The 56,724-nt window shown below is 29.9% G+C and carries 69 protein-coding genes, 1 tRNA gene and 1 pseudogene (1 of these 71 running past the window's edge); 51 read left to right on the forward strand and 20 right to left on the reverse strand.

The genetic code is table 11. The features are described 5' to 3' along the window. Window positions 1-47 precede the first annotated feature (47 nt). On the forward strand, window positions 48-800 hold the full coding sequence (locus DZ67_RS0105405; RefSeq protein WP_024790881.1) for a transposase: 753 nt from the start codon (window positions 48-50) through the stop codon (window positions 798-800). A 5-nt stretch (window positions 801-805) separates the two neighbouring features. Here the strand turns inward: DZ67_RS0105405 and gap are convergent, their stop codons facing one another. The 4 genes from gap to rpsT all read right to left on the reverse strand — a co-directional run bounded on the left by gap (window position 806) and on the right by rpsT (window position 3,931). Continuing rightward, complete coding sequence (gap, locus tag DZ67_RS0105410) at window positions 806-1,822, reverse strand: type I glyceraldehyde-3-phosphate dehydrogenase (RefSeq protein WP_024791856.1); 1,017 nt, start codon at window positions 1,820-1,822, stop codon at window positions 806-808. A 22-nt stretch (window positions 1,823-1,844) separates the two neighbouring features. Next, window positions 1,845-2,261, reverse strand: a complete 417-nt coding sequence (locus DZ67_RS09920) for an NUDIX domain-containing protein (RefSeq protein ID WP_035907413.1) — start codon at window positions 2,259-2,261, stop codon at window positions 1,845-1,847. 225 nt (window positions 2,262-2,486) lie between these two features. Continuing rightward, window positions 2,487-3,554, reverse strand: a complete 1,068-nt coding sequence (gene prfA, locus DZ67_RS0105420; protein WP_024787653.1) for a peptide chain release factor 1 — start codon at window positions 3,552-3,554, stop codon at window positions 2,487-2,489. 104 nt (window positions 3,555-3,658) lie between these two features. Next, window positions 3,659-3,931 carry a 30S ribosomal protein S20 gene (rpsT, locus tag DZ67_RS0105425; RefSeq protein WP_024787654.1) on the reverse strand — a complete coding sequence of 91 codons (273 nt, stop codon included), beginning with the start codon at window positions 3,929-3,931 and terminating at the stop codon, window positions 3,659-3,661. A gap of 79 nt (window positions 3,932-4,010) precedes the next feature. Here rpsT and glmM point away from each other — a divergent pair, with 79 nt between their 5' ends. The 4 genes from glmM (at window position 4,011) to DZ67_RS0105445 (ending at window position 6,486) form a co-directional block, all read left to right on the forward strand. Continuing rightward, window positions 4,011-5,333, forward strand: a complete 1,323-nt coding sequence (gene glmM / locus DZ67_RS0105430; protein WP_024787655.1) for a phosphoglucosamine mutase — start codon at window positions 4,011-4,013, stop codon at window positions 5,331-5,333. 21 nt (window positions 5,334-5,354) lie between these two features. Next, complete coding sequence (gene lspA / locus DZ67_RS10255) at window positions 5,355-5,867, forward strand: signal peptidase II (protein ID WP_024790882.1); 513 nt, start codon at window positions 5,355-5,357, stop codon at window positions 5,865-5,867. Further along, window positions 5,858-5,933 (forward strand) — tRNA-Val (locus DZ67_RS0105440). Before lspA ends, DZ67_RS0105440 begins: the two co-directional genes overlap by 10 nt. A gap of 91 nt (window positions 5,934-6,024) precedes the next feature. Beyond that, window positions 6,025-6,486, forward strand: coding sequence for an HAD family hydrolase (locus DZ67_RS0105445; protein ID WP_024787657.1), 462 nt, complete (start codon window positions 6,025-6,027; stop codon window positions 6,484-6,486). Here the strand turns inward: DZ67_RS0105445 and tilS are convergent. Next, entirely contained in the window at window positions 6,470-7,399 is a 930-nt protein-coding gene (gene tilS / locus DZ67_RS0105450; protein ID WP_024791858.1) for a tRNA lysidine(34) synthetase TilS, read from the reverse strand. The genes DZ67_RS0105445 and tilS overlap by 17 nt on opposite strands. Beyond that, a complete protein-coding gene (gene rimO, locus DZ67_RS0105455) occupies window positions 7,380-8,675 on the reverse strand; it encodes a 30S ribosomal protein S12 methylthiotransferase RimO (protein ID WP_024787659.1) in 1,296 nt (431 codons plus the stop codon). The genes tilS and rimO overlap by 20 nt, the downstream gene beginning before the upstream one ends. Window positions 8,676-8,746: 71 nt before the next feature. On the opposite strand from rimO, the gene DZ67_RS0105460 reads away from it, so the two are divergent. Together DZ67_RS0105460 and DZ67_RS0105465 are read left to right on the forward strand one after the other, a co-directional pair. Next, window positions 8,747-9,001, forward strand: coding sequence for a hypothetical protein (locus DZ67_RS0105460; protein ID WP_024787660.1), 255 nt, complete (start codon window positions 8,747-8,749; stop codon window positions 8,999-9,001). After that, on the forward strand, window positions 8,994-11,612 hold the full coding sequence (locus DZ67_RS0105465) for a hypothetical protein (RefSeq protein WP_024790883.1): 2,619 nt from the start codon (window positions 8,994-8,996) through the stop codon (window positions 11,610-11,612). The genes DZ67_RS0105460 and DZ67_RS0105465 overlap by 8 nt, the downstream gene beginning before the upstream one ends. Here DZ67_RS0105465 and panC read toward each other — a convergent pair. Beyond that, window positions 11,605-12,423, reverse strand: a complete 819-nt coding sequence (gene panC / locus DZ67_RS0105470) for a pantoate--beta-alanine ligase (protein ID WP_024787662.1) — start codon at window positions 12,421-12,423, stop codon at window positions 11,605-11,607. The two genes, DZ67_RS0105465 and panC, sit on opposite strands and share 8 nt — an antisense overlap. A gap of 46 nt (window positions 12,424-12,469) precedes the next feature. On the opposite strand from panC, the gene prfB reads away from it, so the two are divergent. The 17 genes from prfB (at window position 12,470) to DZ67_RS10890 (ending at window position 25,503) form a co-directional block, all read left to right on the forward strand. Then, window positions 12,470-13,570, forward strand: coding sequence for a peptide chain release factor 2 (gene prfB / locus DZ67_RS0105475; RefSeq protein ID WP_024790884.1), 1,101 nt, complete (start codon window positions 12,470-12,472; stop codon window positions 13,568-13,570). A 35-nt stretch (window positions 13,571-13,605) separates the two neighbouring features. Further along, window positions 13,606-14,187 carry a hypothetical protein gene (locus DZ67_RS0105480; RefSeq protein ID WP_024787664.1) on the forward strand — a complete coding sequence of 194 codons (582 nt, stop codon included), beginning with the start codon at window positions 13,606-13,608 and terminating at the stop codon, window positions 14,185-14,187. After that, complete coding sequence (locus tag DZ67_RS0105485) at window positions 14,181-15,128, forward strand: type II secretion system protein (RefSeq protein WP_024787665.1); 948 nt, start codon at window positions 14,181-14,183, stop codon at window positions 15,126-15,128. The genes DZ67_RS0105480 and DZ67_RS0105485 overlap by 7 nt, the downstream gene beginning before the upstream one ends. Beyond that, window positions 15,125-15,562, forward strand: a complete 438-nt coding sequence (locus DZ67_RS0105490; protein WP_024791859.1) for a hypothetical protein — start codon at window positions 15,125-15,127, stop codon at window positions 15,560-15,562. The genes DZ67_RS0105485 and DZ67_RS0105490 overlap by 4 nt, the downstream gene beginning before the upstream one ends. Then, on the forward strand, window positions 15,563-16,003 hold the full coding sequence (locus DZ67_RS0105495) for a type II secretion system protein (RefSeq protein WP_024791860.1): 441 nt from the start codon (window positions 15,563-15,565) through the stop codon (window positions 16,001-16,003). Between the two features lie 3 nt (window positions 16,004-16,006). Next, window positions 16,007-17,140 (forward strand): hypothetical protein, encoded by a 1,134-nt coding sequence (locus tag DZ67_RS0105500; RefSeq protein WP_024791861.1) that lies wholly within the window; start codon window positions 16,007-16,009, stop codon window positions 17,138-17,140. Then, window positions 17,106-17,444 (forward strand): hypothetical protein, encoded by a 339-nt coding sequence (locus tag DZ67_RS0105505; RefSeq protein WP_024791862.1) that lies wholly within the window; start codon window positions 17,106-17,108, stop codon window positions 17,442-17,444. Before DZ67_RS0105500 ends, DZ67_RS0105505 begins: the two co-directional genes overlap by 35 nt. Further along, window positions 17,437-18,021, forward strand: coding sequence for a hypothetical protein (locus DZ67_RS0105510; protein ID WP_024791863.1), 585 nt, complete (start codon window positions 17,437-17,439; stop codon window positions 18,019-18,021). Before DZ67_RS0105505 ends, DZ67_RS0105510 begins: the two co-directional genes overlap by 8 nt. Further along, entirely contained in the window at window positions 18,018-18,374 is a 357-nt protein-coding gene (locus tag DZ67_RS0105515) for a hypothetical protein (protein WP_024791864.1), read from the forward strand. Before DZ67_RS0105510 ends, DZ67_RS0105515 begins: the two co-directional genes overlap by 4 nt. Next, window positions 18,371-19,720, forward strand: coding sequence for a type II secretion system protein GspD (locus DZ67_RS0105520; RefSeq protein ID WP_024791865.1), 1,350 nt, complete (start codon window positions 18,371-18,373; stop codon window positions 19,718-19,720). The genes DZ67_RS0105515 and DZ67_RS0105520 overlap by 4 nt, the downstream gene beginning before the upstream one ends. After that, on the forward strand, window positions 19,710-20,387 hold the full coding sequence (locus DZ67_RS0105525; protein ID WP_024787672.1) for an ATP-binding protein: 678 nt from the start codon (window positions 19,710-19,712) through the stop codon (window positions 20,385-20,387). Before DZ67_RS0105520 ends, DZ67_RS0105525 begins: the two co-directional genes overlap by 11 nt. Next, window positions 20,384-20,974, forward strand: coding sequence for a CDC27 family protein (locus DZ67_RS0105530; RefSeq protein ID WP_024790886.1), 591 nt, complete (start codon window positions 20,384-20,386; stop codon window positions 20,972-20,974). Before DZ67_RS0105525 ends, DZ67_RS0105530 begins: the two co-directional genes overlap by 4 nt. Beyond that, window positions 20,958-21,467, forward strand: coding sequence for a hypothetical protein (locus DZ67_RS0105535; protein ID WP_024787673.1), 510 nt, complete (start codon window positions 20,958-20,960; stop codon window positions 21,465-21,467). The genes DZ67_RS0105530 and DZ67_RS0105535 overlap by 17 nt, the downstream gene beginning before the upstream one ends. Continuing rightward, window positions 21,464-23,137, forward strand: a complete 1,674-nt coding sequence (locus DZ67_RS0105540) for a GspE/PulE family protein (RefSeq protein ID WP_024791866.1) — start codon at window positions 21,464-21,466, stop codon at window positions 23,135-23,137. Before DZ67_RS0105535 ends, DZ67_RS0105540 begins: the two co-directional genes overlap by 4 nt. Beyond that, window positions 23,127-24,347, forward strand: coding sequence for a type II secretion system F family protein (locus DZ67_RS0105545; RefSeq protein WP_035907168.1), 1,221 nt, complete (start codon window positions 23,127-23,129; stop codon window positions 24,345-24,347). The genes DZ67_RS0105540 and DZ67_RS0105545 overlap by 11 nt, the downstream gene beginning before the upstream one ends. A 187-nt stretch (window positions 24,348-24,534) precedes the next feature. Next, window positions 24,535-25,002: a type II secretion system protein gene (locus DZ67_RS11060; protein ID WP_024787675.1), complete on the forward strand. Its 468-nt coding sequence runs from the start codon at window positions 24,535-24,537 to the stop codon at window positions 25,000-25,002. Window positions 25,003-25,005: 3 nt separating this feature from the next. Further along, window positions 25,006-25,503: a type II secretion system protein gene (locus DZ67_RS10890; RefSeq protein WP_024787676.1), complete on the forward strand. Its 498-nt coding sequence runs from the start codon at window positions 25,006-25,008 to the stop codon at window positions 25,501-25,503. Here the strand turns inward: DZ67_RS10890 and DZ67_RS0105565 are convergent. From DZ67_RS0105565 to rpmI, 6 genes are all read right to left on the reverse strand, one after another. Then, the gene (locus DZ67_RS0105565; protein WP_024791867.1) at window positions 25,496-26,443 is read right to left on the reverse strand and encodes a sensor histidine kinase; all 948 of its coding nucleotides are present in this window, start codon (window positions 26,441-26,443) and stop codon (window positions 25,496-25,498) included. The two genes, DZ67_RS10890 and DZ67_RS0105565, sit on opposite strands and share 8 nt — an antisense overlap. Further along, window positions 26,440-27,984, reverse strand: coding sequence for a long-chain-fatty-acid--CoA ligase (locus DZ67_RS0105570; RefSeq protein WP_024787678.1), 1,545 nt, complete (start codon window positions 27,982-27,984; stop codon window positions 26,440-26,442). The genes DZ67_RS0105565 and DZ67_RS0105570 overlap by 4 nt, the downstream gene beginning before the upstream one ends. Before the next feature lie 59 nt (window positions 27,985-28,043). Then, complete coding sequence (gene rsmI, locus DZ67_RS0105575; RefSeq protein ID WP_024790888.1) at window positions 28,044-28,835, reverse strand: 16S rRNA (cytidine(1402)-2'-O)-methyltransferase; 792 nt, start codon at window positions 28,833-28,835, stop codon at window positions 28,044-28,046. Further along, window positions 28,836-29,036: a 50S ribosomal protein L31 gene (gene rpmE / locus DZ67_RS0105580; RefSeq protein WP_024787680.1), complete on the reverse strand. Its 201-nt coding sequence runs from the start codon at window positions 29,034-29,036 to the stop codon at window positions 28,836-28,838. A 10-nt stretch (window positions 29,037-29,046) separates the two neighbouring features. Then, window positions 29,047-29,400, reverse strand: coding sequence for a 50S ribosomal protein L20 (gene rplT / locus DZ67_RS0105585; protein ID WP_024789829.1), 354 nt, complete (start codon window positions 29,398-29,400; stop codon window positions 29,047-29,049). An 80-nt stretch (window positions 29,401-29,480) separates the two neighbouring features. Further along, window positions 29,481-29,675, reverse strand: a complete 195-nt coding sequence (rpmI, locus tag DZ67_RS0105590; RefSeq protein WP_024787682.1) for a 50S ribosomal protein L35 — start codon at window positions 29,673-29,675, stop codon at window positions 29,481-29,483. 90 nt (window positions 29,676-29,765) lie between these two features. On the opposite strand from rpmI, the gene DZ67_RS0105595 reads away from it, so the two are divergent. Further along, window positions 29,766-30,569 carry a diguanylate cyclase gene (locus tag DZ67_RS0105595; RefSeq protein ID WP_024791868.1) on the forward strand — a complete coding sequence of 268 codons (804 nt, stop codon included), beginning with the start codon at window positions 29,766-29,768 and terminating at the stop codon, window positions 30,567-30,569. Here the strand turns inward: DZ67_RS0105595 and DZ67_RS0105600 are convergent. The 6 genes from DZ67_RS0105600 to DZ67_RS0105625 all read right to left on the reverse strand — a co-directional run bounded on the left by DZ67_RS0105600 (window position 30,559) and on the right by DZ67_RS0105625 (window position 33,747). Then, window positions 30,559-31,527, reverse strand: a complete 969-nt coding sequence (locus DZ67_RS0105600; RefSeq protein ID WP_024791869.1) for a beta-ketoacyl-ACP synthase III — start codon at window positions 31,525-31,527, stop codon at window positions 30,559-30,561. The two genes, DZ67_RS0105595 and DZ67_RS0105600, sit on opposite strands and share 11 nt — an antisense overlap. Next, window positions 31,511-32,512 (reverse strand): phosphate acyltransferase PlsX, encoded by a 1,002-nt coding sequence (gene plsX, locus DZ67_RS0105605; RefSeq protein ID WP_084043344.1) that lies wholly within the window; start codon window positions 32,510-32,512, stop codon window positions 31,511-31,513. Before plsX ends, DZ67_RS0105600 begins: the two co-directional genes overlap by 17 nt. After that, on the reverse strand, window positions 32,512-32,661 hold the full coding sequence (gene rpmF, locus DZ67_RS0105610; protein ID WP_024787686.1) for a 50S ribosomal protein L32: 150 nt from the start codon (window positions 32,659-32,661) through the stop codon (window positions 32,512-32,514). The genes plsX and rpmF overlap by 1 nt, the downstream gene beginning before the upstream one ends. A 9-nt stretch (window positions 32,662-32,670) precedes the next feature. Further along, window positions 32,671-32,997 carry a YceD family protein gene (locus tag DZ67_RS0105615; RefSeq protein ID WP_024787687.1) on the reverse strand — a complete coding sequence of 109 codons (327 nt, stop codon included), beginning with the start codon at window positions 32,995-32,997 and terminating at the stop codon, window positions 32,671-32,673. Next, on the reverse strand, window positions 32,998-33,411 hold the full coding sequence (gene ndk / locus DZ67_RS0105620) for a nucleoside-diphosphate kinase (RefSeq protein ID WP_024787688.1): 414 nt from the start codon (window positions 33,409-33,411) through the stop codon (window positions 32,998-33,000). It lies immediately after the preceding gene. 63 nt (window positions 33,412-33,474) lie between these two features. Next, entirely contained in the window at window positions 33,475-33,747 is a 273-nt protein-coding gene (locus DZ67_RS0105625; RefSeq protein WP_024787689.1) for a 4Fe-4S dicluster domain-containing protein, read from the reverse strand. A gap of 226 nt (window positions 33,748-33,973) precedes the next feature. On the opposite strand from DZ67_RS0105625, the gene DZ67_RS0105630 reads away from it, so the two are divergent. From DZ67_RS0105630 to DZ67_RS0105755, 26 genes and pseudogenes are all read left to right on the forward strand, one after another. Next, complete coding sequence (locus tag DZ67_RS0105630) at window positions 33,974-34,918, forward strand: DHH family phosphoesterase (RefSeq protein WP_024787690.1); 945 nt, start codon at window positions 33,974-33,976, stop codon at window positions 34,916-34,918. Then, window positions 34,915-36,240, forward strand: a complete 1,326-nt coding sequence (locus DZ67_RS0105635; RefSeq protein WP_024791871.1) for a M23 family metallopeptidase — start codon at window positions 34,915-34,917, stop codon at window positions 36,238-36,240. The genes DZ67_RS0105630 and DZ67_RS0105635 overlap by 4 nt, the downstream gene beginning before the upstream one ends. Continuing rightward, the gene (locus tag DZ67_RS0105640) at window positions 36,237-36,761 is read left to right on the forward strand and encodes a septum site-determining protein MinC (protein WP_024791872.1); all 525 of its coding nucleotides are present in this window, start codon (window positions 36,237-36,239) and stop codon (window positions 36,759-36,761) included. Before DZ67_RS0105635 ends, DZ67_RS0105640 begins: the two co-directional genes overlap by 4 nt. Then, a complete protein-coding gene (gene lpxC, locus DZ67_RS0105645) occupies window positions 36,758-37,633 on the forward strand; it encodes a UDP-3-O-acyl-N-acetylglucosamine deacetylase (protein WP_024787693.1) in 876 nt (291 codons plus the stop codon). Before DZ67_RS0105640 ends, lpxC begins: the two co-directional genes overlap by 4 nt. Beyond that, the gene (locus DZ67_RS0105650; RefSeq protein WP_024787694.1) at window positions 37,614-38,069 is read left to right on the forward strand and encodes a hypothetical protein; all 456 of its coding nucleotides are present in this window, start codon (window positions 37,614-37,616) and stop codon (window positions 38,067-38,069) included. Before lpxC ends, DZ67_RS0105650 begins: the two co-directional genes overlap by 20 nt. Window positions 38,070-38,078: 9 nt before the next feature. Beyond that, entirely contained in the window at window positions 38,079-38,960 is an 882-nt protein-coding gene (thrB, locus tag DZ67_RS0105655) for a homoserine kinase (protein WP_024787695.1), read from the forward strand. A gap of 25 nt (window positions 38,961-38,985) precedes the next feature. Then, the gene (locus tag DZ67_RS0105660) at window positions 38,986-39,258 is read left to right on the forward strand and encodes a DUF448 domain-containing protein (RefSeq protein ID WP_236617366.1); all 273 of its coding nucleotides are present in this window, start codon (window positions 38,986-38,988) and stop codon (window positions 39,256-39,258) included. A 15-nt stretch (window positions 39,259-39,273) separates the two neighbouring features. Continuing rightward, window positions 39,274-41,718: a translation initiation factor IF-2 gene (gene infB, locus DZ67_RS0105665; protein ID WP_024791874.1), complete on the forward strand. Its 2,445-nt coding sequence runs from the start codon at window positions 39,274-39,276 to the stop codon at window positions 41,716-41,718. 2 nt (window positions 41,719-41,720) lie between these two features. Continuing rightward, window positions 41,721-42,074, forward strand: coding sequence for a 30S ribosome-binding factor RbfA (gene rbfA, locus DZ67_RS0105670; RefSeq protein WP_024787697.1), 354 nt, complete (start codon window positions 41,721-41,723; stop codon window positions 42,072-42,074). Continuing rightward, on the forward strand, window positions 42,067-42,507 hold the full coding sequence (rimP, locus tag DZ67_RS0105675; RefSeq protein WP_024787698.1) for a ribosome maturation factor RimP: 441 nt from the start codon (window positions 42,067-42,069) through the stop codon (window positions 42,505-42,507). Before rbfA ends, rimP begins: the two co-directional genes overlap by 8 nt. Then, on the forward strand, window positions 42,504-43,466 hold the full coding sequence (ribD, locus tag DZ67_RS09935) for a bifunctional diaminohydroxyphosphoribosylaminopyrimidine deaminase/5-amino-6-(5-phosphoribosylamino)uracil reductase RibD (protein ID WP_035907174.1): 963 nt from the start codon (window positions 42,504-42,506) through the stop codon (window positions 43,464-43,466). Before rimP ends, ribD begins: the two co-directional genes overlap by 4 nt. Next, a complete protein-coding gene (locus DZ67_RS0105685; protein ID WP_024791876.1) occupies window positions 43,466-44,485 on the forward strand; it encodes a DNA adenine methylase in 1,020 nt (339 codons plus the stop codon). The genes ribD and DZ67_RS0105685 overlap by 1 nt, the downstream gene beginning before the upstream one ends. Further along, complete coding sequence (locus DZ67_RS0105690; RefSeq protein WP_024791877.1) at window positions 44,482-46,353, forward strand: AlwI family type II restriction endonuclease; 1,872 nt, start codon at window positions 44,482-44,484, stop codon at window positions 46,351-46,353. The genes DZ67_RS0105685 and DZ67_RS0105690 overlap by 4 nt, the downstream gene beginning before the upstream one ends. Continuing rightward, entirely contained in the window at window positions 46,340-47,176 is an 837-nt protein-coding gene (locus tag DZ67_RS0105695) for a DNA-methyltransferase (protein WP_024787703.1), read from the forward strand. Before DZ67_RS0105690 ends, DZ67_RS0105695 begins: the two co-directional genes overlap by 14 nt. A gap of 17 nt (window positions 47,177-47,193) precedes the next feature. Then, window positions 47,194-47,313 (forward strand): annotated as a pseudogene (locus tag DZ67_RS11290) (DNA adenine methylase); the annotation flags it as partial. Next, window positions 47,314-48,045 (forward strand): class I SAM-dependent methyltransferase, encoded by a 732-nt coding sequence (locus DZ67_RS0105705; RefSeq protein WP_024791878.1) that lies wholly within the window; start codon window positions 47,314-47,316, stop codon window positions 48,043-48,045. It abuts the pseudogene before it with no gap. Further along, window positions 48,026-48,844, forward strand: a complete 819-nt coding sequence (locus DZ67_RS0105710) for a DnaJ domain-containing protein (RefSeq protein ID WP_024791879.1) — start codon at window positions 48,026-48,028, stop codon at window positions 48,842-48,844. The genes DZ67_RS0105705 and DZ67_RS0105710 overlap by 20 nt, the downstream gene beginning before the upstream one ends. A gap of 31 nt (window positions 48,845-48,875) precedes the next feature. Continuing rightward, window positions 48,876-49,181 carry a hypothetical protein gene (locus DZ67_RS0105715; protein WP_024791880.1) on the forward strand — a complete coding sequence of 102 codons (306 nt, stop codon included), beginning with the start codon at window positions 48,876-48,878 and terminating at the stop codon, window positions 49,179-49,181. Next, window positions 49,169-49,903, forward strand: coding sequence for a V0D/AC39 family V-type ATPase subunit (locus DZ67_RS0105720; RefSeq protein ID WP_024791881.1), 735 nt, complete (start codon window positions 49,169-49,171; stop codon window positions 49,901-49,903). The genes DZ67_RS0105715 and DZ67_RS0105720 overlap by 13 nt, the downstream gene beginning before the upstream one ends. Then, the gene (locus DZ67_RS0105725; protein WP_024791882.1) at window positions 49,903-51,618 is read left to right on the forward strand and encodes a V-type ATP synthase subunit I; all 1,716 of its coding nucleotides are present in this window, start codon (window positions 49,903-49,905) and stop codon (window positions 51,616-51,618) included. The genes DZ67_RS0105720 and DZ67_RS0105725 overlap by 1 nt, the downstream gene beginning before the upstream one ends. Continuing rightward, window positions 51,593-51,871, forward strand: a complete 279-nt coding sequence (locus DZ67_RS0105730) for an ATP synthase subunit C (protein ID WP_024787709.1) — start codon at window positions 51,593-51,595, stop codon at window positions 51,869-51,871. The genes DZ67_RS0105725 and DZ67_RS0105730 overlap by 26 nt, the downstream gene beginning before the upstream one ends. Further along, complete coding sequence (locus DZ67_RS0105735) at window positions 51,868-52,161, forward strand: V-type ATP synthase subunit F (RefSeq protein ID WP_024787710.1); 294 nt, start codon at window positions 51,868-51,870, stop codon at window positions 52,159-52,161. The genes DZ67_RS0105730 and DZ67_RS0105735 overlap by 4 nt, the downstream gene beginning before the upstream one ends. Further along, complete coding sequence (locus tag DZ67_RS0105740; RefSeq protein WP_024787711.1) at window positions 52,139-52,642, forward strand: hypothetical protein; 504 nt, start codon at window positions 52,139-52,141, stop codon at window positions 52,640-52,642. The genes DZ67_RS0105735 and DZ67_RS0105740 overlap by 23 nt, the downstream gene beginning before the upstream one ends. After that, entirely contained in the window at window positions 52,636-54,351 is a 1,716-nt protein-coding gene (locus tag DZ67_RS0105745) for a V-type ATP synthase subunit A (protein ID WP_024787712.1), read from the forward strand. Before DZ67_RS0105740 ends, DZ67_RS0105745 begins: the two co-directional genes overlap by 7 nt. A 1-nt stretch (window position 54,352) precedes the next feature. Further along, on the forward strand, window positions 54,353-55,678 hold the full coding sequence (locus tag DZ67_RS0105750) for a V-type ATP synthase subunit B (RefSeq protein WP_024791883.1): 1,326 nt from the start codon (window positions 54,353-54,355) through the stop codon (window positions 55,676-55,678). Next, entirely contained in the window at window positions 55,671-56,249 is a 579-nt protein-coding gene (locus DZ67_RS0105755; protein ID WP_024791884.1) for a V-type ATP synthase subunit D, read from the forward strand. The genes DZ67_RS0105750 and DZ67_RS0105755 overlap by 8 nt, the downstream gene beginning before the upstream one ends. Before the next feature lie 18 nt (window positions 56,250-56,267). Here DZ67_RS0105755 and radA read toward each other — a convergent pair whose 3' ends face one another. Next, on the reverse strand, window positions 56,268-56,724 hold the end of the coding sequence (gene radA / locus DZ67_RS0105760) for a DNA repair protein RadA (protein ID WP_024791885.1). It continues 842 nt past the right edge of the window; 457 of the gene's 1,299 nt are visible here — the last part of the coding sequence; its start codon lies beyond the right edge, outside the window; it ends in the stop codon at window positions 56,268-56,270.

Below are 56,724 nucleotides of genomic sequence, written 5' to 3' on the forward strand. Positions count from 1 at the left end.
TTTACTACTCACCATTTTTCATGTTTTTACCATCTTAAAGGAGTAAAATGGCAAGAAAACCGAGAGTAAATGACCCTGGATTTTATCATATCGTCAACAGAGGTGTAAACGGGGCGGAAATTTTTAATGAAAAAGAAGATTTTTATAAATTTTTATCACTGATGTTAAAAACAAAATATGATTATGACATTACATTTCATGCTTTTACAATTTTGCCAAATCATTATCATTTGTTAGTGCAAACGCACAAAGCAAATTTAAGCGAAGCCATGAGGCTTTTAAACAGTGCATATGCCGCATGGTATAACTATAAAAGCAACAGAATCGGGCATTTGTGGAAAGGAAGGTTTGACAGTTTTATGCTTTTTAATAAAGAGCATTTTTGGAAGATTGTAAAATATATAGAAAGAAATGCTTTTGTATTGGGACTTGTGGATGACATAACAAAATGGGAGTATCAGTCTTTGTATTTAAGAGAGCATAAAACAAAATTCAATGAAATTATTGAGGGAAGTAAAATATTAACAAAACCTGTTGACGAATATATAAAATGGCTAAATAAACCTCTCGAAAAATTTGAACTTGAGGAAATTTATAATGAGCCTAAAATTGTTAAAACAGAAGACGGCAGCCTCAAAGTAATCAGAAAAAAAATAGGTGATTTTTTTAATGAATATAAAGATAAAGCAAAAGCCGTAAGAGAAGCCAAAAAAGCAGGATACAAATATACAGAAATTGCAAGATATTTAGGTGTTAATAATGCATATATTCAAAAAATTTTAAAAAATAAAGAGGGTTAATCCTCTTAAAGTTTTGAAGCTACGAAATCAGCTAATTCTAAAAGTCTTCCAGAATATCCAAATTCATTATCATACCAAGCAAATACTTTTACTTTATTACCGTCAACTACCATTGTTGAAAGTCCGTCAATAATGCTTGAATGAGGATTATTGATAATATCAGTTGAAACCACTTCATCATAAGTGATTTCTAAAATTCCTTTTAAGTATGAATTCATAGCTTCTTCAAAAGCTTTATTTACTCCTTCTTTTGTTACGTTTTTTTTAAGTGTTGCAGAAATATCTGTAATTGCAACATCAGGAGTTGGAACTCTAAGAGCTAATGCATTCATTTTGCCTTGTAGTTCTGGAATAACTTTTGTTGTAGCAATAGCCGCTCCTGTTGTTGTAGGGATTATATTTGCAGCAGCAGCACGTCCACGTCTATGTTTTCCTGGATTTTTTCTGTCAACTATAGCCTGAGATGAAGTATATGAATGAACAGTTGTAACAAGTGCACTTTCAATTCCGAAACTGTCATTAAGTACTTTGATTGCCGGTGCGAGTGAGTTTGTTGTGCAGCTTGCATTTGAAATTACGTCATGTTTGGCCGGGTCGAACCAGTCCTGATTTACACCAAGAACTACTGTAAGTTCAGCATCTTTACTCGGGGCTGATATAAGCACCTTTTTTGCTCCGGCCTTTAAATGTCTTGCAGCATCGTCCCTTTTTGTAAAATGGCCTGTACATTCTAAAACAATATCAATTCCAAGCTCTTTCCATGGAAGTTTTTCGGGGTCTCTTCCTGTAACTAATTTAATTTCTGCATCCCCAACTTTTAATGTATCTTCAGTATAGCTGATATTAGCCGGAAATTTACCATGTACTGAATCATACTTTAGCATATATGCCAAATCTTCCGCTGTTCCGCTTCCCCCGTTTGCCGCAACTATTTCAATATTTTCAGGTTTATTGATGACATAATGCCACAATACCATTTTTCCGATTCTTCCAAGTCCATTTATTGCTACTTTTAATGCCATAATTCATCCTTTTTTTTATTAATTATATCATATTTAAAAAATCTTTTAAGATTTTTGAATGGTCAAATACTAATTTTTCAAAAGGAATTTCTTCAAGTTTAAAAATTTTACATTCTTTTGCGTCATCCCCGGCTTTGGGCATATCAAATGCCCTGCATATAAAAACCGTACTAGCGGTATGAAGTCTTGGATCTCTATTTGGATTAGAGTAAATTCCAAGAAGTTTTTTTATTTTTATATCTAAAGAAGTTTCTTCTTTCATTTCACGCTTTAGAGCATCTTCTACACTTTCCCCATAGTCTACAAAACCACCGGGGAGAGCATATCCAAAAGGAGGATTTTTTCTTTTAATTAACACAATCCCGCTAAATTCCGGATTAAAAATTTTAATAATCCCGTCAACCGTTAAAAAAGGGGTTGGCCTAACCCAATGTGGAATGTTTAATTTTTTTGCTTCTTCACAAATTCTTAATTTTCCACCGTGTCCGTTTTTCAAACGGCCAGGTGAGCTTAATTCGCTTTGCTCATTTTCGCTCATTTTCCATTCTCCTAAACTTATTTTTTTGGCACTTGGCAATTCACAACTCACAACTCACCACCCCGCCGCTTTTCAAGCGGCCGGCCATGCTCACAACTCACCACTCACCACTCACAACTCACTATATTATAGCCCCGCTTCTTTTAATGCTTCTGCCTGATAATGGGTTATAAGCGGGTCGATTATCTCATCAAAAAGCCCCTCGTTCATAATTTGTTCTAGTTTGTATAATGTAAGTCCTATTCTGTGGTCGGTTATTCTGTTTTGAGGATAGTTGTATGTTCTTATTCTTTCACTCCGATCTCCGCTTCCAACCTGACTTTTCCTGTTTTCTTTAGTTTCGGCCAGTCTTTTTTCTTCATAATATTCGTAAACCCTTGCTTTAAGTATCTGCATGGCTTTATCTTTGTTTCTCTGCTGGCTTCTTTCATCCTGCATAGATACTGTTATTCCTGTGGGGATGTGGGTGATTCTGACGGCACTTTCCGTTTTGTTTACGTGCTGTCCCCCGGCCCCTCCGGCTCTCATGACATCAATTCTCAAATCTTTTTGATCAATTTCCAAATCCACATCGTCAATTTCCGGCATAATGGCAACTGTTACAGCGGAAGTGTGTATTCTCCCCTGAGATTCGGTTTCGGGAATTCTTTGAACCCTGTGGGTTCCGCCTTCATATTTAAGGCGCGAGTAAGCGCCTTCACCTTTTATTAATACAATAACCTCTTTGAAGCCTCCCATGTCGTTTTTGCTTTCACTTACAATTTCTGCCTTCCAGCCTTTATTCTCAGCATACCTGAGGTATGCTTTTAATAAATCTCCCACAAACAGGGCCGCTTCATCCCCTCCGGTTCCTGCTCTTATTTCAAGGAAAATATTTTTATCGTCATTTGGGTCTTTTGGAAGTAAAAGAATTTTTATCTCTTCTTCAAGTTTTGGTAATTTTTCTTCAGCTTCTTTTAACTCTTCTTTTGCAAGTTCCGCCATTTCAGGGTCATCAAGCATTGATTTTGCCTCTTCAATAGTATTTATGGTTTTTTCATATTCTTTTGCTTTTTGGGTAATTTTTTCAAGATGTTTTGCTTCGCGAGAAAGTTTTGTCATTTTTTTGATATCTTTTGTTATTTCGGGCGAGCTTAATTTTTTATTTATTTCATTGTATTTATCAACAAACGGTTTAAGTTTATCAAGTAGCATTTTTATTCCTTAAGAGTTAAAAGTTAAAAGTGAAAAGCGAAAAATAGAATTTCACCTTTCATTTTTAACCTGAAATAAATTAAAATAAAAAAAGAGGGGGAAATTTATGCGCTTGGTTCTATTGATTTTACTAAATGATGGAGTCTGCTTATTTTTCTTTTTGCTGTATTTTTCTTTAAAATACCTTTATTGATATAACCCTGGAATTTTTTGTTTGCAACTTTGAACGCATTAAAAGCTTCCTCATAATTTCCCTCAGCCACTGCGTTTTCTATTTTTTTAGTAATTGTTTTTACTCTTGTTTTAAAATATCTGTTTCTTTCAGTTCTTTTTTTTGTTTGTCTAATTCTTTTTAGAGCTGATTTGTTATTTGCCATTTATATCCTTTTTTGAAGCGTATTTTATAAAAATTTGGTAAAATTTGCAAATTAATTTTTCACTCCACAAAGGAAAAGAATGAAATTATTCGGCACAGACGGGATAAGAGGTAAAGCGGGAGAAAAAATCACACCCTTTTTGGCTACAAAAATAGCAATGGCTTTCGGGGAGACAATAGAGAAAAAAACCGGAAAAATACTGGTCGGCAAAGATACGAGAAGAAGCGGTTATATGATAGAAAACGGAATTGTTTCCGGGCTTACGGCCATAGGATACAACGTTATCCAGATAGGCCCTATGCCGACACCCGCGATTGCTTTTTTAACGGAAGATATGAGATGCGACGGCGGTATAATGATAAGCGCGAGTCATAATCCTTTTTATGATAACGGAATAAAATTTTTTGATGCAACGGGAAATAAACTTGATGAAAAGATAGAAGCAAAAATAGAAGAGCGATATTTTAAAAATGATTTTTCCTTAAAAACAGGAAAAGAAATAGGGAAAAGCAAAAGAATAGACGACGTTATAGGCAGATATATAGTTCATATTAAATCTTCTTTTCCTAAAAATCTTAATTTAAACGGGTTTAGAATAGTAATCGATACGGCAAACGGGGCGGCTTACAAAGTGGCCCCCACTATTTTTGAAGAATTGGGAGCCGATGTAATTACAATAAACAATAATCCCAACGGATTTAACATAAATTCAAATTCGGGAGCCATGCATCCTGAAATTTTGGCGGAAAAAGTAAAAGAATACAGGGCTGATGTGGGTTTTGCACTTGACGGAGACGCCGACAGGCTTGTGGTGGTTGATGAAAAAGGCGAAGTTATCGACGGCGATAAATTACTCGGTGCTTTGGCATACTATTTACATAAAAAAAATAAACTTTCCACCAATAAAACAGTGGTTACCGTTATGAGCAATTCCGCACTTGATAAATTTTTAAATAAATTCGGCATTGAAGTATTAAGAAGCAATGTGGGCGATAAAAACGTATTGGAACTTATGAAAAAAGAAAATATAAATTTTGGAGGAGAACAGTCGGGCCATATAATTTTCAGCGATTATGCCAAAACAGGCGACGGGCTTGTAAGTGCGCTTCAGGTATGTGCATATTTGTTGGAATCGTCTAAAAAAGCGAGTGAGGCGTTTAATCTGTTTGAACTGTTTCCCCAGATTCAGGCAAATATAAATGTGGTGGAAAAAATTCCCCTTCAAAAAATAGACGGGGCAAAAGCACTTTTCGAAGAAATTGAAAAAAACGGATTCAGACATTTAATAAGATATTCCGGAACGGAAAATAAATTAAGACTTTTAATAGAAGGGGAAAACGAAAAAAGAGCAAAAGAGCTTTTAAATAAACTGACGGAATTTTTTAAAAGTAAACTTTCATAAATGGAAAATGGATAATGGAAAATGAGTGTAAATGAGTTAAGCGAATTAAACTCATCTGGCCGTTTGAAAAACGGCCATGATGGAAAATTAAAATTTATTTTTTCTTTTTTAATTATTTTTGTAATAGACCAAGCTATAAAAGTTTTATTTTTAAACGGATTTGAATGGAATAACAGATGTATATCTTTAACACTTGCAATAAATAAAGGCGTTGCTTTTTCTATGTTCAGTTTTTTGGGAAATTATTTAAAATATATTCAGTTAATTTTGATTGTTTTACTGGGATTTTATTTTATAAAAGAAAAAATTATAAATAAACATCCGATACTTAGCGGTATTTTGTTTGGGGCGGCTTTGTCAAATTTGTCTGACAGGTTTATAAGAGGCGGGGTTGTGGATTATGTTTACTGGCACTGCGGATTTAATTTTGCCATTTTTAATTTTGCGGATACAATGATAGATTTAAGTATAATACTGTTTGCTTACTTTTATTTTTTTAAAAAAAATGATAAAATTTCATCCGAGGTCGCATAGCTCAGTTGGTAGAGCACTATCTTGACGTGGTAGGGGTCACAGGTTCGAGCCCTGTTGCGACCACCATTAATTAGTGAGTGGTGAATTGTGAATAGTGAGTTGTAAAAATCTCTATACTACTTACCAATCACAACTCACTACTCACTAAGGATGTAAAATGAAACTTGAAATTCAAAATGTAGGAAATATTGAGATAAAAAATATAGTTTTTGATTTTAACGGAACAATTGCAAAAGACGGAAAAATATATAAAGAAGTGAAAGACAAAATCATAAATCTTGCTGAAAATTTTAATATATATGTTTTAACTTCCGATACCCACGGAAATGCCGCTAAAGAGCTCCAAAATCTGCCGGTTAAACTTACAATATTAAAAACAAACAATCACACAAAAGAAAAAGAGGAATTTGTAAAAAATTTAAAAAACACATTTGCCGTAGGAAACGGAAGTAATGATTCCTTGATGCTTAAAGCTGCAGATATTGGGGTATGTGTAATAAATGAAGAAGGGGCAAGTTCTAAATCGATTATAAATTCTGATGTTATCTGCAAATCCATAATTGATGCTGTAAATTTATTGGAAAAACCAAAAAGAATTATAGCTACTTTAAGAATGTAAAAACATAACCTCTAACTTTTGGAGGAATTTTTTCTTTTCTCATTTTTTCTTTAAATTCTTTTGGCATTGGAGTTTTAATATAAGGTGATATATAGATATATTTTTCATTGTTGTCAACAGCAATTTTTCCCTGAATTACGCAGTTAAAGTTTGTTTTTAATATTTCTTCCCTTTGTTTTGAAGTAAGTAAGACTCCTAATTTTTTAATAATTTTATCTGCTATTCTTATATCAATTTCAGGGTTTGATTTTTCAAAATAGAACAGGTCCTTTTCTCTGTTAATAGGTTTATCAAATAAAAGTTTTTTATCCTTCTCTAAATATTCAAAACTTTTTTTAACCCCTTCTCTAAATTGTGTAATAAATTCATTAGAAAATCTGTGTCTGATTAAATTTCTTACAAATTTTATGTCGTCATTGCTTTTATCGTAAAAATATTTAACACCTGATTCATTCAAGTATGCTAATATTTCATCACGAGATATATTATAAAAAGGTCTATATATTTTATAAAAATCTCTCTCCTCCGTTTTGTCCATTGCTATTAATTCATTAAGTCCCGCACCTTTGCCAAACTGCATTAAAAACCATTCAAACCTGTCATTTAACTGGTGTGCTAAAATAAGTGTATTATAATTAAATTTTTTCATAATTTCTTCAAAAAATTTATATCTGCACTTTCTTGCCTCTTTTTCGCTGAATTTTTCTAATAAACAGTCTTTAATATAAATTTTTTTATTGTATTTTTGGGCCAGTTCTTTGGCATAATCAACTTCTTCATCACTCTCTTTTCTTGTGTGATAATTTACAATGGCTATATCAAATGGTATATTTCTTTCAAGAAGATAAAAAAACAGAGCCGTAGAATCAACTCCCCCTGAAAATGCCAAAAGATTATTTTGTAATTTTTCCAATTAATTCATCTCCTATAAGTTCTTTAATTTTTACATTGTATAAATTACCAATTTCCAGATTTTCTGTTTCACTTTCATTTATTAAAACATCCCCGTCAACCTCAGGTGCCCACAGCTTTGGTCTTACTGTATAAAAAAGACTATCCTCAGTCAATCCGTCAAAATAGCATTTACAGGTTTTTCCAATATATTTTTTAAGCGAATTTATTGTGGCTTCTTTTACAACTTCTTCTATTTCAAAGAGTCTTTTTTCAATAATTTGTTGAGGTATTTTATCTTTTCTTTTATAAGCGCCCGTATCTTCTTCGTCTGAATATGCAAACACATTTACCCTGTCAAACTCATATTCTTCTAAAAACTGTTTAAGTTCTTCAAAATCTTCCTCGGTTTCCCCCGGATGTCCCACAATAACAGAAGTTCTTACAAATGAAAATTCTTTTCTCATATCTTCAAGAAGTGATTTTAATTTTTTAACGCTTGATGGTCTTTTCATAATTTTTAGCATTCTCTCACTTATATGCTGGATTGGTAAATCAAAATAATTTTCCACTACGCTTGAATCAAATATCCTTCTAATCAGTTTTTTAGTTGTGGTGGCAGGGTAAAGGTATAAAATTCTAACTGTTATTCCTTCTATTTTATCTATTTCATCAATAAGCCTAATTAGACCATCTTTTATACCAAAATCCCTTAAATATGAACTGCTATCCTGAGATGCAAGTGAAAAATCTTTAAAGCCCTGTGATTTTAGTCTTTTTATTTCATCAACTATTTCCTCAATTGTACGGGATTTTAATTTTCCTTTAAAATTTGGAATTGCGCAGAATGCACATTTTTGATTGCAGCCTTCGCTGAGCTTTATATATGCGTGGTAACTGCTTCCTGTAATAATTCTTTCTTCATTGTGGATTAAATATATATTTGGGCTAAACTGAGACTTTTTATTTTCAATCAATTCATCAATTCTGTTGAAATCCCCGACGCCACTCCAAATATCAACTTCAGGTATCTCTTTTGGCAGGATCTCTTTGTATCTTTCGCTTAAACATCCTGTAACTGCTAAAATGGCATTTTCTTTTTTAACTTGCGCTAAACTTAAAATTGTTTCAATACTTTCCTCTTTTGCAGCTTCTATAAAGCCGCAGGTATTTACGATAATAACATCCGCTTCATTTGGGTTGTCTGTTAGTTTATAATCTTTAAGACGAGCTAGCATTACTTCTGAATCTATTAAATTTTTTACACACCCTAGAGATGCTAAATACAGTTTTTTCAAAATTCTCCTTTTTTGATTTATTTTATCAAAGTGATATAATTAAATCAATAAAAATTAATAAAAGGTGAAAAGTGGATAAGTTGGGACTATTTGTCGGTTTGATTTTGTCTATTATCGGAATGTATTATATTGATAAAAATATTTTATTATCTTTTGAGCTAAATCAGAGCAAATGGTTTGGAAAATATGTTTTTTTTGCTGCTTTTAATATTTTGGTTTTATGGGTTTTGTGGGTATTTTATAAAAAATTCAGAGGTATTTTAAAAATTTTAATGCCTCTTTTATTTGGAATAATAATTTTGTTTATAGGGGTTAAGCTTGCGTAAATTGATTGTTTTATTCGGTTTGTTTTTTAGTTTTTTATATGCAATATCTCAACCAGTAATAGATTTAAGAATGGATGAATGTAAATGGGATAATAATCCAAATACATATGAAATAAACAATAGTGGTAATTCAGGGAATACATATAATGCCACAGCTTTAAATGGCGCAAATACAACTGAAGGAAAAATTTGCAGAGGCGGTGATATAAATTCAACTTCAACAGAAGATAAAGCAGTTTTATTAAAAAATAATTATAAACTGCCTAAAAAATACACACTTAATGTATGGATTAAATTTCCTTTGAATACGCAGGGGCATAAAGATTTTGAAGTATGTACAAATTATTTTTTTGGGATTTGTTTAGAATATAATATAGTAAATTATTTCAATATTGCAGACAGGGTTGGAAGTAAATATGATTTTATCTATTTTACTGAAGAAAAAAGCTGGTTTTCAGATTCGTGGACTTTAAATGTAGATGATGATAATGGCGGGGACAGTATAAATTTCAATCCTCAAAATCTTAATGGATGGCATATGCTGACTTTTAAAATAACTAACAAAAATACGAAGTTTTATTTGGATGGGAAATATTATGATAAATTTAATACTCATCCTAATACAGGATATTTAGGGCTTATATTTAACAGTGATTATGGAAGCAATACAGACAATGAGCCAAACGGTCAGTCAATCGGAACTGATGTGGATGAATTTGAAATATACAATACCACATTAAGAAAAAGAAATATTAGAATTATTTATAATAATGAAAAGAGTGGAAAAAATTATGATGGAAGTGAAAGAATATGCCCTTCCTGCGGAGGCACTCAGGAAATAAACGGAACTTTTAATGCAGTTGATTATGTTTCAGGGCAGTGTAATGCTTTGAATGACTGGGATGACAATATAACCACAAAAATTGTAAATAAAGATTTTAATTTAACAGTTTTGGCAAAAGATAAAGATTTAAATGTTCCACTTGAGGCAAATATTACAAAAGTTGATTTTTATGAATATAATTCAAACGACTGTAGTGGAAATTATAATATAGAAAATATTTGTACTAACTGTGGCCAAACTTCTCCTACCGGCTGTCTGGGTATTTCTGATGTTAAAGTAAATAAAGCTGTAAAATGTATAAAGGTCCATATAGAAGGAAATGTTACCAATCCGCTAAATCCGATACAGGAAAGTAATGCAACCGATAATTTTGCCGTGAGACCTGAAAGTTTTGAAATAACAAATATTCCTTCAAATATTAAAGCCGGGGATGAGTTTAATTTAACCCTAAAAGCTTTAGATGTTAACGGTAATCCTTCAAAAGATTATAATGAAAGCGTAAATATTAATGGAGCTAGTCCCGATTTGGAATACAATATTTCAAAAAATAATTGTGATAACGGAAATTTAGAATTAGTTAGTGGTGGTAGTTTTAAGGATGGAATTGCAACAGTTATATTAAAATATAGCGAAGTTGGGGATGTTAATTTGACGCTTAAAGAAGTAAATGGCAGTGAATTTTCAATTGCTGATAATGATGACACTTCTGATAATGATAGGCTAATAGTGCCTGCAGAAGCTAAAATTTCAGTTTCTCCTGATCATTTTGACATTAATGCAAGTATTCAAAATTATGATAAAAATTTTACCTATTTGGATAATGATTTAAATTTATATTCAATTTTGGATATTAATATTACTGCAAAAAATAAAGACAATAAAACCACAACGAATTATAATAAAGACTGTTATGCTAAAGATATTGATATAAATATTTCAAAAAACTTAGCTCCTATACCTAATTTGGATAAAATAAAATATTATTATATTGATGCAAAAGATAATAAATCAAATATTTTTTCTCAGGATATTAATAAAACTGTCCAAATACATTATAAAGATACTAATTTTACAACCGATAATAACGGTTCTACTAAAATAAGTTTGTTTATTAATTTTGACAGAAACAGTTCAAATGCTGTAAATCCATTTGATATGAACATTAGTGAAATTAATTTAACTGACAAACAGGCAAACGGAAATACTCAAAATATAGGAAAAGTACTTTATTATTACGGAAATTTAGTACTTTTTGACGAAAAAGTCACAAGCGATGAATTTGATACAAGAAAAGATTATTTTATAGTTTATGACAATAATGAAAGTGATGATAAACTACCTTCAAATAATGAAATACTGCCTGATTGGTATGTAAACAGTTATCATAATACCATTGATGGAAATATAAGCAACAGTGATATTGTTGTATCAAGCGATTATAACGCTTCTAATCAAATAAACGGTGTTGAGGTAAGTGTGAATTCTATTCAAAATGGAAAAATCACTTTTCATATTAAAAGAACGAATTCATCAGTTAACTTTGCGGTTGTGCATTTGCTTGAACCTAATTTAAAATGGCTCTGGTATTCAAGATATGGAAATGATTACAACATTTCACCTAACTCTACCTGTTTAAATCATTTTTGTTTTAGTATAACTTGGGAAAACGGAGAAAAAGGGGTTATTAAAAGCGGAGAAACAAAAGGAACAGAATCAAATACTACAAAAGTAAATGAAACAAAAAGAGGTGTTAAAATTTTTAGATAAAAATATTATCAATAAGCCTTGTTTCTCCAACTTTTGCAGCAATTAAAATTATTGTGTTTCCAGGAATAATTTCTTTTATATAGTTAAAATCCCTGTCTACAAAAGCAATATACTGAAGCTCGTCTATATCCAAAATTTTCAGCATTTCTTCTTTTATTTTGTCTGTGTCTTTAATAGTAGCTGATAATTTTGCGGCTCTTTTTAGCGATTTTGAAATACTAAGAGCCCTTTTTCTCTCATCTTCGCTTAAATAGATATTTCTGCTTGAAAGTGCCAGTCCGTCTTTTTCCCTGGCTGTGTCACATTCCACTATTTCAATATCAAAAAAGAAGTTTTTTACCATCTGTTTTATTAAATATAGCTGTTGGGCGTCTTTTTTGCCAAAATATGCTTTTGTTGGGCGGATAATATTAAAGAGTTTATTTACCACCTGCAAAACACCGTCAAAATGTCCTGGTCTATTGAAACCTTCGAGTATATATCCTTTTACTTTCGGGGCTTTTATTAAAACCTCATCTTCACTGTACATATTCTCAGGTGTCGGGGTAAAGACAGCGTCAACCACCGCGCGTCTACATATTTCAAAATCAGCTTCAAGCCTTCTTGGATATTTGTTAAAATCTTCCCCCGGTAAAAACTGGGTTGGATTTACAAAAATTGAAACTATTACAAAATCATTTTCTTGTTTTGCTTTTTTTATAAGGCTTAAATGCCCTTCATGCAAAGCGCCCATTGTTGGTACAAAACCGATATTGCCTTTTAAGCTTTTTGTGTATTCAATGGCCTCTTCGGGTGAGCTTAAAATTTTCATAACCAGCCTTTTTTGGTAGAATTATATAAAAAAAACAAGGAATTAGATGGACGCATTCGAATATTCTGAATTAAGTAAAGAACTCGAAAATAAACTTAATAACATAAAAGCTATTTTAAAACCGGATGAAATAAAAAAAAGACTCTCTGAAATTGAACAAATGGAAAACGAGCCTGAATTTTGGAATGATCCTAAAAAAAGCGCAAAAATTCAAAAAGAAAAAAATATTTTATTAAAAAAACTGAATAAATATCTTGAAGTTGAAAAAGAACTTATGGATAACAACGATATGTATGAGCTGGCCAGTGCCGAAGAAGATGAAGAGACACTGGGAGAAGTTTTTAATGAAGCGCAAAAATTAAAAGATAAAATAAGAGAACTTGAAATTGAAGTAATGCTAAGTGATGAAAATGATTCAAAAAATGCAATTATCACAATTCATCCGGGTGCCGGGGGGACTGAAAGCCATGACTGGGCGAGTATGCTTTATCGTATGTATTTAAGGTTTGCCGAAAGAAAAGGCTGGAAGGTAAAAGTGCTTGATTATCAGGCCGGAGATGAGGCCGGGATAAAAGATGCTACAATTTTGATAGAGGGTGACAATGCCTACGGATATTTAAAAACAGAAAACGGAATTCACAGACTCGTAAGGGTTTCCCCGTTTGACAGCGGCGGCAGGCGACATACTTCATTTGCTTCCGTTCAGGTTTCCCCTGAAATAGACGATGATATTGATATAGAAATTGATCCGAAAGATATCAGACTTGATGTGTTCAGGGCAAGCGGAGCCGGGGGACAGCATGTAAATAAAACGGAAAGCGCAGTCAGAATTACACATATCCCCACAGGTATAGTAGTGTCCTGCCAGCAGGACAGAAGTCAGCATAAAAATAAAGAAATGGCGTTTAAAATGTTAAAGTCAAAACTTTATGAATTTGAAGCTGAAAAAAGAAGAGCCGAAGAAGAAGGAAAACCGAAAGATGAAATGGGGTGGGGCCATCAGATAAGAAGTTATGTGCTGTTTCCTTATCAGCAGGTAAAAGATGTTAGAAGTAATAAGGCATATTCAAAAGTTGACGATATACTTGACGGGGATTTGCAGGAAATTATAGAAGATGTATTAATTAGTGAAAAGGAAAAAAGCTGAAAAAAGCGTTAACTTTAATAGAACTTATTTTTACCATGGTAATAATTGCTTTTACATTTACTGTAATTCCAAAAATAATTCAAATTTCAAACAAATCTCTTATGTTTTCAAAAAAAGAGGATGCGATATTTAATATGATGAGTAAAGCTATGGATATTTCATTAAAAGAATATGATGAAAAAAATACAAAATATGATGATATATTATTAACAGGAAATCAAAATATTTTAGAATGTAATACAACTACTAATTACAGAATAGGCGGATTTGTCGGAAGCAGAAACTGTATAAACCACATTGAAGAGAGTGCTATAGGAGCTGATTCAAATGAGCCCCCTTATGATGATGTGGATGATTATAACGGTTTTCATGAAACATTAAGTTATGGTCATACAACTTATGATATAAATGTAACTGTTGGTTATACAGATGAATGGAATAAAAACAATTATAACGGAACTTCACTGGATTTTCATTTTACAAATACAAGTAATAATAAGAAAACTAATATAAAAAGAATAGAAATTAAAGTTTCTCAAAATGGTAAAGAAATTTCTTCTGTTAAATATTATTCTGCAAATATCGGGCATATAAAAATCGGAAGTGTGCAATGGTAAAAAGAGCTTTTACTTTAATTGAAATGATTTTTGTAATTGTTATTTTGGCTTTTATTGCTATCGGCAGTTTTAATTTAATTTCAAAACTTTATAAAAGAAACTACATAGCAAAAACTGAAAGCGATTTTGAATATTTTTCCCAGCAGCTCGCTGATCAGCTGTCAATTTTTTTATATAACAGAATTCCTTTGAGTGTAATTGGTTATAACGGAAATGATTTTAAATATATTGGTGAGATTGGTGAAAATGAAAATTATCCTGTAATGGAATGGATTGGAGAGCTTAACGATGCAAAAACCGGTAGAAATTTAAGCGGTTTTGCGGATTTATATGCCAGCAGCAAGCCAAATCTTAAAGCACTTGATTTTAATTCTTCTTTTGTTAATGATGTTTTGCATAACAAATACAATACTTCAAATAATTTAGATAGTTTAACAGCGGTGATTTTTGCAGGGACATTTGATGAGGGGGGCCAGGAAGTTTTAACTGATTATAAAAATGCATTTGGATGGCATAATCATAATCATAACTATGTTTTTACAATATCAAATTATACCCAAAATGGAAATAACTGTTTTTTAAGTTTAAATGATACAGACGGCAAAAGAATATATGCCAAATTTTATCTGGCCGACAGTGCCTATGCACTGGCGCTTGGAAAAGATATAAACAAAAATGCCACGTGTATAGCCAATCTTCATATTCCGGATAATGAATTGGATAATACTCTTTTTTTATTTTACAATTACAGACCATGGAAGGGTGATACTTTTTGTGCGGATAATAATGGAAATCCGGAAGGAAACGTTACAGTATTGGCTCAAAATGTAAAAGGATTTAAATTTAAAAAAGTAAATTCACATCTTGAAATGTTTTTTACATTTTTTAAAAGCAGGGGTGATATTAATATCTCCGTTTCCAAACAAAAGGTAGTATTTTGAGAAAAGGTATAGGACTTATTTGGGCGATTATAATATTGCTTTTAATAGCTACATTAATGACTGCTGTTACAAAAATAGCATTTTTCAGTGTTAAACATACAAGCGATACTTATATGATTCAAAGGGCCCAGCTTTTTATGCAAAGTGCAATTGAAAATGCGATTTTAGCAATTGAGGGATATGATAGAAGCGGTGGAAATTGCCTTAAAACAATTCATTTTACAGATGAAGATGGCAGATTTAAAGCCAATATTACGATTTTGAGATATTATATTTATAAAAAATGCCCAAATAACTGTAATATATGTGTTCCTATAAAAACAGGTTTTTCAAACGGATATGTATTAATGGACGTAAAAGTTGCAAGTTTAAACAGTGCAAAAAATGACAATAAAAAAATAGTGCTTGAAAAAGTTACCCTCCAAAGGCCGTGAATGAGAGCATTTAGTTTGATAGAACTTATTTTTGTTTTAGTAATTATGGGAATACTTTCATTTGTGGGAATGCAGTTTATTCCAAATGAAACGCCTTTAAGTGATTCTGAAATTTTGAAAAAACTTATTTTAACTAAAAAAACGAATGCTCTCGGGTATAAAATTTTCGGTGAAAACAATGAAACGTGTATAAAATTAACAAAAAACGATATTAACAGTGAAGAAAATGCTTCAAGAGCCAAATACCGCTTTAAATCTGACATTCAAGTCAGCGGGTTAAGCGGCGATTTACTCTGTTTTGATTATATGGGAAGGCCTTATGACGGAGGAGTGGACGAAAAGCTTACACATTTGCTTAAAAATTTTGTTACAATAACATTAATTTATAAAAATAAAGAAAAAAATTTAACGCTCTATCCTGTAAGCGGATATGTAAGGTAATTAATGGAAAATGTCTATTTTTTAACTAAAGATTATATGTATGAATACATTGACGGAAGAGTTGTAAAAAAAGAACTTAAAAAAGAAAAAGGTATTTATACTTCAATAATTTATTTTAAAGATATTTTTAATAATACATTTAAACTCCCTGCGGATTTAAATAAAGACGAATTGGTTATAGAAGCTGAAAAAACGGTTTTTAACGAAGCCACGCTTGATTTGAGTAAAGAATATAAAATTAATTATAAATTTCAAAAATTTGATGATTATTATTTGGTGGATGCTTTTATAGCTGAGGCTGACAGGTTAAAAGAAGAATTTTCCGATATTATTAAAAAATTTAAATATATCGATTTTGTCGGGGCCGCCCCTTTTGTTTTCGAAGAATATTATAATATTGCAAATATAATTCCCAAAAACGATATATTTATATTTTTTACTCCAAAAGACGCATTTTTGGTGGGATTTAAAGATAAAAAATTTGTTTTTGTCAAAAGTCTGGATAAATTTTCCAAATTGGCTGCAATTACAAATCTTAAAGAAGACGCCCTTATCACTCTTTTAAAAGAAAAAGGCTTAAATAAAACATCTTATGAAAATGATGAATTTTTTAATAAAATAGAAAGTTTTTTTTCACAGTTTTTTATGAAAGTGAATAATTTGATTAATTATTCCAAAAATTTTTACCATATGGATGAAATTAACAGGATATTTTTTTATTCAGATATAAAAATAAACGCTTTAATTGAAACGTATGAAAATTTTTGGCATTTAAGCGGTATTGAATTTAAAAAATTTGAAATTGAGAGCGAATATGACCCGTTTGAATATTGTGCAACTGTATATAATGCTAAAAATTATAATAATGAAGAAGTCAATTTCAGTATTTTTTTAAGACCTCCGAAATTTTATAAAACAAAAAGCGGTAAATTTGTGGTATTTTCTTTTATTATTTTAATGTTTTTATTAATTGACGGAATATACAAATATTATTTGATAAACAATCAACAAAAACAGATTTCAAGATTGCAAAATTTTTTTCAAAAAAAAGAAAAAGAAATAAAACTGGTTAAACTTTACATAAAAAAACATAAAGACAAATTTGACAAAAGAAAAAGAAAATACTGCAAATATTGACACCCAAACAGAAGACATTTCATCAAAAATAGATTATTTATATGGTTTAAAAGTTAAAAAATCCCTTTTCAATGAAATAGCCGATGCAGTTGATTTTGCGGTTAAACATAATTTACAAATTATAAAATTTGAAAAAAACAAAAATAAAATAAACTTAATGATAAAAAGCAATATTGACAATTCAGATTTAATTGCAAAATTTGTAAAAAAACTTATAGATTTGGGATATAAAAATGTTTTCTCCAATAAAATTACCAATAAAAAAAACAGATATATCACTGTAATAAAGTATAATGATGAATAGATTGGAAGAATTTTTACAAAATCTTGATAAAAAAAATTTATTATTACTTTATTTATCTGTATTTATAATCGGAATTATTATTTATTACAATTTTAATTATAATCTTTTAAGTTCAAAAATTGATGAAAACAGCCGATTGATTGGTGATTTGGAAAATAAAGCAAATGTTTCATTAAAAAAATACAATACAAAACTGGCAAAACTGAAAAAAGAATATAGAAATTTAAAAATAAAAGAATATTCAAAGCTTCAGGATCTGGATTATTTAAATAAAAAAATTGATTTAAGTATTTTGAATATAAATGATAAAAATTTCTACTCCCTGCTTGAAAATATTTTGTATAAAAGTTCGGTTTTAAATTTAAACCCTAATTTCTATATTAGTAAAAACAATAATAATTTTAAAATTTACAATATAGAAATAAACGGGACTTTAGGGTATTGCAATGAAAGAAATTTATTCAATCTTATTAAATTTTTGGAATCCCAAAAATATGTAAACAGTGTAGAGAGTTGTTATATTGATGAAAACAGATCAAATTTTTACATAAAATATAATGTTTGGGGACTTAAATGAAAAAATTTTTATTTTTATTAGCAGGGATTTTTTTATATGCGGGTATTAGCAATGCTTTAATGGAAATAGTAAAAATAGAAAATTTTAAACCTCGTTTTAAAAAAATATTTTTACCAGCATGTACTTTAAAAGGAAAAAAAACTGTATTAAACAATACTGTTAGTAATTTGAATTTAAAACTGGAAGCGATTTTTAATAAAAAAGCCCTTATTAACCATAAATGGGTGAGGGTTGGAAACAGTGTAAAAGGTTATAAAATAATAAAAGTGTTTCCAAAAAAAGTGATTTTGAAAAAAAACAACAAATATGTTGTTTTAAAATTTGAAAGTAATATTTTAAAGGTTAAAAAATGAAAAAAATATTTCTGTTTTTAATTATTGCAATAACTCTTTTTGCCACAGATTGTAATAAAAAACTCTTTACCCTGCATCTAAAAAGCCCTGTAAAATTCAGTAACATTATTTCAGACATATCAAGCGAATGTAATTTAAATGTGGTAATTATTGATAAAAAAGCAAAGGATATTTTAAATACCGATATAAATTATATAAATATTGACAATGTCTCTTTAAAGGATTTTTTAAACACCCTTTTTGATGTTAAAAATCTTTTTTATAAAATAGAAAACAATAATATATATATATCTTATTATAAAACAAAGACATTTAAGCTCGATTTTGTACCAAATTCCATAACCGGTGTTTCAAATGTAAATACAACCGACAATACGGTAAAAACCGATTACAGTTTTGATTTTTGGCAGAACCTCAGAAATAATTTGATAAATATTCTTTCAAATATTAACGGAGATTATAAAAAGCCCGTAATTGATAAAAATTCCGGGCTGATAACAGTAACGGCGAATAAACCGCAAATGGATCAAATAAAAAAATATCTCAATGATTTAAGCGACAGGCTTCATAAAGAAGTGTTAATTGATGTTAAAATTTACAGTGTGGAACTCTCAAAATCACATCAGACTGGTATAGACTGGTCAAAACTCAATATTGCAATGGATGCTTCGAATATTCCTCTCAGGGCGGCATATATTGGAGGCAGTGAATCTGTTTTCAATTCGGCAACGTTTAATATAAGCGGATTTTTAAATTTTTTAGCTCAAAATGGAAATGTAAATTCAATATCCAATCCTAAAATAGTAACACTTAATAATCAAAAAGCGTTAATCAGAGTAGGGGATACGATTTATTATAAATATGCAAATGAAATTACCACAAATTCAAACGGAAATCCCACAGCATCATATGAAATTAATTCAACGTTTGTTGGGGTGGTTCTTGATATAACCCCCCAAATTAGCGATAACGGGAATATAATTTTAAGTATAAGTCCCAGAATAAGCGCTTTTAAAAATCCAGGTCAGCTCAAAGATACAAAAAGAGATATGCCGCCTGATACAAAAGATAATTCGTTAATTAGCGTTGTCAGGATGAAAAATAACCAAACACTTGTTTTAGGAGGTCTTATTACGGACGATTCCAATGTAAATGTAAACGGAGTTCCTGTTTTAAAAGAAATCCCTTTGGTTAAATATCTTTTTTCTTCAAAAGACGAAATAACTTCAAGAAAAGAGCTTGTATTTGTTATAACCCCGCATATTATCGATTTAAATACCAAAAAAACGCTTAAAGATTACGGTTTTAAGAAACTTCCGGGTTTAGAGGATTTGGATGTTAAGTGATTTAATAAATGAATTTGAGGATAAAATAAATTTGAAAGATTATTTTTCTTATGTAAATTTTGAAATAATTAAAGAATCACTGCTTTCTTCAAAATCAAATATTATTTTTCTTTTGGGAGAACCGGGAAGCGGAAAAAGTTTTTTACTGAATTATCTTTTTAATAATTTTAACAGTTATATTTTAATAAAAGAACCCTTCGAAAGTAAAGAAGAATTTTTTAGGATTGCGGGAGAAATAAATAATAAAAAAATATTAATAGACGAAGCCCAGCTTTTGGACATTAAAATACTTGAATTTTTAAGAATATTAAGCGACAGGGGAAATCAGGTTGTTTTTGCGATGCACAAAATTGAAGGGGAAAAAATTGCAAAACTTCCACAGTTTTTTTCAAGATACAATGAGAAAATTTATTTAAAACCGTTGAATTTTGAAGACTTTCAAAAATATGTGACAGCAAAATTTCTAAAATATAACAAACCGGAATTAATAAATAAAAAAATACTTAAAAAAATTTATAACCTTTCCGGAGGTAATTTCAGGCTCTGCAAAAAAATAGTGTTTACCTCTTTGTTTCTTTTAAATTATTCTTTGAAAAATTCGTTGAAATACAGGAAAATAGATAACTGTATTTTAACAATGAGTGCTATAAAACTGGGATTAAAATGACTTTTTACGAATTGGAAAAAGAGTGTAAAAAAAGAAAAAGAAACTCGTTTTTGTTATTGATGTTCTTAATTTTTTTAATGTTAAGTATCGGTTTGAGCGCTTATTATTTTTCATTTAAAAAAGATAAAAAGATAAAAAAAACAGAAAATAAAAAAATTAAAAAAGTTCAAAAGACAAAAAAAATTAAAAAAATAAAAAAAACAGAAATTTTAAAACCGATAATAGATTTAAATATATCTGTTGATGAAGCTAAAAAAAAGATTAAAAAGGAAGTTAATAATACAAAAATTATTAAATCCAAAAAAGAATTATTAAATATTTCAACCCTGCCTTCTTTTGAAACATGTATAACACTGGCTAAAAATTATTATAAAAACGGTGATTATGAAAATGCTTTAAAATGGGCAAAAAATGCCAATTTGCAAAATAAAAATAAACCTGAAAGCTGGATTATCGTGGCCAAAAGTCTTTATAAATTAAATCAAAAACAAAAAGCGATTAAAATTTTAAAAATTTATTATGATTATACTAAAAATAAAGATATTTTAAATCTTATAGAAAGGATGAAAAATGGGGAAACTTTTTAGTGTTTTTATTTTATTGACAGTTTTTTTAAATGCTTCAATAATTGATGAATATAAAAATAAAAATTATAATAAAGTATGCAGTTATAAAAATATAACGAAATATAAAAAAAATGAAAAAATTCTTTCTATTATCGGTGATTCCTGTGTTAAAACAAATAATTTATATATGCTTCCGTATACAATAAATTATTTAATACACACGTCAGTCGGAAGAAAAAACGCAATCTATTTTTTGGTTATATTTAACGAAAAAAAACTTCTTTATTCATTTTTGTTTGATAATTTTAATATAAACAGTTTTGATTTTCCAAAAACCGATCATGTTTTATCTGTAGTGTTTAATGCTGTTAAAAATAAACAATATAAAAAAATAGGAGATATTTATTTAATTAAAAATAAAAATCTAACGATAAAAATGTATAAAGAAAATGATAAAATGATAATAGAAGAATATAATCAAAAAGAATTATTAAAAAGGTATTGGTTCAGATGATTAGAAAAAATGTAAGACTTGGGGATTTATTAATACAAAATAAAATAATTAACGAAGAAGAATTAAACAAAGCTCTCGAAAAACAAAAAGAATTAAAAAAAGAAGGGGTTTATAAAAAACTCGGCGAAATATTAATTGAACTCGGTTTTGCAACGGAAAAAGAGATACTTGAAACACTTTCTCGTCAGCTCGGATATCCTTTTGTAGATTTGTTTGGTGAAAAAGTAGATTATGATTTGATGAGCTCATTTCCAATTGCTTTGCTCGAAAGACATAAAATTCTGCCTTTTAAAAAAGATGACGAATATATTTATGTTGCCACTTCAGACCCGCTTGATTATGAAGCGGTAGAAACGGTTGAAAAATTTTCTCCAAAACCTCTTCAAATATATATATCTTTAAGCAAAGATATAAATGCCATATTTGAGAGATTAAAAGTTACCCTTTCAACCAATGAATCGATTAAAAAGGTAAAAATTGAACTTCAAAAAGGAGGCGGGAAAAATATAGCCGCAATAGATGAGCTTTTGGATGTAATAATTCAAAATGCGATAAAACAGCGTTCAACCGATATTCATATAGAACCGGGAAGATACAATTTTTCGGTAAGAAGCAGAATAGACGGGGTTTTAAGAGAGCTTTTTTCTTTCGATAAAGATATATATTTTCCTTTGATTTCCAAAATTAAACTACTCTCAAATATGGATATCAGTGAAAAAAGAAGGCCGCAGGACGGAAGATTTACAAAAAATTATAATAACCATATTTATGATTTCAGGGTTTCCACCACACCGACATTGCACGGTGAAAGCGTTGTTTTAAGAGTTCTTGACCAGCAAAAAATTCTTCTTAGACTTACCGAACTTGGAATGAGCGAATACAACTTAAAAAGATTTGAAAAACTTATCCACACCCCTTATGGAATAGTGTTTGTAACAGGTCCTACAGGAAGCGGTAAAACAACCACTTTATATGCTGCGTTAAATGAATTAAAAGGTGTTGATAAAAAAATTATTACAGTGGAAGACCCTGTGGAATATGAAATTCCTCTGATTCAACAAATTCCCGTAAATTATAAAATAGGTGTAACATTTGCCGTGGCTTTAAGAAGTATTTTAAGGCAGGACCCTGATATTATAATGATAGGTGAAGTCAGGGATACTGAAACACTCACAGCTTCCATTCAGGCGGCACTTACGGGACATTTGGTACTCGCCACACTTCATACAAACGATGCACCAAGTGCAATTACAAGAATGGTTCAGATGGGGGCGGAGAATTATCTGGTGGCCGACGCTTTAATCGGAGTGGTTGCCCAAAGACTTGTAAGAAAAATTTGTCCTTATTGCAAAGAAGTTTTTCATCCAAGCAAGCAGGAACTGGAATTAATAAAACCGTATTTAAAAGAAAATATTACCTTTTACAAAGGCAAAGGATGTAAGGAATGTAATTTTACAGGATATTTGGGACGTGAAATGATAAGCGAAGTATTAATTATTAATGACAAACTGGCCCATTTGATAGCGAACAGCAAAGACAAGGTTGAAATTCTCGAAATCGCAAAAGAACTTGGGTTTGTAAGTATGATAGATGACGGTATAAATAAAGTAAAAGCCGGTATTACTACATTAGAAGAAATCTTGAGGGTTGTAAAAGTAGATGTTGTTTAAAATTAATTATATTAGTAAAGGAAAATTAAATTCAAAAATCATTAAGGCAAAAAATGTAAAAGAAGCTATTTTTTTATTAAAAAAAAGAGATAACAGAGCTATTGTAAAAAATATTGAAGAAATAGAAAAAGCTTCGGTTATAGATGAACTTTTAACAAAACTTGATTTAGCAAAAATAGATTTGGAAGAATATATAAGCGTTATTGATCAATTATATGTAATGCTTGATGCCGGACTTGGTATAGATACAGTAATAGATAATATAAAAGAAAATATAAAAAATAAAAAATTAAAAAAAATTTTTTATGCTATTTCTAACGATATTAGAGCAGGGCTTTCACTTAGCGAAAGTGTTAAAAAATTTGAAAAAGATTTGGGTACATTAAGTACAGCAATGGTTTCTTTGGGTGAAGAAACAGGAGATTTGGCAAGGGCGATGCATGATCTCTCTCAAATTTTAAGTGAAATTTTGGAAAATAGAAAAAGGCTTAAAAAAGCAACCCGTTATCCTGTTTTTATTATATTTGCAATGATGATTGCATTTGTAGTGGTGATTTTATTTGTAATTCCTCCATTTAAATCCCTTTTTGCCTCTCTTCATACCGAATTGCCGCTTCCTACAAGGTTTTTATTGTGGATAGAATATGCTTTTGAACAATATGGACTTTATGTATTAGCAGGTGCTATAATAATTTTTGGAATATTAACATATATTTATAATACCAGTGAAAAAGCAAGACTTAAAATGGATAAGTTTATGCTGAAAATCTATATAGTTGGGCCTGTTATTAAGCTTGCCATGATTGGAAGGTTTATTTTTGTAATGCAAAGACTTATTGATGCGGGGATTCCTATAATTAATGCGGTGGAAATTGCTTTAAATATTGTTGATAACAGATTTATCTACAAAAGACTGATACTGATTAAAAATTCCATTCAGATGGGTGGGACTGTAAAACAGGGATTTGTTGAGAGCGGACTGTTTGAAAATATGATAATTCAAATGATAGCGGCGGGGGAAGAATCGGGCTCGCTTGTACTTATGCTTCAAAAAGCAAGCAATTATTATCTGAATAAATACAGGTATATTGTTGATAATATAGCAGCACTGATTGAGCCTGTTTTAATAGCTGCAATAGCGGGATTTGTATTTACACTGGCACTTGGAATATTTTTGCCGATGTGGAACCTTACAGAGGCAATGCAATAGGAGAAGATATGGGGATAGAGACGGGAAGTATAATAACGGCAATTATCAGTACAATAATTTTAGCTTTTGCTTTATGGATAATTTATAAAGTTTCCAATATTTAAAAAATTATGAAATATTTATTAAAACGCTCGACTTTTAAAACACATTGTAGTATAATTAAAAAAAATAAAGAAAAGGAGTAAAAATGAGAAAAGGTTTTACGTTAATTGAACTTATTTTTGTTATTGTAATTATCGGTCTTTTAGCAGCAGTTGCGGTTCCTAAATTTTTGAATCTTAAACAAAATGCTGAGGCATCACCATTGGTAGGGGCAATTAATGATTTAAATGGAAGTGGTGGAGCAAGTGCTTATCTTAATGCAACAGAATTGAATGGTGTTAAAGATACAGATTTAAATTTAACAAATTTATATAAATTTGAAGGCGGTTATTGGAAAGTATCAAATGACAATAAAAGTGCCATATATAGAGACGGGTATAACGATTTAAATGCCACTTTTACTTATAACAATGATGGTACAGTAACTATAACAAATTATTGTGATACCTCAACAGATCAGGGAAAAGCAGTTGAAAATTATTTAAAAGCTCATGGTTTAGATTGCTCACCAGGTGGAACTTCCTATACTATAGATTTAGCAACACAAAAATAATTAATGAAAAAAGCGTTTACATTAATAGAACTTATTTTTGTAATAGTTATCATAGGTCTTCTGGCCTCTGTGGCCGTTCCTAAATTTACACATCTTACAACAAATGCTAAAAATTCCGCGCTTAAATCAACAATTACCTCTGTTCAATCCGCAATTGACAATATCCATTCTCAGTGGATTGTAAATGATGATTTTAAATGGATCGGGGCTGACGGAATTGACCATTCAGCAGATTTTGATGATAATACAGGATATCCTAAAAAACTTGATGACGGAAAAAATACTGATAAGCTTTTTTCTTATATATTAAAAGTGCCCGTACTTTCTTGCGGAAATAAAAATTCCGGATGTTTTGAAGAGTATGATGACAATAAATACGAATATAAATACAATTCTTCAAAAGATTTAAAATTTGAATATAATTCAACAAACGGTCTTATTGTCTGTGATAATGGAGATGGCGTAACTAAAGAGGAATGTGAAAATCTGTTTTTTAAATAGGATGATAAATTCTAAATCCTTTTTTTTCTTTTGCCAATTCTATTTTTCCGTTATGGGCTTCTATTATTTCCTTGCTTAAAGCAAGTCCAAGACCGTTACCTTTTGTTTTTGTGGATTTAAAAGGTGTAAAAAGAATGTTTTTATCCTCTATTTCTTTTCCGGAATCATAAATATTAATAATATGATAATTATCTTTTTTATCGTATAAAATTTCAATTAATCCTTCTTCATTTTCATCTTCTTCTATTGCATCAATCGCATTTATTAACATATTTTGAAGAACGAGTAATATTAAATCATAATCGGCATTTATTTCAATGTCAGGTAAAAAGAATATAAATTCTATATTTTTAGAATAAGAATAATATTTTATAATCTCTTCCAAATCTTTTTGTAATTCGCTTAAAAAAAAGATTCTTTTATTAAGTTTTAAGCCTTTTGAAAAAAGAAGAGTCGATTTAATTATTCTCTCAATCCTGAAAATCGAGCTTTTTGCTTCATTGATTAATTCGTTATTTGGGCATTCTTTTTTTAATAAAGACAAAAGTATGGAAATAGAACCTATTGGGTTTCTGATTTCATGGGCTAAGTGTGCCGCCATCTGTCCCATAGAGATTAGTCTTTCATTTCTTTTTTGCTCTGTTATGTCGGTAGCGCTTATTATTTTTTTATTTTCGATTTTTGAGCTTCTGATTAAATAAACTTTTTTATTTATTTCTATTTCGCCTTCGTTTGGAATAAAATCAAACTCATTGGTTTTAGAATTTTGGGCAATAATTTCCCCGTTTTCATCTATTACCCACAGGGCATGAGGTAAAAATTCTATAACCCCGTTTAATATATTTTTAAGTTCGATAAATTCGTTTTCTACTTCATAAGTCCTCTGAATTAATGTTTCAAGATTTTTTATCAGCTCTTCATTTTCTTTTGAAAGTTTCATTTAATATATTCCTCAATGTTTTCTCTCAGTTTTCTTTTTAAAACTTTTCCGGTGGCATTTTTTGGAAGTTCTTCTATTACATAAAAAGCTTTTGGAATTTTATAATTTGCAAGATGTTCTTTTAAAAATTTTTTTAGTTTTAATTCTTTAAAATCGGCTTCTTCTTCAAGCTCAATAAAAGCAACCGGTATTTCATCGTTATTTTCTTTTTTCCCAATTACAGCACACTCTTTGATTCCCGGAAATTTCAGACAGATTTCTTCGATTTCCCTTGGATAAATATTAACGCCTTTAGAGATAATCAAATCTTTTTTTCTGTCAAGTATATAAATATATCCGTCTTCATCTATTTTTCCTATATCTCCCGTAAGCAGCCATCCGTTAATGATGCTCTGTTGAGTGGCGTCTTCCCTTTTATAATAGCCTTTCATGACATTATCGCCTTTTACGATAATTTCACCGGCAACTCCTCTCGGCACTTCAATTAATTCATCATTTACTATTTTTACTTCAACACCCGGTATTGCGGGGCCGACTGAAAAAGGTTTTTGAAGTTCGGCTCTGTTGACGGCTACTACAGGCGAGCATTCGCTAAGTCCGTAACCTTCAAGCAGTTTTGCCCTTTTGAATTTTTTTGAAAATCTTTCAAGTACTTCACCGGCGAGTGGTGCGGCACCTGAAACAAAAAACCTTATTTTATTAAACCAGTGAAAATAAAAAGGAAGTTTTGCCCTTGAGAGTGCAGAATAAACATCCGGAACGCCTGTGAAAATTGTAACTCTTTTTAGTAGGGTCTGTTTTATAATATTACTAAAAGGCATAATTGAGCGTATTATTACAACAGGTGAGCCGTAAAACATGGGAAGAAGTATGTTTACAGTTAAAGTAAAAGAATGAAACATTGGAAGATACGCTATAAATCTGTCTTTATTTGTGAGTTTAATAAGCTCATTTACCCCGTAGATGTTTGAGAAAAAATTTTTGTATGTAAGCATTGCCCCCTTTGGTTTTCCGGTAGTTCCGGATGTATAAATAATTACCGCCAAATCATCTCTTTTAGGAAGCTCTTTTATTTCATGTGATTCAAAGTTTGAGAGAATTTCTGAAAAAGAGATATTATTTTCATCTATATTTTCAACTTCACCTTCCCATATTATTTTTTTAATATTTGTATTGTTTCTTATATTTTTTAGATTGTTTTTAAATTTGCTTGAAGCTATTAAAATTTCAGCTTCAGTGTCATTTAAAATAAAAGTAATTTCTTCTTCTTTTAAAAATGTATTAACCGGTATAGCAACGGCAGAGAGTTTTTGTATGGCAAGAATTGCAACAATAAATTCTATTGAATTTCCAACTAAAACAGGAACTAAATCACCTTTTTTAACACCTATAATTTCCAAAGCCCTGGCAAACGTGTCAACTTTTTTTTTGACTCTCTCCCAGGAAATTTTTCTGTTATTTAGAAAATAGGCAGGTTTGTTTTTTAAATTTTTTGCATTTTTTTCAAGTATTTCATAGAAGTTATTATATTGATAATTCATAAAATTACCTTTTTATCATTATTATATCAAATTATTAATTTTCCATTTTATATTCTCAATTATCCATTATTTAACAGTGAATTGTATATCTCTTTTTGTGATTTATCACTGATTTTAGCAAGAAGTTTTGATTTTTCTTTTATGGAAAGGTTAAGGTTTAATATGTCTTCATATGTTAAATTTAGCATTTTTGTTTTTTTTGCCTTGTCTATTACAACAACCCATTCGCCTTTGGTATTATCTAACTTTATATCTTTTGCTTTTGCTTTTATAAATTTTTCATGAATTTTTGATATTTCTTTTATTAGAAAAATTTCTCTGTTTTCATCTATTTTTTGAATTTCTTTAATCAGTTTTTCAATTCTGTGAGGAGCTTCGTAAAGAATAGAAATTTTGCCTGCTTGCATAATTTCATATAATTTATCGGTTCTTTCTTTTCCTTTATTCGGTAAAAACATATAAAAACAAAATTCACCTTCAAATCCGCTTGCAACATATGCCGTTACAAATGCACTCGGTCCCGGTAAAACAGTGTAAGGTATATTGTTTTCCTGACAAAACCGAATTAATTTACTGCCTGGGTCGCTGATTCCGGGCATTCCCGCATCACTGACGTAAGAGCATTCTTTTGTTTTTAGAAGATTTATATCCAGGCTGTTAATTATTTTTGATTCATTATGTGAATGCATTGAAATAAATTCTTTATTTAGGGGAATCTTTAAAAGATTTAGAAGTTTTTTTGTAACCCTTGTATCTTCGCAAAATATAATTTCGGAATTTTCAAGGGCTAAAAGAGCCCTTTTTGTAATATCGGCTAAATTTCCAATGGGTGTTGGAACAAAATATATCAATTATTTTAAGCCGTATTTTTTCTTAAATTTCTCTACTTTTCCGCCTCTGTCTAAGTTTCTTTCCTGTCCTGTATAGAAAGGATGACATTTGTCGCATACTTCAATTCTCAGTGTAGGTTGATTTGAAAGTATTTCAAAAGTGTGACCGCATGTGCATGTAACCTGACAAGTTAAATATTTGGGATGTATATCTTTTTTCATTTATTGCTCCTTATAGTGCTTCTTTAGCTTTTTGAACAACCGCAGCAAAAACTTCAGGTTCATTCATAGCTAAATCGGCAAGTATTTTTCTATCAAGTTCGATGCCGGCTTTTTTAAGACCGTTTATAAATCTTGAATAACTAATATCGTTTAATCTGCATGCGGCATTAATTCTTACTATCCATAATTTTCTAAAATCTCTTTTTTTCTGTTTTCTGTCTCTAAAAGCGTATACTAAACTTCTTTCAATCTGTTCTTTGGCTTTTCTAAAATGTTTTCTTCTGCCAGAATAGAAGCCTTTAGCCATTTTTAATATTTTTTTATGTCTTTTTCTTCTTACCGTTCCTGTTTTTACTCTCATTATTTCTCCTTGTTTTTTGGCGTGCAAACTGTCGCAACTTAGCCTTTTAGGCGGGGTCTTTTACCCACTTGGCCACTTCTACACTAAACTCCTAAAAGTTCTCTTACTTCTTTTATGTTTGCTTTTGCAACATATTTAGGGGCTCTAAAATTTCTTTTTCTTTTTTGTGATTTTTTAGTCAAAATATGGCTTCTAAAAGCGCTTCCTCTTTTGATTTTACCGCTTTTTTTAACTTTGAATCTTTTAGCCGCCCCTCTGTTTGTTTTCATTTTAGGCATTTTAAGCTCCTTACTCAAATTGAGATGAAATTATACCATAAAGTTTAATTTTATGCTACAATAATGATACATTATGTAAGGATTAAAAATATGACTATAGAAAAATATGTCGAAGACGTTTATTATAAAGAGTGTAATGAAGTAAAAGATATGACAATTAAAGAATTAATTGTTTTATCAAATAAATATAAAACGGATTCAATTTATCTGACAAAAAATAAATATCCTGTTTTTATGTTTGAACATATTGATTTTTTAGATGTGCTTTTGAGTAATGAATTGGATGTAAATGTTTTGGAGTATATCAAAAAACATCCTAAAAAAATAAATGTTTTAAATTATGATACAAATATTATAGATGCGTATTATTATATGCGTTCAAACAATTTAAAAAAAGTAGCTGTAATTAAAAACAACGAGCTTATCGGTGAAGTTAGTTTTAAAATGATAAGTGCACGAATTGCTGATATTGTAATAAAAGATCCTCTTACAGGTGTTTATAACGAAAAATATTTTGAAGTGTTGATTGAAGAATACAAGGATTTCGACAAACCTCTCGGAATTATTTATATAGATATTAAAAACACAGGGGTAATTGAGGGATTATACGGAAGAGAAAAAGTAAATGAAATATTAAAAGCAATTGCCGATAAATTAAAAAATATGCTGAGAGATATAGATTTTATTTTCAGAAACGATTTTAGATTTAAAATAATAACATTTTCTCCTCTTGATGTAACGGAAAAAATAATAAACAGAATAAGAAAATCATTAGATAATTTTGAAGTAGACGGAATTAAAATTGCATATTCTTTATCTTTTTCCCATATTCCCGAACTTGAAGGTAATGTGTTATTGGCTCTTGATGATTTGGAAAGAAATCTTATAGATTAAAAGGGACTATCGCACTTCCCCATGTAAATCCGCCTCCGAAAGCGTCAAGAAGCATAATATCGCCTTTTTTAATTTTTCCAATTTTATATAAATCATTTATTGCCATAGGTATTGAAGCAGAAGAAGTGTTTCCATATTTATGAACGGTTAAAACAGATTTTTCTTTTGGCATTTTAATGGTTCTTGCAACAGCATCAATTATTCTGTAATTTGCCTGATGAGGAATAAACCAGTCTATTTCTCTGCTTGTCATACTGTTTCTTTTTAATATATCGGTTACAGACTGGGACAATGTTTTAACGGCGACTTTAAATGTTTCGTTACCTTTCATTTCGAGCCAGATTCTATCGCTTTCACATCCATATTTTACACCTCTGCCGGGTGTTATTAAAAAATCTTTATATTTACCGTCGGCGTTTATATCTATATCTGTTATGGCTTCTTCTTTTTTCTCTGTTGCACTTATAATTGCGGCTCCCGCCCCGTCACCAAACAAAACACAGGTGGTTCTGTCTTTCCAGTTTACTATTTTACTGAGTGTCTCTGCACCGATTATCAATATGTTTTTATATACCCCGCTTTCAATAAAAGCCTTTGCCTGGGCAAGGGCATAAATAAAGCCGGTACAAGCGGCGCTGATATCCACTGCTGGCGCTGTGATTCCCAGTTTTTCAGCTACTAAACATGCGGTTGAGGGCATTGTGAAATAATCAGGTGTTATTGTGGCTAAAATAATCATATCAATATCTTCGGGTTTCATTCCGGCATTATTAAGTGCATCAACCGAAGCTTTATACGCCAAATCGCTTGTTACCTCATTTTCAGCGATGTGTCTTGTTTTTATACCTGTTCTTTTTGTTATCCATTCATCTGTAGTGTCTACTATTTTTTCCAAATCTTTATTTGTTAAAATTTTAGGAGGAACATACGCCCCTATACTTTTAAAACTTGCATACATTATGAACCTTTAGGGAATTTTCTATTTTTTGTGTTACATCGTTTTCAATATATTTTACGGCTTGGAAGATTGCGTTTTTTATGGCTTTGGAATTACTTTTTCCATGGCTTATAATAACACATCCGTTTATTCCAAGAAGAGGCGCACCTCCGTATTCTGCATAATCTGTTGCTTTTTTCAGACCTTTGAATACGGGCTTTAATAAAAGTGCCCCTATTTTTTGAAAGATTCCTGAGGCATAAATTTCCTGTTTTATTAAAGTTGATATGGCTTCTGCCGCACCTTCGCTTGTTTTTAAAACAATATTTCCTATAAAACCGTCGCATACAACAACATCCACTCCGCCTTTAAATATATCAGAGCCTTCTACATTTCCGATAAAAGATTTGCAGTTTTCTTTTAATATTTTAAAAGTTTCTTTGGTAACGGAGTTTCCTTTGCTTTCTTCTTCACCGTTGCTTAAAAGCCCGATGCTCGGAGTGTTTTTATTTAAAACCACTTTTGCATATTCTTCACCCATTAAAGCAAACTGATATAAATTATTTGCATCACAGTCAACATTTGCGCCAACATCTAAAACTAATGTATATGATTTTTTGATATTCGGCATAAAAGTTACAATAGCGGGTCTTTTTATTCCCTTTATTCTGCCGAGCCTGAGTGTTGCGAGGCTCATTGTGGCTCCGCTGTGACCGGCTGAAACAACTGCGTCAACCTGTTTTTGTTTAAGTAATTCAATAGATTTATAAATAGTGGATTCTTTTCTTCTTACAGCATCTGTAGCATTGTCTGTCATGCTTATAACATCTTCACTATTTATAAACCTAACTTTCTCTTGTAAATTTTGCGGAATTAACGGTTTTATCTGTTTTTCATCTCCCACCAAATAAGCGGTAAAATCTTTCTTTTTCAATGCTTCAACAACACCTTCGATAATAGGCCCGGGACCGAAGTCCCCTCCCATTGCATCAATCGCTATTTTCATTAATACTCACCGCAGCTTGGGCATGCTCTGTGAGGTCTTTTGTAAGCCCCGCAGTTTGAACATTTTACAACATTAGATAATCTAATTTTATAATGTGTTCTTCTTTTAGCTCCTCTTGTTTTAGAGTTTCTTCTTTTTGGAACTGCCATTGTTTCTCCTTAAAATTCTTTGTTAAATTCTTTGTTTTTACATTTTTCGCATATATTATAATCAAGTTTTAAACTTTCTATTTCACTTTTTACTATTTCATCTAAATCAAATTTTTCTTGTTCAATTATATCATACTCATCATCAAAACCGTGATAAGGAGGTTTTACAATTTTATATTTAACCTCTTCGTCAACTTTTCTTTCAAAAGTATTTAAACATTTAACGCATTCCACTTCTAATGTACCGGTGATTTTTCCTTTTACTAAATAAAAATCACCTTTTTTTTCACTACTGCCGATAAATTGAATATTATTAATTTTTTTTTGAATATTCAATTACAAAATCTCCCTGCCTGCAAAGAAAAATGCGATTTCTTTTTTAGCATTTTCAAGAGAATCACTGCCGTGAACTGCATTTGCCTCAATACTCTCAGCAAAATCTGCTCTGATTGTGCCCTCTGCCGCTTCTTTGGGATTAGTGGCTCCCATAAGATCTCTGTTTTTTTTCACAGCGCTTTCACCCTCAAGAACCATAACTACAACAGGTCCACTGCTCATATATTCACATAAATCATTAAAAAACGGTCTTTCTTTATGTACTTCATAAAATTTTGCAGCGTCGTCTTTGCTTAATTTAATTTTTTTCATAGCTGCGATTCTAAGTCCGTTACTTTCAAATCTATCTATTATTTTTCCAATAACATTTTTAGCTACAGCGTCAGGTTTAATTATTGAAAGTGTCTGTTCCATTATCTCTCCTTAGCTTTTTAGAGAGGAATTATACAAAAAAATGAAGAAAAAAAGAAGAGGGGATTATTCGATTACAGGAGCACCAGGTTCTCCTCTGTCTTCTCTGCAAGTTTGTCCTTCTTTGCATTCGTCCCAAACTATGCATCCCTCAGTAGGGCAAGCTTCAGCACATGCCGGAGAATCATAATATCCAACACATTCTACGCATTTGTCAGGATATACATAATATGTTTCTTCTCCTGTTGGGTTTTCGCTGTCATCCACAATTGCTTCTACAGGACATTCGTCTATGCAAGCCCCGCAATTAATACAAATATCAGTAATTTTTACTGCCATTTTAACTCCTTTATTTTTTTTGTAATAGAAATATAACACACAAACCTTAAGTTTTGCTTAAATGTTATTTTTTAAAATTTTTTTGTTACGTTTTGTAATATATTATAGTGAGTAGTGAATAGTAAATAGTGAGTAGTTATAGGAATTTTTTAATTTACCACTCACAACTCACTACTCACAACTCACTTTTTACTATTTGGTATAATTCCATAAAAAAGGCTAATATATGAATTTATATAAACAGGTTTGGGAAAAAATAATAAATTCAGACAATATTTTATTGATAGCCCATGTAAATCCTGACGGAGATGCTCTTGGAAGTTCATTGAGCTTATATCCTATTTTAAAAAAAATGAATAAAAAAGTGACTGTTTTTAATATGACAAAACTTCTGCCGCAGTATTTGGATTTTTTACCTAATTTTAATAAAATAACCGACAGATTGCCTAAAAAAATAGATTTAACCATTTCATTTGACTGTGGAAGTTTTGACAGACTGGGACTTGAAAGCAAACCCTCTTTTCTTATAAATATAGACCATCATATTTCAAATACAAATTATGGCGATATTAACCTTATAGAACCAAATGCGGCCTCAACTTCTCAGGTAATCTTTAATATGTTAAAAGCCAACAATGTTGAAATTGATAAAGATAGCGCAATATGTATGTATACGGCACTTGTAACCGATACAGGAAGCTTTCAGTATGAAAGTGTAAACAACAAAGTATTTGAAATGGCGGCAGAACTTGTTAAATGCGGGGTAGAACCTAATTATGTAGCTAAAATGCTCTTTCAAAGAGACAGGCTATCACGCCTTAGATTACTTGCAAAAGCTTACGATACAATAGAATTATGCTGTGAAGGCAAAGCCGCTTTTGTTGAAGTTACAAAAGAGATGATGGAAATTACAGGAGCTATTAAAGAAGATACGGATACTATAGTAAACAGTGTAAGAAATATTGCAAGTGTGGAAATTGCATGTTTACTCAGGGAAGAAGATGAGGGAATTAAAATTTCTCTTAGAAGCAAAGATTATGCAGATGTAAGTAAAATAGCAGTGAAATACGGCGGAGGCGGGCATATAAGGGCAGCCGGGGCTACAATTAAAGAATTTGATTTAAAAAAAATAAAACATATGCTTAAAAATGATATAAAGGAGATCTTATGAAAAAAATTTGGATTTTTATATTGGTCTTAATAATAGCTGCCGGAGGTTTTGTCTGGTTTTCCCCTATCTTTGAAAGAATTCCTCCTGAAATTAAGGTTAATTCAAACGGTTTTACAAATTTAAAAAATCCAATAAAGATAAGTATAAATGATAATAGAGGTATTAAATATTACAGTGTAACGGCATTAATCAATGGAAATGCTAAGGTGTTGGTTAAAAAAAGTGGAAATTTTGGAAAAAGTATAAGTTTGGATGTTAAATTGCCACAGATTGCTTCTAAAAAAATCAAATTAATTATAGACGCCGTAGATACATCCGAATGGAACTGGTTTGCCGGAAACGAAGCAAAAAAAGAGGTAACCTTAAAAGTTGATACAATTGCCCCTGATGCCGAGATTGTAAATAATTCCTATGCCATAGGAAACGGCGGCAGTGCGGCTGTTGTGGTAAAAGTAGCAGATGCTAATTTAAAAGCTGCTTATATCTTGGTCGATAACAAATATAAATTTAAATTAACTCCATTTTATAAAAAAAATTATTATGTTGCTTTAATAGCTTGGCCGGTGAAAGAAAAGACATTTGAAGCTAATTTAGTTGCAATTGATTATGCCGGAAATAAATCGATAGCCCATATTCCTTTATATTGGAGACATTATAAATATCCAGATGCTAAGATAATTATTGATGATAATTATATAAAGAATAAAGCCATACCTATTTTACAAAAAATGAATGTCAGTGTCCCTAATGATCCTGTTAGTGTTTTTAAAAAAGAAAACGAATATGTTAGAAAACTTAATAATGAAGAAATTTATAAATTAACAAGTAAAATTTATGAAGATAAAATAAATTCATTTTCATTAGCGGCGTTTAATCCTCTTCCGGGAAGCTTATTGGAAGCATATTTTGGCGAAAGAAGGCATTATTTTTATAAAAATAAACTCATTTCTAATTCAATTCATTTAGGAATAGATGTTGCTAAAATTAAAAGAGCAAAAATATATGCAAGTAATTATGGAAAAGTAGCGGCAGAAAAATGGATAGGGATTTATGGAAATACATTAATTATTTATCATAATTTGGGACTTTATTCTTTATATGCCCATACATCAGAATTTGATGTGCCTGTTGGTGCAAGTGTAAGAAGAGGTGAGGTTATTGCAAGAACCGGTAATACAGGAGGTGCTATAGGAGATCACTTACATTTTGGATTATATATTCAGGGAATAGCTGTAAATCCGTTTGAATGGATGGACAGAAACTGGATAAGAGTAAACATTATAAATATAATTAATTCATCAAAAAGGCTTATAGGTAAATGAGGCAAAAAACCATAAGGGCTTTTATAGTAGAAGATTATGAAAAATTAAAAAATGTTGTAGAATCAAAATATGCTCTGGTTAAAAATTACTATTTTTTTTTGAAAGAAAATAATGAGGCAATAGAAAATTTTTTAAAAGAAAAAAAATTAAACTATATTGTTGAAAACAGTATTTTTACTTCTGAAAAGGAAAAAACGCAAGAAGTTAAGATTATTGAAAAAGAAAAAATTATAGAAAAACGAGTTAATACAAAAATTTATGATAAAATTATAAGAGCGGGAGTCGAAATAGACAGTGATGAAAATTTGATATTTTTAAATAGAATTAATGCAGGGGCTAAAATAAAAACTTCCGGAAATGTTGAAATATTCGGGGAATGCGAAGGTAATATTGTTTGTGAGGGCGAATATTTGATAGTAAAAAAAAATAAAAAAGGGACGATTTTTTATAAAGGTGAAAATATCGGAACGGTAGAAAAATTAACCGTATTTACAAAAGACGGAAAAAGGGAACTGGAGTGAAACAAAGAACAATTAAAAAAGCAGTGGAAGCGGTAGGCATAGGTCTTCATAAAGGGGTGCCTGTAAAATTAAGGCTTGAACCTTTGGGAGAAAACAGCGGAATAATATTTTACAGAAGCGATAAAGGTGTAAGTATTGAATTAAAACCTCAAAATGTCGTGGATACCAAAATGGCAACTGTAATAGGCGAAAATAACGTGGTTGTTTCCACAATCGAGCATTTGATGAGTGCCGTTTATTCTTTGGGGGTGGACAATTTAAGAATAGTCTTGGATAATGATGAAGTTCCCATTATGGACGGAAGTGCGATAAGTTTTGTAATGCTCCTGCAAGAAGCCGGTATAAAAGAGCTTGAAGCTCCCAAAAAATTTATAAGAATTACAAAAGAAGTTGAAATAAAAGAAGGTGAAAAATTTGCAAGGCTTAAACCTAATGAAAAAATTTCATTTGATTTTGAAATAAATTTCTCCCATCCTATAATAGGAAAGGAAAAAAGGGAATTTGTTTTTTCCACCAGAAATTATATTGAAGAGATAGCCAGGGCGAGGACTTTCGGATTTTTAAAAGAAGTTCAGTATTTAAGAAGCATGGGTCTTGCACTCGGTGGAAGCCTGGATAATGCCATAGTTCTTGATGACAAAGGGATTTTGAACGACACTCTTAGGTTTGATGATGAATTTGTAAGACATAAAATTCTTGACGCAATAGGAGATATGAGTCTGCTTGGCGGAAATTTTATAGGCAGATATGAAGCTTTTGCCAGCGGGCATCATTTGAATCATTTATTAACATTAAAACTGTTTGAACAAAAAGCCTATGAAACAGTAACTTTTTCAAAAGAGGAGCTTTCACTTGTCAAAGCCTTTGGTTGATGTTGTAGCAGTTGTAATTTCAAAGCCCGTAAAAGTTGGAATCTATAAAAATAACAGATTAATAAAAACTATACAAAAAGAAGGTTTAACAAGTGATGTTTTGCCTGAAATATTTGATGAAATTTTAAAAAAATATGAAATTGATTCCATTTTTTATTCCAAAGGGCCGGGAAGTTTTATGTCCATAAAATTAGCTTTTGTGTTTTTTAAAACCCTCGAAACAGCAAAAAATATTAAATTATTTGCAGCCGACGGATTTTATTTTAATAACAATAGACCCATAAAAGCTGTCCATAAAAGTTATTTTGTAAAAAAAGAGGGTATAATTACACTTAAAAAAAATTTAGAAGAAGGCGAATTTTTTTTACCGGAAATTTTAAATAAAGATGATTTTTCTGCGGATAATTCGCCTCTTTATGTGTTAAAAGCAGTTTGAAAGGTTTTTATGATTATAACGGTTCCGGCTACAAGTGCAAATTTAGGTGCAGGATTTGATACATTAGGTTTGGCGCTTAATTTAAGAAATGAAATTGAAATTCTTCCAAGTGAAAGAATTGAAATAGAAATTTACGGCGAAAATGCCGATTTTTTAAGAAAACTTCCGAGAAATTATTTTGTGGATATATTTAGTGAACATTATAAATATTTGACAGATAAAGAAGTAAAATTTAAATTTAAATTTAATAATAAAATACCTCTCTCGCGCGGGCTTGGAAGCAGTTCGGCTGTAATAATAGCCGCGATTACGGCTGCATATGAAATGGCTCAGGTCCCGTATAAAAAAGACAGAATTATAAATTTGGCACTAAATTACGAACCGCATCCCGATAATATCACCCCTGCGACACTTGGGGGATTTTGTGTTGCAAAACTGAGAAAAAACAGGGTTTATTTTCTTAAAAAATTTATTCCAACTTACCTAAGGGCTGTTATTGTAATTCCAAACAGACCAATTTCAACCCAGAGAAGCAGAGAGGCGTTAAAAAAATATTATTCTCTAAAAGATGTGGTCAGTAATATTTCATCTTCCTCAATGATTACCGCTGCGTTTTTTTCTGAAAAATTTGATATTTTAAAATATATTGTAGAGGACAGAATTCATCAGGAAAACAGGATGAGGCTGGTTCCGGAGCTGTTTAAGGTAAGGGAGATAGCCTTGAGAGAAGGCGCTTTAATGTCCACACTCAGCGGAAGCGGTTCAACGTTTTTTAATATGGCGTATAAAGATGATGCATATAGTATTTATGCCGCTTTAAAAGATAATTTTAAAGATTTTAGTGTTAAAATATTGAATTTTGACAATTTGGGAGTTAAAGTATATAATTAGTGGTGAAATTAGAGAAGAGTGAACAGTGAATAGTAAAAATAAATGTCAAATAGGAAATGGAAAACAGATTAGAATGTGTGTTGCCTGCAGAAAAAGAGATTTGCAAAGTAATTTGTACAGATTACAGTGCATTAATAACGAATTAATTAAATTCAGCGGAAACGGCAGAAGTTTTTATGTCTGTGAAAGTTGCATAAATTCAAAAAAATTTGTCAGATATATTTCAAGATTATGTAATTTAAATAAAGATAAAGCAAAACAGAAAATTTTAACTTTTCCATTTTCCATTTTACATTAAAGAAAAGGAGTTTGTTTGAAGATAAAGGTATCAATAGTTGCAAGAGAAATGGGTCTTAAAGCAAAAGAACTGGTTGAACTTGCAAAAGAAATCGGGATAGAAGCAAAAGCAAGAGGTGAAATTACGCCTCTTGAAGCGGCTAAAATTCAGGAGTATTTTTTAAATAAAGGAAAAGAACCTAAAGAAGAGGTAAAAAAAGAAAAAAAACAGGAAGTAAAAAAAGAAGAAGAAAAAAAACCAATTAGACGCAGAAGAAAAACATTTAACGATTTGGTTAAAAAAACAAAACAGGGTATCACTCTCGTTAAAAGAAAAGAAGAGCCTAAGGAAGAAAAACCAAAAACAGAAATTAAAGAAGAACAAAATACCAGAGCTGTTAAAAAAACAGTTAAAAAGGCGCCAGCCAAACCTAAAAAAGTTCAGGAAAAAGAATTAAATATTAATGTCGATTTGGCAGATATGGATGTTATAGAAGAAAACCAGGTTGAGCTTTTGGATCTCTATTTTAATGATGTTTCATTAAAAGATGAAGAAATAAGTGAAAAAGTAAAAACAAAAAAAACTATTAAAGAAGATAAAAAACAAGAAAAAAAAGCGGTTAAAACTGTTAAAAGAAAAAAAGTAAGCGAAGGCGGATTAATAAAAGAAGGGCTTAAGAAAAAAAGAAAAAAGAAAAAAGAAGTCAAAATCGAGATTATAAGAATTCCAAAAGAAGTAAGAGTCCATGAATTTGCAACTTTAATCAAAAAGCCTATAGAGGATGTGATTGAAACATTGAGATCTCTTGGTGAAGAAAGGGATAAAAACGACTTTTTGGGTGAAGAATATATTGAAACCCTTGCAGAGGAATTTGGCTCAAACATAGAAATATATGATCCTCTTGCGGAATTTGATTATATAAAAAAATATGATGAAAAATGTAAAGATTCAGATAATTTGCAACAAAGACCTCCTATTGTAACAATTATGGGGCATGTTGATCACGGTAAAACAAGTCTTTTGGATAAAATAAGAAATTCAAGAATCACAGCAAAAGAAGCCGGCGGTATTACTCAACACATCGGTGCTTATATGGTGGAAAAAGACGGTAAAAAAATTACATTTATCGATACACCGGGGCATGAAGCGTTTACAGAAATGAGGGCAAGAGGCGCACAGGTTACAGATATTGCAATTATTGTAGTAGCTGCTGATGACGGTGTTATGCCCCAAACCAGAGAGGCTATTGCACACGCCCAGGCCGCCGAGGTACCTTTTATAGTGGCGGTAAACAAGATAGACAAACCTCAGGCCAATCCGGATTTGGTTAAATCACAGCTTGCGGAAATGGGAATAACTCCCGTTGAATGGGGTGGAGAATATGAATTTGTAGGAGTTTCGGCAAAAACAGGCGAAGGCATAGACGATTTGCTTGAAACAATTTTGATGCAGTCTGAAATTATGGAAATTAAAGCCAATCCAAAATGCCCTGCAAAAGCCATTGTAATCGAAAGCAGAATAGAAAAGGGAAAAGGGCCTGTCGGAACAGTTATAGTTAAAAACGGAACACTTAAAAAACAGGACAGTTTTGTATGCGGAATAACCCATGGAAGAGTAAGATTAATTATAGATGATTTGGGAAAACAGAAAAAAGAGGTAAAACCGGGCGAGCCTGCGGAAATTACAGGATTTGACGAAGCTCCTATCGCCGGGGATAATTTAGTGGTTGTAGAGAGTGATAAAGAGGCAAAAGAAACTGCCGAAAAATGGAAAAATTATCTTGAAGCCAAAGAAAGAAGCAAATCAACAAAAGCAACGCTTGAAGATTTACAAAAAATGATACTTGAGGGTGAACTTAAAAAACTTCCTGTAATTGTAAAAGCAGATACCCAGGGAAGTGTTGAAGCTATTAAAGGAAGTCTGGCTAAACTTAAAAACGAGGAAGTAAAAGTGGATGTTATTCATTCCGATGTGGGGGCTATAACGGAAAATGACGTAATTTTGGCAAAAGCAAGCGAGCCTAAAGCCATTATTTTAGGATTTAACGTAAGACCTACAAGCGGGGCTAAAAACAAGGCGAAACAGGAAGGTATTGAAATAAGGACATATTCTATTATTTATGATTTGATTGATGATATAAAAGAGCTTTTAAGCGGTTTGATGACTCCTAAAATAAAAGAAGAAGTAACAGCAACTGTTGAGGTCAGGGATACGTTTAACGTACCTAAAGTCGGAACCGTTGCGGGATGTTATGTGATAGACGGTATGGTTCACAGGGGCGATTTTGTAAGAGTTATAAGAGACGGGGTTGTTATTTACGACACTAAACTTGCATCTCTTAAAAGATTTAAAGAAGATGTAAAAGAGGTGGGAAAAGGTTTTGAATGCGGTATTATGATTGAAGGATTTAACGATATTAAAGTGGGGGATATACTTGAAACTTATCAAAAAATTGAAGAAAAAGCCAATTTTGAAGGATAATAATGGATAAAAGTATAAAAGTCCAAAGAAAAGAATCCCTGCTTAAAGAAATTATTCCTGAAGTGCTTGCTCAGATGAATGACAGCAGAATCAGAGGCCTTGGGGTTGTTGATGTTGTTTGTTCCCGCGATGGAAGTGATGCAAAAGTTTATTTAGAAAAAAGTTATTTAAATGAAAAAGAACAACGCGAGGCCCTAAAACAGCTTAAACAGGCGAGAGGATATATTCAAAATTACTGCCTAAAATCAACCGGCTGGTTTAAAGTCCCAAATTTAACTTTTACATTTGACGAACTCCTTGAAAAAGAAAACAAAATGGAAGAATTATTTGAAAAAATAAAGGCAAAAGGTGAATAATTTAAAAGAAATTATTGAAAAAACAGTTAAAAATTACGGCTGTGACCTTTATGATGTTGAAATTACAGAAGAGGGCGGACACAAATATTTCAGAATTTATATAACAAAACCGGGCGGCGTTAATTTAAACGACTGCGAAGCCATAAATAATATGCTTTCACCAATTTTTGATGTGGAAGAGCCTATAAAAGAGAGATATTTCTTAGAAGTCAGTTCACCGGGGCTTGAGAGAAAACTTACCAAAAAAGAGCATTTTGAAAAAAGTATAGGAGAAAATGTTAAAGTAACAACAAATGAAGGCAAAAAAATAAAAGGCACATTAAAAAGTTTTGACGGAGATGTTGCAGAAATAGGAAAAGAGAAAGTAAAGTTTGAAGATATAAAAAAAGCAAAAACATATGTTGATTGGAATAATTATAAAGGCTTAAAATAAAAGCCTTAAGTTTAGCCGTTAATGAAGCCTGGAAATACCAGCTTTTAACCTACCCGAATCCGGCTGTTGGATGCGCTGTAATAGTTAAAAATCAAATTTTTACAGATGCCCATAAAAAAGCGGGCGAGCCTCATGCAGAGGTAAACGCTCTTTTTAAGGCCTTTTCTTTTTTTCATAAAACTCCGAAATTAAACTCAGCTAAAGAAATCCATGAATTTTTGATAAAAAACCATAACAATTTTTTTAAAGATGCCGAGATTTACGTCACGCTTGAGCCTTGCTCCCACATAGGAAAAACACCGTCATGTGCAAATTTACTCTCAGTTTTAAAACCAAAAAAAGTAACAATCGGCTGGCTTGATCCAATAATTGAACACAGCGGCGGGGCTGGAATACTTAAAAATGCCGGTATTGAAGTTGAAGTAATTAATGATAAAAGATGTTTTGATTTGATTGAACCTTTTATAAAATGGAATAAAGATAAATTTATATTTTTTAAATTAGTCCAGAGTTTAAACGGGGTAATTACAGGAGGATATATAAGCAGTGAAAGCTCTTTAAAGTGGGTGCATCAGATAAGGGATAAAATTGATTTATTGGTAATAGGCGGGAATACCGTCAGAATTGATAGACCCACACTTGACAGCAGGAGAGTAAAAGGAATTGCTCCGGATGTGCTTATTTATTCAAAACAAAAAGAATTTGATAAAACTATTCCTTTGTTTAATGTAAAAGGACGAAGAGTTTTTATAGAGGATAATTTAAAAAGGCTAAATGATTATAATTTTATAATGGTTGAAGGCGGTGAAAAATTATATAATGAGCTTAAAGATTTTGTAGATTGGAAAGTTTTTATAATAACTCCTAAAATGTTTATGAGAAATAATTTTAAAACAAATGATGAAATTGAGATAATGCATATTGAAAAAAAAGATGATTTTGTTGTATGGGGGAGGTGATGGATTCGTTTAAAATTAATCAAAGAAGATATTTAGGAAATAAAACAAAAGTTTTAGATTTAATAAAAAAAATAGTAGATGAAAATGTAAAAGAATATTATTCTTTTTGCGATATTTTTGCAGGTACTGGAAGCGTTGGGGCTTTTTTTAATGAAGAAAATAAAAAAATAATTGTTAATGATTTTTTATATCATAATTTTATAGCTTTAAAAGCTTTTTTGAGCGATGAAAAATTTGATGAGAAAAAGATATTGGAATTAATAGATGAACTAAATAATCTAAGTGTATTTGAAGAAAATTATTTTTCTATAAATTTTGGAGATAAATATTTTTGTAAAAAAAATGCTATTAAAATAGGGGCTATTAGAAAAAAAATAAATAATTGGTTTTTGGAAAATAAAATAAATGTGAAGGAGAAAAATATTCTTTTAACTTCTTTAATTTATGCGATTGATAAAATAGCAAATACAGTTGGACATTATGATGCATATATAAAAAAAGTGATAAAAGAAAAAGAATTTGAATTAAAAATGCCTGATATTGATTTGAAAAGAAATAAAAATAATGAGATTTATAATATGGATGCAAATACTTTAATTAGAGAAATTGAGTGTGATATATTATATGTTGATCCTCCTTATAATTCAAGACAATATTCAAATATGTATCATCTTTTAGAAAATTTAGCTTTATGGCAAAAACCGGAAGTTAAAGGAGTTGCAAAAAAATTTGATACTACTCATTTAAAAAGTGGATATAATCAAAAAGAAGCTGTTAAATTTTTTGAGGATTTAATAAAGAATGCTAAAGCTAAATATATTCTTTTTAGTTATAATAATATGGAGGATAAAGGCCATAGTAGAAGTAATGCAAGAATAAGTGATGAGAATATTTTTAGAATGCTAAAACACAAAGGAAAAGTGGAAGTTTTTGAAAAAGAGTATAAAGATTTTAGAAGTGGAAAGAGTGAAAGAAACAATCATAAAGAAAGAGTGTTTTTTGTGAAGGTTATGAAATGAATGAAATAAAGTTTCAAACATATAGTTGGAGTTATGGAACTACTTCTTTTAGAGTAAGTGAATTAAAATATAAAATAGAAAGACAACTTATTAGATTAAAAGAATTAAGAAATATTTATCCTGATAAAAATTGGAAAGATTTACAAGAAATTTATTTTGAAATGTTATTAGAAGAAGGATTAGCAAAAGAAACTTCAAAAAATAAAGCAAAAGATGCAAGACAAAAAACATCTCCATTGGTAGATTTGGGATTAGTTGATAATGAAAGACAATTAACAGAGATAGGAAAAAAACTATATAAAATTAATTATGATAAAAATTATAACTTTAATAATTTATTTTTTTTAAGAAATGATGCATTTTTATATTTTAAACAACTTTTAAAAATAAATTTTAATAAAAATAAAAGAGCATATAAAAATTTCAATATAAATCCTTTTTTGTCATTAATTTATTTACTTATAAAATTTGATTCTATTTCTAAAAAAGTTTTTATGTATGCTCTTAGTTTATGTCAAAATTTTAATGATATTTTAGATTTAGAAAAATTTTTAAAACAGAATAAAAATTTTAATATTTATGAATATTTAGAAAATAAAATAAAAGAAAAAAATAATTATGAAAAGGCATTAAAATTTTTTTTAGAAAATGATAAAAATTTAAAAACTTTTGAAATAGTCTTAATGGATAGAAAAAGTAAAAAAAATTCACAAATTTTTTTAGAACTTTTTAATGAATTGAAAACTTTTAATAATTCAAAAGATAAATTCACAAAATTAAAAGAGATAGTTAATAAATTTGATTCTTCAAAACTTAAACCAGAATTTAGAAAAAGACTTTGTTTAAATAGTTTTGAAAAATTTAAAAAATTAAAATTAGACAATTTGAAAGATGAAGAATTATTTTATTTTTTTCACACTTCAAAATGGAAAGTTAATTTAGAAGATTATTATGATTTAAATAAAAGATTTATTGAATTAAGTGAAGTAATTATTTTTGATAATGAAAATATTTATTTAGATGAGTTAGTAAAATTATATTTTGAGGATGAATTAAATAATGAAAAAGATTATAATAAATTATTATCAGGTGTATTAAAGTTTGATGAAAACTATTTTTTCAATAAAATAAAAGATAAATATAAAATTGCTAAAGATGAAAATTTAAGGCAGTATATCAAAAATATTAAGTTACAAAATAAAAAAAGAATATTTGATAAGTTAGTTAATAAATATTTTTCTAATGATAATTTGATAACATTATTTGAAAAAATAAAAAAAAGAGAAGATAAGTATATAAGTTCGTATGTGGATTGGGATGCAAATATTCCAACTATTTTTGAATATTTAATAGGGATAGTTTTTTATAAAATAAGTAAAACTATCGATTTAGATTTTTTGAATATGAGTTTGAATGCTTCTATGTTACCTATTAGATTTGCAAGTGGAAATAAAGCTGATATAGTATTTAACTTTGATGAAATGGATATGATTATTGAAGTTACTTTGACAACCGATGAGAATCAAAGGCGAATGGAACTTGAACCTGTTATTAGACATATTGGAAGACATAATTTTCAAAAAAAAGCATTTGGTGTTTTTATAGCTCCTTATTTAGACCCTAATGTTTTAGTCATTTTTAGAGCATATAAAAATTTAAATTTTTATGATATAAATGATTATAGTAAAGTTATAAAGGGACTTGAAATTTTGCCATTAAGTATAGATGAAATAATTTATATTTTAAAGCAAAATATAGATTTGAACGATTTTTTAGATATTAAAAATAGTTGTATTTCTGATAAAGAAAATGATGGAGTTAAATGGTATAAAAGTGTGGTAAAAGGAAAATTTAATGCAAATCAATAAAATATATAATGATGATTGTCTTAATGTTTTAAACGATAAAAATAAAATAGAAGATAATTCTATTCAATTAATTTTTGCAGACCCTCCATATAATCTTAGTGGTAATGGATTAAAACTGGTGGGTAATAAAACAGGCGGGGATTACTTTATGGTAAATGAAGAGTGGGATAAAATGAGTTTTGAAGAGTATAAAGACTTTACAAATAAGTGGATAAAAGCTTGTAAGAGAATATTAAAAGAAAATGGAAGTATTTTTATTTGTTGTAGTTATCACAATATTGGTGAATGCACTATGGGGCTTAAAGAAAATGGATTTAAGATAAATAATATAATTACTTGGCAAAAAACTAATGCAATGCCAAATTTGACAAGAAGAGTTTTAACTCATTCAACTGAATTTATTATTTGGGCTGTTAAAGGTAAAAATTGGATTTTTAATTATGAAATTTTAAAAGAATTAAATCCGGAAAGAACAAAGGATGGTAGGAAAAAGCAGCTTAGAGATGTTTGGCAGATACCTTTATGTCAGGGGAAAGAGAGATTAAAAGATGAAAATGGTAAAGCTCTTCATCCTACTCAAAAACCGGAAGAGTTATTAAAAAGAATAATTTTAGGTTTTTCAAATGAAGGTGATATTGTGTTTGATCCATTTGCTGGAAGTGGAACAACACCATATGTTGCAAAAAAATATAATAGAAAATTCATTGCTATTGAAAAAGAAAAAAAATATTATAAGGCTATTTTAAAAAGATTAGGGGAGTTTTATATAGATAATATTACTGATAAAAGAAAAGAAAAAACTCTTTTTGATTTTGTAAATTAATGAAAGAGAAAGAAATTATGTCTAAATATGGAAAATACGAATTGGTAAAAAAAGAATATCAAAGATTTAAAGCTGATAGTAACAGAAACCATAAAGCTGATAAAACTTATGAATATTTGCACATTTTAAGGAAATAGATGGATGTAAAAATATACGACAAACTTGCCCGCCGTTATGATTTGGCTACAAAAATAGTCAGTTTTGGGATAGAAGAAGTTTGGAGATGGTTGTTTATCAGAAAAATAAAAAAATTTATAAAAAACGGGGTGATGATTGACGCGGCAAGTGCTACGGGCGAAATGGCAAAAACAGGTTTTGATAAGATTTATTTTATAGAACCAAGCTCTGAAATGGTAAAAATAATGGTGGAAAAATTTAAGAATGCCGGATTTAAAGAAGAAAAATTTGAAGTGCAGTTTCAAGAAAAGCCATATATTAAGCTTAAAAAAGAAAATAAAGAATATATAATTATTCAAGACAGCGCCGAAAATTTTAAAATAGATGAAAAAGCAGATTTAATAACTTCATTTATGGGACTTAGGAATTTTGATAATTTGGTAAAAGGAATAAATAATTTAACGGCTCATTTAAAAGATGAGGGATATTTTGCTATTGTTGAAATGGTAAAAAACGATTCATTAATAGCTAAATTAATTATGTGGTACATGAATAAAATAGTGCCTTTAATTGCCGGGATATTGCTTGGAATGAAAGAGGAATATAAGTTGCTGGGGAAAAGTATAAATTCATTGAATGAAGATGATATTTTAAAAAATTTAAAAGGTTATGAAATAGTAATGAAAGAAAAACTTATTTTTCCCGTTGCGACATTAATAATAGCAAAGAAAAATGGACGACAGGATATTTGAAATAAAAATTGCTGACAATATTGAAGTTGTTATAGATTCAAGATTTAATATAAAGGGTTTTATAGAATTCATCAGACTTTCTTTCAATAAACTTGAAATAAAAGAGAATATTTATAAAATTTATTTTGACAAAAATAATATTGAAAAACACAAATTGTTGATAAACGCCATTGGCAATATGTATAAAAAGAGAAAAGATTTTAATAAAGCCACATATAAAAAACTTATTTTAAATTTTAAAAAAGACTGTATTGTAAAAATAAAAAAATATCAGGTTTTATTTGATGAAAAAGCAGTTTATATTACTGTTAGAAAAATTTCTTCCAAAGAGTTTGAAATTCTTTTTGCAAATCCGAAAGAAAAAGTTTTTAATTATATAAAAGGGATTTTTCTATTTGATATTTTGGATTTTGGCAAAGAGAAAATTATCGTTTCGCTGAACGGGGAGAGTAAAAGATTGGTAAGTGCCCTTATTTCAAAGCATTCCATTATGGGATATAAGGTCGAATTTAGGGTAAAAAAAGAGGAATTTGAAAGCACTGAGAGTTTTAACGTCGAAGGTTCGTTAAAAGAATATTTAACTAAAATAAAAAATGCATTGGAATTATTCGGTGTCGATAATATTTATGAATGGAATAAAATAAAAAAAGAATACAGACGTCTTGCAAAAAAATATCATCCCGATTTACACAGGACTAAACCAGAGCTTATTAGAAAAATATATGATAAAAAATTCAGAAGGGTAAAAGAGAGTTATGAGCTTTTGGAAGAATATTATAATAACAGAGCAAGCCGTTAAATTTTCGATATAATAAAAAAAAGGTATTTTTATGGATATTGAAGATATTTTAAAATTAGACCAAAAAGCTTTTGAGATAATTGCTTCAGCAAACAGTGAAATTTCTGATATGTATGAAGTGTGGGAAGAAGAAAAAAGGGAAATTTTTAAATCTTTTCAGGCAGACATTAAAAAATATGAAAATATTTTACAACAACTGATAAAAGAAGAAATAGAAAATTATAAAAAAGAAATAATTAAAAAATATGAAGAGAAATTAAATTTTTTAAATTTTGATGAAAACAAACAGATTAATAAAATTTTTGAAAGCATAAAAGAAGAATTATGTCCGCATTAAAATATGCATATGTGAATGCTTTAGTAAGAAGTCTTAAAACAAAAGAAATTTCAAAAGAAAAACTTTTTGAGTGTAATAATCTTTCTGATTTATATTCATTGCTTCAAACAACTGTTTATAAAAATTTTTTAATTTCTCCAAAAAGCGATGATTTATTGAGTTCATTAGAAAATTATTATCTAAATTTATTTTTTAAAATAACAAAAAATCTAAATAAAAATGAAAAACATTTATTTACTCTCTTTTTTTTTGAAAAAAATCCAAATATTGATGATTTAAAAAAAGCTGTTTTTAAAATTTCAAAAAATGACAAAAAAGATATAGAAAAAATAATAAAAAATTATGTTGATGTCCTTAATCTAATTACCATTTTAAAATATAAAATAATATATTCTCTTAAAATAGAAAAATTTTTCGCATATCTTATTCCATACGGAAACAAATCATTATCGGAACTTAAAGAAATAGCGTCATCAGAAAATTTATATGATTTTTCAAGTAAGCTGGGATTAAATGTAAATGATTATTCTCTGGTTAAAAAAGCACTTTTTGATAATTATTATGATTTTTTAAGACAAGTGTGGTATGGATATCCTTTTAAGCTTTCAGTGCCTTTTGTGTTCTTGCAGATTAAACAAAAAGAAATTAAAAATATTTCTTCTTTTGTCATAGGATTGAAATATTCCCTAGACAAGCAAGAAATAAAAAAAATGGTTGTGTAATGCTTTTTCCTGAAACAATGTATAAGGTAACCTTTAAAGTTCCTGAAGATAAGATAGATGATTTTTTGGATTTTTTAATTAAAAAAAAGATTTTACATATAAAAAAAGAAGAAAATAGACTTTTCAAAGAAGAGTTTTATAAAGTAAAAAATTTACTTGCAATTGCAAAAAAATATATTTCAATTTCTCAAGTTCCTCCTGTTAATGCAAAAAAAGAAAATTTTACGATTGATGAAATTGAAAAATATTTAATGGGTATTTCTGAAAAATTTGAAAAATATATCAATTTAAAAAAAGAAATCTTAAGAAAAGAGGAAAACTTAAATAAATTAAACACTTTTTTAGATATTGTAAAAACAGATAAAGAATTTTTTAATTCTTTGAAATTTTTAACTTTTGAATGTACAAATATACCTGTTGAACATTTTGAAAAAATAAAGTTTTTAATGTTGAATTACAATATTCTTTCTGTTTATGAAATAAAAAACAATAATGTATACACTGTTTTTATCTCACCGCCTAAAAGGCATAATAAAATTTTTGAAATTTTAAAAGAATTTTCAATTATTACAATAAATAAAGATTTATTTTTATTAAAAAAAGAAGATATCGAAAAAGAAAAAAAAATATTAACAGCCCTTGAAGAAGATATCAATATAGAAAAAGAAAAACTTTTAAAAGTCTATTCCCATTTAAAATATTTGTATCAGATTTATGATATAAAAAGTTTTTTACAGCAAAAGGACAGTTTTTATATTTTAGAGGGCTGGATTCCAAAAAGTAAATTTGAAAAACTTCCTTTTTTAATTTTAAAAAAAACAGATTATACTGACGCGCCCACTCTTTTATATACTCCTAAAATTTTTAAACCGTTTGAACTTTTGGTAAAAAATTATTCCCTTCCGAAACCTTATGAAATAAATCCGACAGTTGCATTTGCCATTGTGTTTTTGTTTTTGTTTGGTTTAATGTTCGGGGATATGGGACAGGGGTTGATTTTGGCAATTTTAGGATATGTTTTGTCTAAAAAATCATTATTTGGAAATATTCTTTTTTTAAGCGGAATTTCATCAATGATTTTCGGTGTTATATACGGGCATTGTTTCGGATTTGAAATTTTTCATACCTTTTCCCCTTTGGAAAATATAAATTCTTTGATTGTTATCAGTATTGTAGCAGGTGTTTTTATTATTAGTTTCGGTTTTTTTATTTTTATGTTTACTAATTATAAAAAAAATAATTTAAAAAAATTAATTTGGGGTGAAAACGGAATAGTAAGCTTTATGATTTATATGTTGTTAATCTGGATAGGTGTAAAAACATTTGTTTTTAATGTTTCCATAAAAATAGATTTGGCTATGCTTTTTGTTTTAGCGGCTGTATTTTTGGGACATTTGATTTATGAGAGTAAAAAAACCTCCGAATCATTTTTTGAAGTATTGATTGCTTTTTTGGAAAACATCACAAATACTATTTCTTTTGTAAGAGCAGGTGCTTTTGCCCTGGCTCACGCTGCTTTGTTTATGGCTATTTTCAGTATTGCCAGAATGTTAAATGAGAGCGGATATTGGATTGTTGTTTTTTTTGGCAATATTTTTATTATAATACTGGAAGGGGTTGTTGTTTTTATTCAGACATTAAGACTTGAGTATTATGAATTTTTTAAAAGATTTTATGAAGGAGGAGGATATGAATACAAACCGTTTGGGAGTTAAAGTTATTTTGTTTTTGTTGCCTGTTTTAATGTTTGCAGATGATAATGCATATGCATATATTGCCGCTGCCCTTTCAGTGGGACTTTCAAGTATTGCAGCAGGTATTGCAGTAGGCCTTGTGGGTGCGGCTGCTATGGGTACAATAGGGGAAAAACCTGAAATTTCAACTAAAGCTCTTATATTTTTAGGTTTGGCTGAAGGTATAGCAATATACGGTCTTATTGTTTCAATTATGATTTTAGGGAAAATATGAAAATAGTTTTTTTAGGAATAAAAGAAGAGTGTATCGGTTTTTCTCTGTGTGGGATAGGCACGCTGGAAGTCGGCGATTTTAAAAAAGATTTTAAAGAAGTAATTAAAGATAAAGATGTGGGTTTAATTATTATTGCAGACAGGTATTATGAAATTTTTAAAGAAAATTTTTCCCATTTTATCAAAAAAAAAGCCGTGCCTTCTATTGTGTTTGTCCCTTCTTTTGAAAAAACATATTTAAATGAAAATATAAAAAGGTATCTTTCAAATGTTCTTGGAATCAGACTTTAAGTTTTTAGAAGAAGAAACTTTAAAAGAAGCCATTGAAGAGAGAAACAAAAAGATAAATGAGGCTAAAATAAAAATCAAAAAAGAAAAAGAAGAATATTTAAAGCAGCTTGATATTTCAACAGAAAGAAAATTATTAAAAGAAAAATATGAAAAGCTTATAAAAATAAAAAAACTTCAAATTACCAAGCATTATATTGATTTATATAATAATTTTTTTAAGAAAAAATATGATGTTATGAAAAGTTTGATTATGGAAAAAATTGAAAAAGAAAAAGATTATCTAATAAACTGTTTTATTAAAAAACTCGAAAAAGAATATTTTGAAGGCGAACTGTTTATTCCCGAGGATGTAAACATTACTTCAAAGTTTACAATAAAAAAGCATAAATTAAAAACGGTTATTTTTAAATATAAAAGAAAAAACATTGTTTTGGATTTTAATGAAATTATAGAAAACAAATTAAAGAGTTTAAAATGGTAGAAATCACTTCAGTAAACGGGCCTATTGTAAATGCAAGATATAAAAATGAAAATCCTTTAATGAACGAGTGTGTTTATGTAGGGGAGAATGAATTAATAGGTGAAATTATAAGGGTTACAAAAAATGAAATTACAATCCAGGTATATGAGGATACAACATCTCTTAAACTTAAAGAAAATGTAAAACTGACTTCTTCTCTTTTAAGTGCATATTTAGCCCCCGGAATTTTGGGAAGCGTTTATGACGGAATTCAAAGGAATTTGTTTAATTTAGAAGAAAGAATTGTAAAAGGGGCAAAATCTTTTCCTTTGGATATGGAAAAGAAATATTATTTCAAACCTTCTGTAAAAAACGGGGAATATATAAAAAGAGGGCAGATTTTAGGATTGGTGGAGGATAATAATTTTGTATATAAAATTTTAAGTGAATTTGAAGGAATAATAGAGGGTTTAAAAGAAGGGGAGTTTAATATAAAAGAAACAATTGCAATAGTTGGGGAAAACAGTGTTCAAATGCTTACAAAAAGACCCCTAAGGATTACAAATAAAATAAAAAGGGTGCCGTTAGACGAGCCGTTAATTACAGGACAGAGAATTATAGATTTTATGTTTCCTATAAGTAAAGGCGGGAGTGCTTCAATTCCTGGGGGGTTTGGAACAGGAAAAACCGTTTTGCAGCAAACACTGGCAAAATATTGTAATGCGGATGTGATAATTTATATCGGGTGCGGTGAGAGAGGCAATGAAATGACCGAAATTTTAGAAGAATTTCCCAAATTAATTGATCCTAGAACCAAACAGCCTTTAATGAACAGAACTGTTTTAATAGCCAATACGTCAGATATGCCCGTTTCCGCAAGAGAATCATCCATATATCTTGGCATTACCATAGGTGAATATTTTAGGGATATGGGATATAGTGTGGCTTTAATGGCAGATTCTACTTCAAGATGGGCTGAAGCTATGAGAGAACTTTCCAGCAGAATGGGTGAGCTTCCGATGGAAGAGGGTTATCCTGCAGATGTTTCGTCAAAAATCGCTTCTATTTATGAAAGGGCCGGAAAAATTGAAACGGTAAATAAAGAGGCCGGTTCTTTAAGCATAATAGGTGCGGTTTCTCCTGCAGGAGGGGATTTTTCAGAACCGATTACTATACATACCAAAAGATTTACAAGCGTTTTCTGGGCTCTTGATAAGACACTTGCAAATGCAAGATTTTATCCTGCAATCAATTACTTGAACAGTTATTCCAACTATATTGAAAATTTAAAACAGTGGTGGGGAAAAATAGGAAATTGGAGTGAAATCAGACAGGAGTTTAACAATATTCTTTCAAAAGACGAGCAGCTTCAAAAAATTGTTAAACTTTTAGGGATTCAGGCTTTACCTGAAGAAGAAAAGTTAACCGTTTATATTGCGGAAATTATAAAAGAGGCTTTTTTACAGCAAAATGCCTTTGATGAGGTGGATGCATTCTGTTCGGCTGAAAAACAGATGGAAATTGCAAAAACCATTTTGTTAATTTATAATATTTTCAAGCAGGGGATGGTTCAGAAAATTCCTGTAGAAATATTAAAAAATCAAAAAATAATAAACGAATTTATACAGAGTAAATATTTTATAAAAAATGATGAATATGAAAAATATAAAGATTTAAGGGATAAAATAAAGCAGTATTATGAAGATTTTATAAAAAATTACGGAGAATAACATGAGAATTGAATATGAGGGTGCGCTTGAAATAAAAGGAAATCTGCTTTTCTTTGAAACAGTAGAAAATGTGGGGTTAAACGAAGAAGTTGCTATCCGTTCAAATGAAAAGATTTTAAAGGGAATTGTCTCTTCTATAAATGAACAAATTACCGTTATAGAAATATTAGGTGAAGTTTATGAACTTGATTTACAAAATATAAAGGTTGAATTCAAATACAAACCTGTACAAATACCTCTTAGTGAAGAGATGAGCGGAAAAGTGTTAAATTCTTTTGGAGAAATTTTAGATAAGAGTATAGTAAACATAGAAAAATATCAAAATATCAATGTAGGGGCATATAATCCTGCAAAAAGACTTTATCCCAAGGACATTGTAAAAACAGGGTTTAGCTCAATTGATGCATTAAATACCCTTATAAAAGGGCAAAAACTTCCAATTTTTGCATTAAGCGGCCTTCCCAACGATGAATTTGTCGCTAAACTGGCCACCCAGATAGAAATTGAAAATTCTGTTGTAATTCTTGGGGCAATAGGACTGAGGCATGAAAGAGCCGAATTTTTAATTGACAATATTGTAAAAAATAATCAAAATGTAACGGTGTTTTTGAATCTTGCCAACGAACCTGCCGTAAATTCACTTGTATTGCCAAGAAGTGCGCTGACATTTGCAGAATATATGGCTTTTGAAAAAGGTAAAAATGTAATAGTGATTCTTTATGATATGACAAATTATGCAAATGCTTTAAGGGAAATTTCAGCTAAAAAAGAAGAAATTCCGGGTAAAAAAGGATATCCAGGTTATATGTACAGTGATTTGGCGAGTATTTATGAAAGGGCCGGTATTTTAAAAGGGAAAAAAGGTTCTATTACGCAAATTCCAATACTGACACTTCCCGATGATGACATAACGCATCCTATTCCGGATTTGACAGGTTATATTACTGAAGGTCAAATAACAATGGATAGAAATTTATATAAAAAAGGCATTTTTCCACCCGTAAATGTTTTAACCTCTCTTTCAAGACTTATGAATTCAGCAATAGATAAAACACACAAAAGATTTGCTTCACAGCTTTATTCTTCATATGCCAAAGCAAAAAAAATAGAAATGTTTGCCTCAATTATAGGAGAAGAGGAGTTAAGCGAAACAGAAAAAAAATATCTTCTTTTTTCAAAAAAATTTGAAAAAGAATTTGTAAATCAGGATATTGGCAGAACTTTTGAAGAAACATTTGACAAAGGCTGGGAATTGTTAAAAATACTTCCTGAGGGTGAGCTCATACGTCTTACTGACGAAGAGATTAAAAAGTATATAAATGGTTAAGAATAAAACAACCTTATTGGAATTAAAAACCGAACTTGAAGTAATAAAAGAAGGGGAAAACGTTCTTGAACAGAAAAGGGACGCACTTATTAAAGAGATAATGAAAATGGTTGATATTGTTGATACGAGAAGAAAAAAACTTAACGAACATATGAGGAGCTGTTATAATGTTTTGATAAAAGCTTTTATGGAAAACGGTGGGAAAATTGAAAAAGAGGATTTTGTTAAAACTGAATTAAAAGTGGTTGAAAAAACATTTTTAGGGCTGGTTGTACCCAAAATTGATTTTAAAATATCATCAAAACCTAATATAAAAATAGATTCAAATATTTTTACAGATTTGGCAAGGGAAAATTTTTTTGAAGCATTAAAAATGATTTTGGAACTCAGCGAAATGGAGATTAAAATATGGAAACTTTCAGAAGAACTTAAAAAAACAATGATTAGAGTAAATGCCCTTAAATTTTATTATACACCAAAATATGAAAAAGAAATAAAAGAAATTAAAAATCATTTAGAAGAAAATGAAAGGGAATTTATTAGTATTATTAAAAAATTAAAAAATTATTAATTTAATTTTCAATTGCTATTACATCCATTCAATCAGTTTTTCTACTTCTTTTACTTCATAGCATTTTAGGGGTTTTTCAATAGGTAAAGTTGGCACAATGGCTTTTTTAAATCCTAAATTTGCTGCTTCTTTTACCCTTATGTCAAGCCCGGGGATTTCCCTTATGTCTCCGACCAGGCTTACCTCCCCGATAAAAACTGTTTCTTTGCTGATGGGTCTGTTTCTGAATGAACTTACTATTGCGGCAATAACGGCTAAATCCGCTGCCGTTTCGTTTATTTTAATCCCTCCTGTTACATTTACGAAAACATCGTATTGATTAAAAGGGAGATTTAGTTTTTTTTCAAGCAAAGCCAAAATCATATTGAGTCTAGCGAGGTCAAATCCGGTAGCGCTTCTTTTGGGTATGCCGTAGCTTTCACTGACCAGTGCCTGAACTTCGAGAACTATTGGACGAGTCCCTTCAAGTATTACT

Origin of the sequence: Lebetimonas sp. JS138 (assembly GCF_000523335.1) — a bacterium.
Taxonomy (GTDB): Bacteria; Campylobacterota; Campylobacteria; order Campylobacterales; family Nautiliaceae; genus Lebetimonas.

Coding starts and splice junctions, on each gene's coding strand:
- rpmE (WP_024787680.1), bottom strand. CDS start 29,036: ATGAAAAAAGATATACATCCCAAATATTTAACTTGTCAGGTTACATGC.
- DZ67_RS0105540 (WP_024791866.1), top strand. CDS start 21,464: ATGATTAGAAAAAATGTAAGACTTGGGGATTTATTAATACAAAATAAA.
- DZ67_RS0105500 (WP_024791861.1), top strand. CDS start 16,007: ATGGAAAATGTCTATTTTTTAACTAAAGATTATATGTATGAATACATT.
- DZ67_RS0105755 (WP_024791884.1), top strand. CDS start 55,671: ATGGTTAAGAATAAAACAACCTTATTGGAATTAAAAACCGAACTTGAA.
- DZ67_RS0105520 (WP_024791865.1), top strand. CDS start 18,371: ATGAAAAAAATATTTCTGTTTTTAATTATTGCAATAACTCTTTTTGCC.
- prfB (WP_024790884.1), top strand. CDS start 12,470: ATGGACGCATTCGAATATTCTGAATTAAGTAAAGAACTCGAAAATAAA.
- DZ67_RS0105535 (WP_024787673.1), top strand. CDS start 20,958: ATGGGGAAACTTTTTAGTGTTTTTATTTTATTGACAGTTTTTTTAAAT.
- DZ67_RS0105630 (WP_024787690.1), top strand. CDS start 33,974: ATGAATTTATATAAACAGGTTTGGGAAAAAATAATAAATTCAGACAAT.
- lspA (WP_024790882.1), top strand. CDS start 5,355: ATGAGTGTAAATGAGTTAAGCGAATTAAACTCATCTGGCCGTTTGAAA.
- DZ67_RS0105705 (WP_024791878.1), top strand. CDS start 47,314: ATGGATGTAAAAATATACGACAAACTTGCCCGCCGTTATGATTTGGCT.
- DZ67_RS0105725 (WP_024791882.1), top strand. CDS start 49,903: ATGCTTTTTCCTGAAACAATGTATAAGGTAACCTTTAAAGTTCCTGAA.
- thrB (WP_024787695.1), top strand. CDS start 38,079: ATGATTATAACGGTTCCGGCTACAAGTGCAAATTTAGGTGCAGGATTT.
- glmM (WP_024787655.1), top strand. CDS start 4,011: ATGAAATTATTCGGCACAGACGGGATAAGAGGTAAAGCGGGAGAAAAA.
- plsX (WP_084043344.1), bottom strand. CDS start 32,512: ATGAAAATAGCGATTGATGCAATGGGAGGGGACTTCGGTCCCGGGCCT.
- DZ67_RS0105745 (WP_024787712.1), top strand. CDS start 52,636: ATGGTAGAAATCACTTCAGTAAACGGGCCTATTGTAAATGCAAGATAT.
- DZ67_RS0105565 (WP_024791867.1), bottom strand. CDS start 26,443: ATGAAACTTTCAAAAGAAAATGAAGAGCTGATAAAAAATCTTGAAACA.
- DZ67_RS0105480 (WP_024787664.1), top strand. CDS start 13,606: ATGGTAATAATTGCTTTTACATTTACTGTAATTCCAAAAATAATTCAA.
- DZ67_RS0105720 (WP_024791881.1), top strand. CDS start 49,169: ATGTCCGCATTAAAATATGCATATGTGAATGCTTTAGTAAGAAGTCTT.
- DZ67_RS0105495 (WP_024791860.1), top strand. CDS start 15,563: ATGAGAGCATTTAGTTTGATAGAACTTATTTTTGTTTTAGTAATTATG.
- prfA (WP_024787653.1), bottom strand. CDS start 3,554: ATGCTACTTGATAAACTTAAACCGTTTGTTGATAAATACAATGAAATA.
- rbfA (WP_024787697.1), top strand. CDS start 41,721: ATGGATAAAAGTATAAAAGTCCAAAGAAAAGAATCCCTGCTTAAAGAA.
- panC (WP_024787662.1), bottom strand. CDS start 12,423: ATGAAAATTTTAAGCTCACCCGAAGAGGCCATTGAATACACAAAAAGC.
- DZ67_RS0105695 (WP_024787703.1), top strand. CDS start 46,340: ATGCAAATCAATAAAATATATAATGATGATTGTCTTAATGTTTTAAAC.
- DZ67_RS0105750 (WP_024791883.1), top strand. CDS start 54,353: ATGAGAATTGAATATGAGGGTGCGCTTGAAATAAAAGGAAATCTGCTT.
- DZ67_RS0105625 (WP_024787689.1), bottom strand. CDS start 33,747: ATGGCAGTAAAAATTACTGATATTTGTATTAATTGCGGGGCTTGCATA.
- DZ67_RS0105640 (WP_024791872.1), top strand. CDS start 36,237: ATGAGGCAAAAAACCATAAGGGCTTTTATAGTAGAAGATTATGAAAAA.
- DZ67_RS0105635 (WP_024791871.1), top strand. CDS start 34,915: ATGAAAAAAATTTGGATTTTTATATTGGTCTTAATAATAGCTGCCGGA.
- DZ67_RS0105735 (WP_024787710.1), top strand. CDS start 51,868: ATGAAAATAGTTTTTTTAGGAATAAAAGAAGAGTGTATCGGTTTTTCT.
- ndk (WP_024787688.1), bottom strand. CDS start 33,411: ATGGAACAGACACTTTCAATAATTAAACCTGACGCTGTAGCTAAAAAT.
- DZ67_RS0105515 (WP_024791864.1), top strand. CDS start 18,018: ATGAAAAAATTTTTATTTTTATTAGCAGGGATTTTTTTATATGCGGGT.
- DZ67_RS0105690 (WP_024791877.1), top strand. CDS start 44,482: ATGAATGAAATAAAGTTTCAAACATATAGTTGGAGTTATGGAACTACT.
- DZ67_RS0105685 (WP_024791876.1), top strand. CDS start 43,466: ATGGATTCGTTTAAAATTAATCAAAGAAGATATTTAGGAAATAAAACA.
- DZ67_RS0105530 (WP_024790886.1), top strand. CDS start 20,384: ATGACTTTTTACGAATTGGAAAAAGAGTGTAAAAAAAGAAAAAGAAAC.
- rpmF (WP_024787686.1), bottom strand. CDS start 32,661: ATGGCAGTTCCAAAAAGAAGAAACTCTAAAACAAGAGGAGCTAAAAGA.
- DZ67_RS10890 (WP_024787676.1), top strand. CDS start 25,006: ATGAAAAAAGCGTTTACATTAATAGAACTTATTTTTGTAATAGTTATC.
- DZ67_RS0105510 (WP_024791863.1), top strand. CDS start 17,437: ATGAATAGATTGGAAGAATTTTTACAAAATCTTGATAAAAAAAATTTA.
- DZ67_RS11060 (WP_024787675.1), top strand. CDS start 24,535: ATGAGAAAAGGTTTTACGTTAATTGAACTTATTTTTGTTATTGTAATT.
- DZ67_RS0105715 (WP_024791880.1), top strand. CDS start 48,876: ATGGATATTGAAGATATTTTAAAATTAGACCAAAAAGCTTTTGAGATA.
- DZ67_RS0105405 (WP_024790881.1), top strand. CDS start 48: ATGGCAAGAAAACCGAGAGTAAATGACCCTGGATTTTATCATATCGTC.
- DZ67_RS0105570 (WP_024787678.1), bottom strand. CDS start 27,984: ATGAATTATCAATATAATAACTTCTATGAAATACTTGAAAAAAATGCA.
- DZ67_RS0105525 (WP_024787672.1), top strand. CDS start 19,710: ATGTTAAGTGATTTAATAAATGAATTTGAGGATAAAATAAATTTGAAA.
- DZ67_RS0105485 (WP_024787665.1), top strand. CDS start 14,181: ATGGTAAAAAGAGCTTTTACTTTAATTGAAATGATTTTTGTAATTGTT.
- DZ67_RS0105740 (WP_024787711.1), top strand. CDS start 52,139: ATGTTCTTGGAATCAGACTTTAAGTTTTTAGAAGAAGAAACTTTAAAA.
- DZ67_RS0105595 (WP_024791868.1), top strand. CDS start 29,766: ATGACTATAGAAAAATATGTCGAAGACGTTTATTATAAAGAGTGTAAT.
- gap (WP_024791856.1), bottom strand. CDS start 1,822: ATGGCATTAAAAGTAGCAATAAATGGACTTGGAAGAATCGGAAAAATG.
- rpsT (WP_024787654.1), bottom strand. CDS start 3,931: ATGGCAAATAACAAATCAGCTCTAAAAAGAATTAGACAAACAAAAAAA.
- DZ67_RS0105710 (WP_024791879.1), top strand. CDS start 48,026: ATGGACGACAGGATATTTGAAATAAAAATTGCTGACAATATTGAAGTT.
- DZ67_RS0105730 (WP_024787709.1), top strand. CDS start 51,593: ATGAATACAAACCGTTTGGGAGTTAAAGTTATTTTGTTTTTGTTGCCT.
- DZ67_RS0105445 (WP_024787657.1), top strand. CDS start 6,025: ATGAAACTTGAAATTCAAAATGTAGGAAATATTGAGATAAAAAATATA.
- DZ67_RS0105545 (WP_035907168.1), top strand. CDS start 23,127: ATGTTGTTTAAAATTAATTATATTAGTAAAGGAAAATTAAATTCAAAA.
- DZ67_RS0105600 (WP_024791869.1), bottom strand. CDS start 31,527: ATGTATGCAAGTTTTAAAAGTATAGGGGCGTATGTTCCTCCTAAAATT.
- rpmI (WP_024787682.1), bottom strand. CDS start 29,675: ATGCCTAAAATGAAAACAAACAGAGGGGCGGCTAAAAGATTCAAAGTT.